At 66.0% G+C, this 54955-nt stretch carries 51 protein-coding genes and 1 pseudogene (1 of these 52 running past the window's edge); 27 read left to right on the plus strand and 25 right to left on the minus strand.

Features of this window, described 5'->3' with window-relative positions; all coding sequences use genetic code 11:
• Positions 1-173 precede the first annotated feature (173 nt).
• The 3 genes from paoA to paoC are packed head-to-tail and all read left to right on the plus strand — an operon-like array spanning position 174 to position 3929.
• Complete coding sequence (paoA, locus tag ACXAD2_RS25195) at positions 174-779, plus strand: aldehyde dehydrogenase iron-sulfur subunit PaoA (protein ID WP_475176709.1); 606 nt, start codon at positions 174-176, stop codon at positions 777-779.
• A complete protein-coding gene (locus ACXAD2_RS25200; protein ID WP_475176712.1) occupies positions 776-1726 on the plus strand; it encodes an FAD binding domain-containing protein in 951 nt (316 codons plus the stop codon). The genes paoA and ACXAD2_RS25200 overlap by 4 nt, the downstream gene beginning before the upstream one ends.
• A gap of 4 nt (positions 1727-1730) precedes the next feature.
• Positions 1731-3929, plus strand: a complete 2199-nt coding sequence (gene paoC / locus ACXAD2_RS25205) for an aldehyde oxidoreductase molybdenum-binding subunit PaoC (protein ID WP_475176717.1) — start codon at positions 1731-1733, stop codon at positions 3927-3929.
• Between the two features lie 158 nt (positions 3930-4087).
• Here paoC and ACXAD2_RS25210 read toward each other — a convergent pair whose 3' ends face one another.
• The 7 genes from ACXAD2_RS25210 to ACXAD2_RS25240 all read right to left on the minus strand — a co-directional run bounded on the left by ACXAD2_RS25210 (position 4088) and on the right by ACXAD2_RS25240 (position 10445).
• Positions 4088-4567, minus strand: a complete 480-nt coding sequence (locus ACXAD2_RS25210; protein WP_475176719.1) for a CYTH domain-containing protein — start codon at positions 4565-4567, stop codon at positions 4088-4090.
• Between the two features lie 137 nt (positions 4568-4704).
• Complete coding sequence (locus tag ACXAD2_RS25215) at positions 4705-5163, minus strand: MaoC/PaaZ C-terminal domain-containing protein (RefSeq protein WP_475176723.1); 459 nt, start codon at positions 5161-5163, stop codon at positions 4705-4707.
• The gene (locus ACXAD2_RS25220) at positions 5160-6203 is read right to left on the minus strand and encodes a Gfo/Idh/MocA family protein (protein WP_475176726.1); all 1044 of its coding nucleotides are present in this window, start codon (positions 6201-6203) and stop codon (positions 5160-5162) included. Before ACXAD2_RS25220 ends, ACXAD2_RS25215 begins: the two co-directional genes overlap by 4 nt.
• Positions 6204-6212: 9 nt before the next feature.
• Positions 6213-7304, minus strand: a complete 1092-nt coding sequence (locus tag ACXAD2_RS25225; RefSeq protein WP_475176730.1) for an ABC transporter ATP-binding protein — start codon at positions 7302-7304, stop codon at positions 6213-6215.
• A 3-nt stretch (positions 7305-7307) separates the two neighbouring features.
• Positions 7308-8174 carry a carbohydrate ABC transporter permease gene (locus tag ACXAD2_RS25230; protein ID WP_475176733.1) on the minus strand — a complete coding sequence of 289 codons (867 nt, stop codon included), beginning with the start codon at positions 8172-8174 and terminating at the stop codon, positions 7308-7310.
• Positions 8174-9070, minus strand: coding sequence for a carbohydrate ABC transporter permease (locus tag ACXAD2_RS25235; protein ID WP_475176737.1), 897 nt, complete (start codon positions 9068-9070; stop codon positions 8174-8176). Before ACXAD2_RS25235 ends, ACXAD2_RS25230 begins: the two co-directional genes overlap by 1 nt.
• A 67-nt stretch (positions 9071-9137) precedes the next feature.
• Entirely contained in the window at positions 9138-10445 is a 1308-nt protein-coding gene (locus tag ACXAD2_RS25240; RefSeq protein ID WP_475176740.1) for an ABC transporter substrate-binding protein, read from the minus strand.
• A 152-nt stretch (positions 10446-10597) separates the two neighbouring features.
• On the opposite strand from ACXAD2_RS25240, the gene ACXAD2_RS25245 reads away from it, so the two are divergent.
• Both ACXAD2_RS25245 and ACXAD2_RS25250 read left to right on the plus strand, forming a co-directional pair.
• Positions 10598-11395 (plus strand): IclR family transcriptional regulator, encoded by a 798-nt coding sequence (locus ACXAD2_RS25245; RefSeq protein WP_066109797.1) that lies wholly within the window; start codon positions 10598-10600, stop codon positions 11393-11395.
• 38 nt (positions 11396-11433) lie between these two features.
• Positions 11434-12279, plus strand: a complete 846-nt coding sequence (locus ACXAD2_RS25250; protein ID WP_475176744.1) for an amidohydrolase family protein — start codon at positions 11434-11436, stop codon at positions 12277-12279.
• Between the two features lie 6 nt (positions 12280-12285).
• Here the strand turns inward: ACXAD2_RS25250 and ACXAD2_RS25255 are convergent, their stop codons facing one another.
• Both ACXAD2_RS25255 and ACXAD2_RS25260 read right to left on the minus strand, forming a co-directional pair.
• Positions 12286-13389, minus strand: coding sequence for an extracellular solute-binding protein (locus ACXAD2_RS25255; protein ID WP_475176748.1), 1104 nt, complete (start codon positions 13387-13389; stop codon positions 12286-12288).
• Positions 13386-14579, minus strand: a complete 1194-nt coding sequence (locus ACXAD2_RS25260) for a CaiB/BaiF CoA transferase family protein (RefSeq protein ID WP_475176752.1) — start codon at positions 14577-14579, stop codon at positions 13386-13388. The genes ACXAD2_RS25255 and ACXAD2_RS25260 overlap by 4 nt, the downstream gene beginning before the upstream one ends.
• 123 nt (positions 14580-14702) lie before the next feature.
• On the opposite strand from ACXAD2_RS25260, the gene sfsA reads away from it, so the two are divergent.
• Positions 14703-15422: a DNA/RNA nuclease SfsA gene (gene sfsA, locus ACXAD2_RS25265; RefSeq protein WP_475176756.1), complete on the plus strand. Its 720-nt coding sequence runs from the start codon at positions 14703-14705 to the stop codon at positions 15420-15422.
• A gap of 93 nt (positions 15423-15515) precedes the next feature.
• Here the strand turns inward: sfsA and ACXAD2_RS25270 are convergent, their stop codons facing one another.
• Positions 15516-16436 carry a mechanosensitive ion channel family protein gene (locus tag ACXAD2_RS25270; RefSeq protein WP_475176758.1) on the minus strand — a complete coding sequence of 307 codons (921 nt, stop codon included), beginning with the start codon at positions 16434-16436 and terminating at the stop codon, positions 15516-15518.
• Positions 16437-16610: 174 nt separating this feature from the next.
• Here ACXAD2_RS25270 and map point away from each other — a divergent pair, with 174 nt between their 5' ends.
• Positions 16611-17438: a type I methionyl aminopeptidase gene (map, locus tag ACXAD2_RS25275; protein WP_475176762.1), complete on the plus strand. Its 828-nt coding sequence runs from the start codon at positions 16611-16613 to the stop codon at positions 17436-17438.
• Positions 17439-17629: 191 nt separating this feature from the next.
• On the opposite strand, the gene ACXAD2_RS25280 is transcribed toward map, so the two are convergent.
• From ACXAD2_RS25280 to ACXAD2_RS25295, 4 genes are all read right to left on the minus strand, one after another.
• Entirely contained in the window at positions 17630-19108 is a 1479-nt protein-coding gene (locus ACXAD2_RS25280; RefSeq protein ID WP_475176765.1) for an aldehyde dehydrogenase, read from the minus strand.
• 9 nt (positions 19109-19117) lie between these two features.
• A complete protein-coding gene (locus ACXAD2_RS25285) occupies positions 19118-20152 on the minus strand; it encodes an LLM class flavin-dependent oxidoreductase (RefSeq protein WP_475176769.1) in 1035 nt (344 codons plus the stop codon).
• A gap of 65 nt (positions 20153-20217) precedes the next feature.
• Positions 20218-20997, minus strand: a complete 780-nt coding sequence (locus ACXAD2_RS25290) for an alpha/beta fold hydrolase (RefSeq protein ID WP_475176772.1) — start codon at positions 20995-20997, stop codon at positions 20218-20220.
• Complete coding sequence (locus ACXAD2_RS25295) at positions 20969-21568, minus strand: amino acid synthesis family protein (protein WP_224904604.1); 600 nt, start codon at positions 21566-21568, stop codon at positions 20969-20971. The genes ACXAD2_RS25290 and ACXAD2_RS25295 overlap by 29 nt, the downstream gene beginning before the upstream one ends.
• A 103-nt stretch (positions 21569-21671) precedes the next feature.
• Here ACXAD2_RS25295 and ACXAD2_RS25300 point away from each other — a divergent pair, with 103 nt between their 5' ends.
• The 9 genes and pseudogenes from ACXAD2_RS25300 (at position 21672) to ACXAD2_RS25340 (ending at position 30411) form a co-directional block, all read left to right on the plus strand.
• Positions 21672-22520: a LysR family transcriptional regulator gene (locus tag ACXAD2_RS25300; protein ID WP_475176774.1), complete on the plus strand. Its 849-nt coding sequence runs from the start codon at positions 21672-21674 to the stop codon at positions 22518-22520.
• Positions 22521-22691: 171 nt separating this feature from the next.
• The gene (locus tag ACXAD2_RS25305; RefSeq protein ID WP_475176778.1) at positions 22692-23474 is read left to right on the plus strand and encodes a serine O-acetyltransferase; all 783 of its coding nucleotides are present in this window, start codon (positions 22692-22694) and stop codon (positions 23472-23474) included.
• Entirely contained in the window at positions 23471-24367 is an 897-nt protein-coding gene (locus ACXAD2_RS25310; RefSeq protein ID WP_475176781.1) for a VOC family protein, read from the plus strand. The genes ACXAD2_RS25305 and ACXAD2_RS25310 overlap by 4 nt, the downstream gene beginning before the upstream one ends.
• A gap of 9 nt (positions 24368-24376) precedes the next feature.
• Positions 24377-25516: a M20 aminoacylase family protein gene (locus tag ACXAD2_RS25315; RefSeq protein ID WP_066109839.1), complete on the plus strand. Its 1140-nt coding sequence runs from the start codon at positions 24377-24379 to the stop codon at positions 25514-25516.
• A gap of 10 nt (positions 25517-25526) precedes the next feature.
• Positions 25527-26435 (plus strand): LysR family transcriptional regulator, encoded by a 909-nt coding sequence (locus ACXAD2_RS25320; RefSeq protein WP_475176784.1) that lies wholly within the window; start codon positions 25527-25529, stop codon positions 26433-26435.
• A 110-nt stretch (positions 26436-26545) separates the two neighbouring features.
• A pseudogene (locus ACXAD2_RS25325) lies at positions 26546-27475 on the plus strand (NAD(P)-dependent oxidoreductase); the annotation flags it as partial.
• On the plus strand, positions 27475-29010 hold the full coding sequence (locus ACXAD2_RS25330; RefSeq protein ID WP_475176786.1) for an aldehyde dehydrogenase family protein: 1536 nt from the start codon (positions 27475-27477) through the stop codon (positions 29008-29010). The pseudogene ACXAD2_RS25325 and the gene ACXAD2_RS25330, both read left to right, overlap by 1 nt.
• Before the next feature lie 102 nt (positions 29011-29112).
• Positions 29113-29928 (plus strand): DUF3100 domain-containing protein, encoded by an 816-nt coding sequence (locus ACXAD2_RS25335; RefSeq protein ID WP_066109851.1) that lies wholly within the window; start codon positions 29113-29115, stop codon positions 29926-29928.
• A 3-nt stretch (positions 29929-29931) separates the two neighbouring features.
• On the plus strand, positions 29932-30411 hold the full coding sequence (locus ACXAD2_RS25340) for a hypothetical protein (RefSeq protein WP_066109854.1): 480 nt from the start codon (positions 29932-29934) through the stop codon (positions 30409-30411).
• Positions 30412-30541: 130 nt separating this feature from the next.
• Here ACXAD2_RS25340 and ACXAD2_RS25345 read toward each other — a convergent pair whose 3' ends face one another.
• Together ACXAD2_RS25345 and ACXAD2_RS25350 are read right to left on the minus strand one after the other, a co-directional pair.
• Positions 30542-31522, minus strand: coding sequence for a zinc-binding dehydrogenase (locus tag ACXAD2_RS25345; RefSeq protein WP_475176792.1), 981 nt, complete (start codon positions 31520-31522; stop codon positions 30542-30544).
• 29 nt (positions 31523-31551) lie between these two features.
• Positions 31552-32151: a TetR/AcrR family transcriptional regulator gene (locus ACXAD2_RS25350; RefSeq protein ID WP_475176796.1), complete on the minus strand. Its 600-nt coding sequence runs from the start codon at positions 32149-32151 to the stop codon at positions 31552-31554.
• Between the two features lie 127 nt (positions 32152-32278).
• On the opposite strand from ACXAD2_RS25350, the gene ACXAD2_RS25355 reads away from it, so the two are divergent.
• The gene (locus tag ACXAD2_RS25355) at positions 32279-32857 is read left to right on the plus strand and encodes a GNAT family N-acetyltransferase (RefSeq protein ID WP_475176799.1); all 579 of its coding nucleotides are present in this window, start codon (positions 32279-32281) and stop codon (positions 32855-32857) included.
• A 6-nt stretch (positions 32858-32863) separates the two neighbouring features.
• Here ACXAD2_RS25355 and ACXAD2_RS25360 read toward each other — a convergent pair whose 3' ends face one another.
• The 4 genes from ACXAD2_RS25360 to ACXAD2_RS25375 form a co-directional block, all read right to left on the minus strand.
• Positions 32864-33307: a MaoC family dehydratase gene (locus ACXAD2_RS25360; RefSeq protein ID WP_475178403.1), complete on the minus strand. Its 444-nt coding sequence runs from the start codon at positions 33305-33307 to the stop codon at positions 32864-32866.
• Between the two features lie 220 nt (positions 33308-33527).
• On the minus strand, positions 33528-34400 hold the full coding sequence (locus ACXAD2_RS25365) for a TIGR01459 family HAD-type hydrolase (protein ID WP_475176802.1): 873 nt from the start codon (positions 34398-34400) through the stop codon (positions 33528-33530).
• Between the two features lie 74 nt (positions 34401-34474).
• The gene (locus tag ACXAD2_RS25370) at positions 34475-35374 is read right to left on the minus strand and encodes an aldose 1-epimerase family protein (protein ID WP_475176805.1); all 900 of its coding nucleotides are present in this window, start codon (positions 35372-35374) and stop codon (positions 34475-34477) included.
• Positions 35375-35522: 148 nt separating this feature from the next.
• Positions 35523-36443 (minus strand): manganese-dependent inorganic pyrophosphatase, encoded by a 921-nt coding sequence (locus ACXAD2_RS25375; RefSeq protein WP_475176807.1) that lies wholly within the window; start codon positions 36441-36443, stop codon positions 35523-35525.
• A 179-nt stretch (positions 36444-36622) separates the two neighbouring features.
• Here ACXAD2_RS25375 and ACXAD2_RS25380 point away from each other — a divergent pair, with 179 nt between their 5' ends.
• Both ACXAD2_RS25380 and ACXAD2_RS25385 read left to right on the plus strand, forming a co-directional pair.
• On the plus strand, positions 36623-36835 hold the full coding sequence (locus ACXAD2_RS25380) for a DUF3072 domain-containing protein (RefSeq protein WP_066109876.1): 213 nt from the start codon (positions 36623-36625) through the stop codon (positions 36833-36835).
• Positions 36836-37011: 176 nt separating this feature from the next.
• A complete protein-coding gene (locus ACXAD2_RS25385) occupies positions 37012-39291 on the plus strand; it encodes an NADP-dependent malic enzyme (protein ID WP_066109879.1) in 2280 nt (759 codons plus the stop codon).
• A 63-nt stretch (positions 39292-39354) separates the two neighbouring features.
• On the opposite strand, the gene ACXAD2_RS25390 is transcribed toward ACXAD2_RS25385, so the two are convergent.
• Complete coding sequence (locus tag ACXAD2_RS25390; protein WP_475176810.1) at positions 39355-40326, minus strand: Hint domain-containing protein; 972 nt, start codon at positions 40324-40326, stop codon at positions 39355-39357.
• A 437-nt stretch (positions 40327-40763) separates the two neighbouring features.
• On the opposite strand from ACXAD2_RS25390, the gene prpE reads away from it, so the two are divergent.
• On the plus strand, positions 40764-42662 hold the full coding sequence (gene prpE, locus ACXAD2_RS25395) for a propionate-CoA ligase PrpE (protein ID WP_475176812.1): 1899 nt from the start codon (positions 40764-40766) through the stop codon (positions 42660-42662).
• 86 nt (positions 42663-42748) lie between these two features.
• Here prpE and ACXAD2_RS25400 read toward each other — a convergent pair whose 3' ends face one another.
• On the minus strand, positions 42749-43462 hold the full coding sequence (locus tag ACXAD2_RS25400) for a DUF4396 domain-containing protein (protein WP_475176813.1): 714 nt from the start codon (positions 43460-43462) through the stop codon (positions 42749-42751).
• Positions 43463-43542: 80 nt separating this feature from the next.
• Positions 43543-44577 carry a GlxA family transcriptional regulator gene (locus ACXAD2_RS25405; protein ID WP_066109891.1) on the minus strand — a complete coding sequence of 345 codons (1035 nt, stop codon included), beginning with the start codon at positions 44575-44577 and terminating at the stop codon, positions 43543-43545.
• A gap of 210 nt (positions 44578-44787) precedes the next feature.
• Here ACXAD2_RS25405 and ACXAD2_RS25410 point away from each other — a divergent pair, with 210 nt between their 5' ends.
• The 7 genes from ACXAD2_RS25410 to ACXAD2_RS25440 all read left to right on the plus strand — a co-directional run bounded on the left by ACXAD2_RS25410 (position 44788) and on the right by ACXAD2_RS25440 (position 53530).
• Positions 44788-46041, plus strand: a complete 1254-nt coding sequence (locus ACXAD2_RS25410) for a sarcosine oxidase subunit beta family protein (RefSeq protein ID WP_475176817.1) — start codon at positions 44788-44790, stop codon at positions 46039-46041.
• Between the two features lie 11 nt (positions 46042-46052).
• A complete protein-coding gene (locus ACXAD2_RS25415; RefSeq protein ID WP_475176819.1) occupies positions 46053-46355 on the plus strand; it encodes a sarcosine oxidase subunit delta in 303 nt (100 codons plus the stop codon).
• Entirely contained in the window at positions 46352-49342 is a 2991-nt protein-coding gene (locus tag ACXAD2_RS25420; RefSeq protein ID WP_475176821.1) for a sarcosine oxidase subunit alpha, read from the plus strand. Before ACXAD2_RS25415 ends, ACXAD2_RS25420 begins: the two co-directional genes overlap by 4 nt.
• A gap of 10 nt (positions 49343-49352) precedes the next feature.
• Positions 49353-49898, plus strand: a complete 546-nt coding sequence (locus tag ACXAD2_RS25425; protein ID WP_475176822.1) for a sarcosine oxidase subunit gamma — start codon at positions 49353-49355, stop codon at positions 49896-49898.
• A 17-nt stretch (positions 49899-49915) separates the two neighbouring features.
• Entirely contained in the window at positions 49916-51190 is a 1275-nt protein-coding gene (gene glyA, locus ACXAD2_RS25430; RefSeq protein ID WP_475176824.1) for a serine hydroxymethyltransferase, read from the plus strand.
• A gap of 19 nt (positions 51191-51209) precedes the next feature.
• Positions 51210-52094 carry a formyltetrahydrofolate deformylase gene (gene purU, locus ACXAD2_RS25435; protein ID WP_224904642.1) on the plus strand — a complete coding sequence of 295 codons (885 nt, stop codon included), beginning with the start codon at positions 51210-51212 and terminating at the stop codon, positions 52092-52094.
• A 179-nt stretch (positions 52095-52273) separates the two neighbouring features.
• Positions 52274-53530: an NAD(P)/FAD-dependent oxidoreductase gene (locus ACXAD2_RS25440; RefSeq protein ID WP_475176825.1), complete on the plus strand. Its 1257-nt coding sequence runs from the start codon at positions 52274-52276 to the stop codon at positions 53528-53530.
• A gap of 63 nt (positions 53531-53593) precedes the next feature.
• On the opposite strand, the gene ACXAD2_RS25445 is transcribed toward ACXAD2_RS25440, so the two are convergent.
• Positions 53594-54370, minus strand: a complete 777-nt coding sequence (locus tag ACXAD2_RS25445) for a MetQ/NlpA family ABC transporter substrate-binding protein (protein WP_066109914.1) — start codon at positions 54368-54370, stop codon at positions 53594-53596.
• 36 nt (positions 54371-54406) lie between these two features.
• A protein-coding gene (locus ACXAD2_RS25450) for a methionine ABC transporter permease (RefSeq protein ID WP_066109917.1) crosses the window boundary here: on the minus strand, positions 54407-54955 show its 3' portion. The gene runs 126 nt beyond the window's last position; the window shows 549 of its 675 coding nt (coding positions 127-675); its start codon lies off the right edge, out of view; it ends in the stop codon at positions 54407-54409.

Consider the following 54955-nt stretch of genomic DNA (forward strand, 5'->3'; position numbering starts at 1 on the left):
TGCCCGGCCAGAGACGGACCTGAGAGCAGCGGATGACCATTTCGTGAGGAGGAAACCCTGCCGTTTTTATCGCGCGACGTGGCTGTCGCGCATTGTCCGGCTACCTGAGCCGAAACCGCTCCTCCGACCCAGCCGCCGCCTCCCGGCGCCAGCCAGATACACAGGAAATGATCATGCCCCCAGATACAGACTTCAACCCGAGCCGCGACGGCGCTCTGTCCGGATCGGCACCCAATGGCGCGGTCGGGCCTGCCACCAGCACCGTCAGCCTTAACGTCAATGGCACCACGCACCAGTTGACCGTCGACAACCGCACCACCTTGCTCGACGCGCTGCGCGAGCACCTGCAGCTTACCGGCACCAAGAAGGGCTGCGACCACGGCCAATGCGGCGCCTGCACCTGCAGCGTGAACGGGCAGCGCATCAACTCCTGCCTGTCGCTGGCGGTCATGCATGAGGGCGACGAGGTGGAAACCATCGAAGGGCTCGGCGCGCCCGAGGCGCTGGATCCCATGCAGGCGGCCTTTGTCGAGCATGATGGGTTCCAATGCGGCTATTGCACGCCGGGGCAGATCTGCTCGGCCAAATCGGTGCTCGAAGAGATCGCGGCGGGCATTCCCAGCCATGTCACGGGCGATCTGACCACCCGCATCGAAGCCACCGAGGCAGAGATCCGCGAGCGCATGTCCGGCAACATCTGCCGCTGCGGCGCCTATGCCAACATCCTCGCGGCCATCACGCAGGTCGCCGAAGAGCAGAGCGAAGGAGCACGCGCATGAGAGAGTTCTCTTACGAGCGGGCCACCAGTCCCATCGACGCCGCCGCACGCGCCGCCGAGGTCGAGGGCGCAAAATTCATCGCGGGCGGCACCAACCTTCTCGACCTGATGAAGCTCGAGATCGAAACCCCGGTGCATCTGATCGACGTGAACGGCCTTGGCCTTGATGAGATCACCGAAACCGAAGAAGGCGGGCTGCGCATCGGCGCGCTGGTGCGCAACACCGCTTTGGCCGCAGATGAGCGCATTCGCCGGGACTATCCGGTGCTGACCCGCGCGCTGGTGGCGGGTGCCTCGGGCCAGTTGCGCAACAAGGCGACCACGGCGGGCAACCTGCTCCAGCGCACCCGTTGCCCGTATTTCTACGACACCGCCCAGCCCTGCAACAAACGCGCCCCCGGATCGGGCTGCGCGGCGCTGAGCGAAGGGGCGTTTTCGCGCCAGCTCGGTATCATCGGCACCTCGGATGCCTGTATCGCGACCCATCCGTCCGACATGGCGGTGGGGATGCGCGCGCTGGATGCGGTGGTCGAGACCATGAGCCCAAGCGGCGTCGCCCGCAGCATCCCGCTCGAAGACTTCCATCTCCTGCCCGGTGACACGCCGGAGCAGGAAACCGTGCTGCGACCGGGCGAGATGATCACTGCGGTGACCCTGCCCGCGCCGGTGGGCGGCGTGCAGAAATATCATAAGGTGCGCGACCGGGCGTCTTATGCCTTTGCGCTCATCTCGGTGGCGCTGATCCGCCAGCCCAATGGCACCGGGCGCGTGGCGTTGGGGGGCGTGGCGCCCAAGCCGTGGCGCTCTGCCGAGGCGGATGCCGAACTGCCCAAAGGCGCCGAGGCCGTCATGGCGAAGCTGCTGCAGGGCGCACGCCCGACCGAGGAGAACGCCTTCAAGATCACCCTGGCGACGCGGACGCTCGCGGCCATGCTGGCAGAGGAGTGAGATCATGAAATTCGATCAACCCGCCGGAAAGAACATCTTTGACAATGCCCGCTACGTCGGACGCCCGGCCACGCGCATCGACGGCCCGCTGAAGGTTTCGGGGCGCGCGCCTTACGCCTACGAGCGTCACGATGTAGCCGAGGGCCAGCTTGTGGGCTACCCGGTGGTCTCGACCATCGCGCAGGGTCGCATCACCGGGATGGACACCACCGCCGCCGAGGCCGCGCCCGGTGTTGTCGGCGTTGTCACCACGCTGGAGGTCGGCGAGATGCCCACGCCCTCGGGCATGCACACCGCGCCGCTTTTTGGCGGTGCCGAGATATGGCACTACCATCAGGCCATCGCGGTGGTGGTGGCAGAGAGCTTCGAGCAGGCGCGCGCCGCCGCCGCGCTGGTGAAGGTCGACTATGAGGTCACTAAGGGCAGCTTCGATCTCGAAGCGGTCTGGCAGCAGAAGAAGGGCGACAGTTCCGACCCGGTGTCCCGCGTCGGCGATTTCGAAGCCGCCTTTGAGGCTGCCGATGTGACGCTCGAGCAGGAATACCGCACCCCCAGCCACAGCCACGCGATGATGGAGCCCCACGCCAGCATCGCCGAATGGCAGGACGGCAAGCTGACGGTCTGGACCTCGAACCAGATGATCGAATGGGACCGCCAGTCGCTCGCCACCACGCTGGAAATGGATGCGGACGACATCCGTGTCGACAGCCCCTATATCGGCGGCGGTTTCGGGGCGAAGCTGTTCCTGCGTGCTGATGCGGTCATGGCGGTGCTGGCGGCCCGCAAGCTGCAAAGGCCGGTGAAGGTCATGCTGCCGCGGCCTATGGTGATGAACAACACCACGCACCGCGCCTCGACCATTCAGCGCATTCGCATCGGGGCCGAAGCAAGCGGCAAGATCACCGCCATCGCCCATGAGGCGATCTCGCACACCCTACCCGGTGGCTCGGGCGAGGACGCGGTGGACCAGACCCGCAAGTTCTATGCCGGGGACAACCGGCTGATCGTCAAACATCTGGCCGAGATGCATCTGCCTGAGGCCAACGCCATGCGCGCACCGGGCGAGGCTTCGGGGCTGATGGCGCTCGAGATCGCGATGGACGAGATGGCCGAGAAGCTGGGCATGGACCCGGTGGAGTTCCGCGCCATGAACGACACGCAGGTGGATCCTGAAGAGCCGGAGAAAAGCTTTTCCGACCGCCATTTCGTCGAATGTCTGCGCGAGGGGGCCAAGGCCTTTGGCTGGGACCAGCGCAACACTGCGCCGGGCGCGACGCGGGATGGGCAATGGCTCATCGGGCATGGCGTGGCAGGGGCCTACCGCGGCGGGCCGGTGATGAAGTCCGGCGCGCGGCTGCGCTTGCAGGACTCGGGCCGGATCATTGTCGAGACGGATATGACCGATATCGGCACCGGGTCTTACACGATCCTTGCACAGACCGTGGCAGAGACCATGGGGGTCGATCTCGATGCGGTTGATGTCCGCCTCGGCGACAGCGCCTTCCCGGTCTCCGCAGGCTCGGGCGGGCAGTGGGGGGCGGCCAGCGCCACAGCGGGCGCCTATGCCGCCTGCCTTGCGCTGCGCGAGCAGATCGCTGGCAAGCTGAAGGTTAATGACGCCGACACGCTCAGCTTTGCGGGCGGGTCGGTCAGCACCGGAGAGACCGAGGTCACGCTCGCCTCGCTGGCATCGGATGGAGAGCTGGTCGCCGAGGACAGCATGGAGTTCGGCGGCACCCGCGACGCGCATGTGGTCTCGACCTTCGCGGCGCATTTCGTCGAACTGGGCGTGCATGTGGGCACCGGCGAGATCCGGCTGCGCCGGATGCTGGCAGCCTGTGACGCCGGGCGCATCCTCAACCCGATCACCGCGCGCAGTCAGGTGATCGGCGGCATGGTGATGGGCGTCGGCGCCGCGATGATGGAGGATATGGCGATCGACACGGGCCGCGGGTACTTCCCGGCGCATGACCTCGCCGGCTATGAGGTGCCGGTGCATATGGACATCCCCGCGCAGGAGGTGCTGTTCCTCGACACGCTCGACGAGATAGCCTCGCCGCTCAAGGCCAAGGGCGTCGGCGAGCTTGGCCTTTGCGGTGTCGCCGCCGCCGTGGCCAATGCGGTCTATAACGCCACCGGCGTGCGGGTGCGCGACTATCCGATGACGCTCGATAAGTATCTCGATCAGCTGCCGGCGGTTTGATCTCCTCCGCCCTGATCGAGCGCCGCGCCAGCCCTTCGCTGGCGCGGCATTTTCATTCAGAGGAGGGTCATCCCGCGTAGGGATGGGCCGCCAACACGCGGCAGTGGACCCCGCCGAACAGAGCCGTTGATCGCGACATACTCTCGGGCGGGCTGGCCTCAGCCCGTGCGCTTCATCACCCGGCGGTGTTCTTTGAACAGCGAAGACTGGCGGTAGCGGCTCTTGCCCGTCACCTCCGGGCCAAGCCAGCCCGGACGCTCGAAGGGGGTCTCTTCGGTGGCAAGCTCCAGCTCTGCGACGACCAGCCCTTCATGCACCCCGTGATATTCATCGACGGTCCAGACGTCCGCGCCTTCGGGCACGAAATGGCGGGTCTTGCGCAGCACTTCGCCGTCACAATGCTGCTCCAGCAGCGTCAGCCCGTCGCCATGCGGGATCTCATACTCGAATTCATCGCGGGTGAGGCCGGACTTCGGCCCCTTCACGCTGAGCGTGGCGCGATCATCGTAGAAGCGCACCCGCACTTTGCGTCCGTCACGGAACGCCAGCAGGCCATCGCGTATCTCAACCTTATGGGTCGCGACGCGGCGCCAGTCACCCGTGGCGACGAGGAATTTACGCTCGATTTCCTTGGCCATGGCTGGTCCGCGGTGTCTGCTCCGAGGCGGCAAGTCGCGCGCAGTCTCCCAGCCTTGCCAAAGATTAACAAGGCCGGGATTGTCACAGCCGCGCGGATCGGCTGCCGGGCCAAGACGGCCCGGCGTAGGTGCCCCGCTCAGGCGGCAGGTGCCGTTTTCTTCTGCACCACATAGATGTGCTCGCAGGCCAGAACCACCTCATCGCGCTGGTTGAGCACCTGCACCGTCTCGAACAGCTTGCCCGACTGCGGGCGCTTTGGGTCGTCCTCTTTGCGCGCGGCGGTGACGCGGGTGCGGATGGTGTCGCCGATGAACACGGGCCGGACGAAGCGCAGCCGATCATAGCCATAAGAGAAAGACAGCGGGTTGATCTCGGTCGCCGTCAGCCCGACGCCGATGGCAAAGATCATCGTGCCATGGGCGATGCGCCCGCCAAACTCGGATTTGGCCATGAACTCGGCGTCCATGTGATGCGGGAAGAAATCGCCAGTGTGCCCGGCGTGGACGACGAAATCGGTCTCGGTGATCGTGCGGCCATAGGTCTCGCGGGTCTCGCCGATCTCGATCTCTTCAAGGTAGCGGGGACGTTCCATCATGGGGTCTCCTGAATGGGGGTCAGCGGCGCGGCAGAGGCGGCATAGCAGGCCTCGACCAGCGCCATGGTGCGCCAGCCGTCCGCAACAGGGGCGATGAGCGCCTCTTCTCCGGCGGCGGCGCGCTGCAGGTTGTGCATGCGGGCGGTGAAGCTCTCGGTGAACCACGAGCCGGTGAGCGGGATCGCTTGCCAGCCGCTGCCGTCGTTGATCTCCAGCACGTCGGGCTCGCCCTTGGGGTAGTCGAGGTTCACGCCCAGCTTCATATAGGCCGCGCCCTTGGTGCCCGCGACGCGCAGCTCGCAGGCCTGATGCGGGCGCCCGAAGTCCCAGTCGTGGTTGACCGAGAGCAGGCAGCGCAGCTCGGGGCCGTAATCGAGGATCGCCGCAGTACGTGTCTGCGCGACGGCGTGGCTCGGATGACCGAGCGTGCGGGCCGAGACGCCCTTGGGGTCGCCCACGAGGTGCCGGATCAGGTCGAGGTAATGGATCGAATGCATGGCGATCTCGATCCGCGGCAGCCCCTCGAGAAAGGTCCAGAGGCCCCACGGCGTGGCCAGCACGCCATGCATCTCGATATCGACCACCTGACCCAGCAGGCCCTTGTCGATGGCGTCCTTCAGCGCCACCGCCATAGGGGCAAAGCGCAGCTGGAAGTTCATCGCCGCCAGCAGATCGCGCTCGCGGCAGATGCGCAGCACCTCTGTTGCGCCTTCCAGCGTGCTGCCCATGGGCTTTTGGATCAGCACCGGCGCGCCTTTCGGCAGTTCGGCAAGGATCCCGGCATGGGCATCGGGCGGCGTGGCAAGGTCAAAGAGCGCATCCGGCACCGCCAGCGCCTCTTCGGCAGAGAGCGCTCGTGTGCCATGTTCGGCGGCCAGCGCCTCGGCCTTGGCATGATCGGGATCGGTGATCCCGGCCACCTCATAGCCGCCTGCGGCCCATGCGGGCAGATGCGCGTCGCGCACGATCGAGCCCGCGCCGAAGATGACGATCGGGCGGCGGGTGCCGGGCGCGGTCCAGTCTTGTTTCAGCGTGTCCATCTTCGCTCCTCAGCCGCGCAGGGTCAGCCCGGTCTCGGCGTCGAAGAGATGCGCGCGCGACAGATCGAGATGGAAGCGCAGCATCTCGCCGCGCTTCACGCTGCGCGGGTTCAGCATCCGCGCCGTCCAGCTTTGGCCGCCGAGTTCGGTGAACAGCAGCGTCTCATTGCCCAGTGGCTCGGACAGCATCACCGGCAGATCGCGGCTTTCCACCGCGTGGCCGCTTTCGCTGTGGATGCCATGCCCCTCGGGATAGACGTCATCGGGGCGCAGGCCCAGCACCACACGCCGCCTGTCGGCGACGCTGAAGGCGGGCGGCAGCGGCAGGGTGGTGCCATCGTCCATGCGCAGCGCGCCGCCGGTGACCACCGCTTCGGCCATGTTCATCGGCGGTGAGCCGATGAAGCTGGCGACGAAGCGCGAGGCGGGGCGGTTGAACACCTCGTCCGGGCTGCCGACCTGCTCGATCACGCCGCCGCGCATGATGACGATGCGGTCGGCGAGGGTCATCGCCTCGATCTGGTCGTGGGTGACATAGACCACCGTAGAGCCGAGCCGGGCGTGCAACTGCTTGATCTCGGTGCGCATCTGGCCGCGCAGCTTGGCGTCGAGGTTCGACAGCGGCTCGTCGAACAGGAACACGTCCGGGTCCCGCACGATGGCCCGGCCCATGGCGACACGCTGGCGCTGGCCGCCCGAAAGCTGCGCCGGGCGGCGCTCCAGCAGCGGCTCGATGTCGAGGATGCGGGCGGCCTCGTTTACGGCGGTGTCGATGGTGGCGGCATCTCGCCCGGCGATCTTCAGCGAGAAGCCCATGTTCTCGGCCACCGTCATATGCGGGTAGAGCGCGTAGGACTGGAACACCATCGAGATGTTGCGATCCCGCGGCGGCAGGTCGTTGACCACCCGCTCGCCGATGCGCAGCTCGCCGCCCGAGATGTCCTCGAGCCCGGCGATCATCCGCAGCGTGGTGGATTTGCCGCAGCCCGAAGGGCCGACGAGCGCGACAAACTCGCCATCGGCAACGTCGAGGTCGATGCCCTTCACCGCGTGGAAGGCACCGTATTTCTTGTCGAGAGTGGATAGGGTGAGCGTGGCCATGTCTTATCCCTTGATCGCGCCCGAGGTCAGGCCCGAGACGAGGTGCTTTTGCACCGCATAGGTCAGAAGAAGCGCCGGAATGATCATCACCACGGCGAGCGCGCACATGCCGCGCCAGTCGATGGTAAACTCGGCGGTGTAATCCAGCAGGCCCACGGGAAGGGTCTTGCTGTCGGTGGAGCGGGTGAGCTGGCTGGCCAGCGCAAACTCGTTCCACGAGGTGAGGAAGGCGAAGATGCCAGCGCTGGCGATGCCGGGACGGGCGAGCGGGAACTCGACTTGCCAGAAGGCCTGCCAGCGGGTGCAGCCGTCGATCTGTGCCGCCTCGGCCAGATCGCGCGGGACCTGCCGGAAGAAGCCGTCGATCAGCCAGATGGTGAAGGGCACGTTGAGCGCCACATAGGCGATGATCATGCCTGCGTGCGTGTCGATCAGCCCGGTCTTGGCGTAGAGAAAGAACAGCGGCAGCGACAGCGCGATGCCGGGCACCGTGCGGGTCAGCATCAGGCCGAGGAACCACGCCGACTTGCCCTTGAAGCGGTAGCGCGCGAAGGCGTAGCCGCCGGACATGCCGATCGCCAGCGAGATGATCGTCGAGGTCACCGCGATGATCACCGAGTTGCGGAAGTATTCAATCACCGGGATGCCGCCCTGACCGACGCCAGAGAACATGTCGACATAGGCATCGAACGACAGCTCGCGCGGGATCCAGACCGGCGGCTTGGCCATGATCTCGACGGTGGGGCGCAGAGAGTTCAGCACGATCCACAGACCCGGCAGGCAGATGATCATCATCGAGATGAACAGCGCGATGTTCAGGGCCCAGGCGGAGCTGCGTTTTTTCAGCCGTGCAGAGGCATTTGCATCCATCACCAGTCCCCCGCGACTTGCGCCCGGGCCTTGCCGAGCTGTGAGAAGAAATAGGCCGTGAAGGCGACCGAGAGCAGGATCGCCACATAAGCCATGGCGTTGGCCATCCCCATGCGCGCGTCCGAATAGGCGGTGCGGGCGATCAGCGTCCACAGCACCTCGGTCCGGCCCGCCGGGCCGCCGTCGGTCATGATCTTGATGATGTCATAGGCCCGCGCCACATCGAGGCTGCGGATGGTCATCGCGATGAAGGCGAAGGGCATCAGGAAGGGCCATGTGACATAGCGGAAGGTCTGCCATGGCGTGCAGCCGTCGACCCGTGCGGCCTCTTGCGGCTCACGCGGCATGGCCATCAGCCCGGCAAGGATGAAAATCGCGAAAACGGCGGTGGAGGACCAGATCTCGGCCACGGTGATGGCGATGAAGGCCAGCTTGCCGTCGATCAGCCACGGGATCGCCTGATCGGTCAGCCCCAGAGATTGCAGCGCGTTGTTCACCAGACCGACGTTGTCGTTGAACATGAACTTGAACTGAAAGCCGACGAGGATCGGCGAGAACATCATCGGGAACATCAGAATGGTGCGCAGCACGCGCTGGCCACGGGTCTGACGGTCCACCAGCAGCGCAAGGCCGAGGCCAATCAGCATCTCGAGGTTCAGCGCCACGGTCAGCAGCAGCACGGTGCGCCCGAAGGCGACCCAGAAATCCATGTCGCCAAAGATGCGCTGGTAATTGCGCAAGCCGATAAAGCTGTAGACGGACTCAGGCCTGGTCAGGCGGAAGGGGGTAAAGCTCGACCACAGCGACAGCGCCAGCGGCAGCACGACCACAGCGGCCAGCACGATCACCGCCGGCAGCAGCAGCACAATATGAGGGGGGAGGCGCGAGGCCTTCATCGTTGTCTCCTGTCAGGGGAAGCGGGCCGCGCGGACGCGGCCCGTGGCAGGGATTACGCCGGGTGGCTCAGAGCTCGCCCGCGTCTTCGAGCACGTAGGTCGCCTCTTCGGCGGCCGTGTCGAGCGCGTCTTGCGCGCTCTTGTCGCCAAGGATCGCGGCCTGCAGTTCGGGGTAGAGCACGTTGGTGATCTCGATCCAGCTTGGCGTCTTCGGCACCGCAAAAGCGGTCTCGGCACCGGTCTGGAAGGCCTGCAGCACTTCGGTGCGATAGGCGTCGCCCTCGGCTTCGGCGATCACATGCTCCCAGACCGAGGTGCGCGAGGGCAGGGGCCCAGCGGCGCTTTCCAGCTTCTGGCTGTCTTCGTTGGTCAGGAACCAGACCAGCGACGCGGCGGCCTCGGGGCTCTCGCAGTCCTGCGTCACCGAGAAGCCGTGGAAGCCCGACCATCCCGAACGAATGCCCGCCGAGCCCTTGGGCGGCGGTGCGACGCCGACATTGCCCGCCACTTTCGACGCTTCGGGATCGTTGAAGAACCCGGCCCAGCCCGGCCAGTCGAGGTTCAGCGCGACGGTGCCCGAGGCAAAGCCCTGACCCAGATCGTCCCAAAGGTAGTTCGGCACGCCCGCAGGCACGGCCTTGGCTGCATAGAGGTCGATGAACCAGTTCAGCGCTTCGACGCCTGCCTCGGAGTTGAACGCAGGCGCGCCATCGGCGTCGAGGAATTCACCGCCATTGGCCACGAGGATCTCGTAGAAGCGCCCTGCGATGGCTTCTTCCTTGCCCGCATATTGCGTGCCGTAGAAATTCGGCGCGTCGGCAAAGAATTTCGCCTGATCGGCGACCTGCTCCCACGTCTCCGGCACCGCGAGCGGGTAGCCGTATTCCGCCTCGAAGGCCTCGGCCTTGGCGGCGTCTTCGTAGAGGCTCTTTTGATAATAGAGCGCCGAGACGTCGAACTGCGCGCGCGGCAGCATCACCAGCTTGCCGTCCAGCGTGGCGGCCTCGATGTTGCCCGCCACGAAATCGGCCAGCGCCTCCTCGGGCAGATATTCGCGCAGGTCGACATAGATGCCGGGGTATTGCGGGGCAAAGGATGAATGGTTCGAGCCGACGCACCAGCCCAGTTGGCCGGTGGCGATGTCGGATTTGATCTCCCGGTCAAGCTCGAAGTGGTTCTTCTTCGAGATCACCTCGACCTTGGCGCCCGTCGCCTGCTCCCATTCGGCGATGCGCGCATAAAGCGGCTCATACTGCTGGCCGCCGATCAGCTTGGCCTCGATGGTGACGCCCTCAAAGCTGCCGGGCAGATCCTGCGCGACAGCCGCGCTGGCAAGCGCCAGCACCGCCGCGGAGGCGGTGGTCAGATATTTCATGGTTCTCCTCCCTGAAAATCCGCGAGACAAAATTTGCTCACTTATGGATAATCTATTTATATGCAAATACCGACCGTGCCCGCCTGTCAAGGTTTTCCGCTGGATGTGCAGAGGGTATTCTTATATGAATGACAAAATTCACAGAGAGCAGAATGACCGACACCGCTGACCGTTACCGCGCGCCGGCCCTCGACAAGGGGCTCGATATTCTCGAGCTGCTGGCGGGGATCGAAGGCGGGCTCACCCAGTCCGAGATCGCCAAGGCGCTCGGACGCTCCCCCAATGAATTCTACCGCATGCTCGAACGCCTTGCGCGGCGCGGCTATGTCGCGCGGGTCGAGGGGGATCGCTATGCGCTGACGCTGAAGATGTTCGGCATGGCGCAGTTTCACGCGCCGACGCGTCGGCTGGCCTCGCTGGCCACGCCGCTGCTGCGCGATCTGTCCGAGCGAACCCGGCAGGCGAACCAGCTGGTCGTCTTTGATCGCGGCAATGCTGTGGTCATCGCCCAGCAGGAGGCGCCGGGCTACTGGGGCATCTCGATCCGCGTCGGCAGCCACATCAACCTGTTCGACACCGGCTCGGGCAACGTGCTGCTGGCCTTCGCCAGCCCCGAGCGGCGGCAGATGATGGTGGCCGAAAACCGCGACACCGGCGCCCCGGCGCGCGACATCCCGCCCGAGCTCGAGTCGCGCTTCGAGATGGTGCGCGCGCGCGGCTATGAGGTGAAACCCTCGGCGCAGACCGTCGGCGTGACCAACCTCTCCGCGCCGGTGCTTGCGCCGGGCGGCGAGGCGATTGCTGCCGTGACCATCCCCTATCTGCCGCTGGTGGACAGCGAAGGCGCGCCCAGCCCGGAAGAAGCGACCGAGGCGTTGCTGGAAACCACCGCCGCCCTGTCACGCTTCGCCGGCAATGGGGCTGAGGGGGAGACATTCGCATCTGAATGATTCATTCTTGAGTGAATGCATCACTCAGGGAGGACTTCATGTCGGACGATGCGATCCTGGACAGCCATCTGCATCTCGTGAACCGAGCGCGGCTGGAGTACCCATGGTTGTCGGGTGCCCCGGCGCTCGACCGCGACTGGCCGCTCGAGACCTATGCGCAGGAGGCGCGGCGCCTCGGCATCACCGGCGCGCTGCACATGGAGGTGGATGTCGCTGACGCGCAGATCGAGGCCGAGACGCAGTGGCTCGAGGAGGTTGCGCAGGCGGGGGTCTTTCCGCTCTTAGGGGTGATCGCCGCCTGCCGCCCCGAGGCAGAGGATTTCCCGGAGTTCCTCGACCGCGCGACGTCCCGGTCGCTGGTGGTGGGGTTCCGCCGTCCGCTGCATGTGGTGCCCGACGCGCTGTCGCAGACCGAGACCTTCCGCGCGAACCTGCGCCTGCTGGCCGACAAGGACCTCCCGTTCGACCTCTGCGTCTTGGCACGTCAGTTGTCGCTTGCCATCGAATTGGCGGACGCCGCGCCGAATGTGCGCTTCGTGCTCGATCATTGCGGCGTTCCGGATATCGCCGGGGGTGGCTGGGAGCCATGGGCGGAGGCGCTCACGGATCTCGCGCGGCGTCCGAACGTCAGCGCCAAGATCTCGGGCGTGATCGCCTATGGCGGCGAGGACTGGACGCTGGACGAGTTGCGCCGCTGGGTCGAACACACCGCCCAGACCTTTGGGTCGGATCGCATCTGCTGGGGCGGCGACTGGCCGGTCTGCACCTTGGGCGGCGGGCTCTCCACTTGGGTGGCGGCCACAAGGGCGATCGTCTCCGGGTGGAGCGGGGATGAGCGCGCCGCGCTCTACAAGGGCAACGCGGCGCGCATCTGGAAGCTTTGAGCGGGCTCAGAAGGTCGCGGCGAAAAGCTGGTCGAGGTCGTCCATGGCGGCCTCGAACTCCCCGTCCTTCAGCGCCGCGTTGAGCCGCTCGGAGGCCGCCTGCTGGAACGGCATGTACCCATCGTGCCGGGGCCGCATCCACGCCGCATCCAGCGTTGCCAGCGTGCCCGAATAGAAACTGCCCGCGCCCGCGTCGACCTCTGCCGAAGTCCATGCATCGCGGTGCCCGGCCTGACCGCCCGCGCTGGCCCAGAGCCCCGCCTGCGCCTCGGGCCCCGCCGCATGGCGGGCAAAGGCGATGGCCGCCTCGGGGTGCTGGCCAAAGGCCGAGACGGCCAGCCCGGTGCCCCCGAGCGCGCTGCCTTTCGGTCCAGCGCCGGGCGCGGCCTCGGGGATGTCGTGGAAGGTCACGCGGTGCGGCTTGGCGCCCGGCAGCGCGTAGCTGATGTAGCCATAGATCAGCGGCGCGCAGGCGATGCGGTCGCTTTGCGCCATATGCGCCAGCACTTCGATTGGGTCCATCTCGTAACAGGCCGGATCAACCCGCTGCGCCAGATCCCGCAGCAGCGCCAGCGCGTCCCGCCCTCCGGCGCGATCCACGAACGGCGCGTCCTGCGTGATGCGGCACGGGTGCCCGAGGTTGGCGCAGAGCGTGTAGAAACTCATCAGCACATGCGGCGGGCGCAGCGGGATCATCACCCGGCCCTCGGCGGCGAGCGGCATCACCGCGTCCCAATCCGCCACCGGCGCGCAAAGATCGGGCCGCACCGCCTGCACCTGCGCGGCGGCATCCACCGGCCACGCCCATTGCTGGCCGTCCCATGTGTAGCTCTCGAACGAATGGCCCAGCGAGCCTTGCGCGATCTCGGGGGCCTCCGGCAGCGGCACGAGGCAGCCTTCCTGAGTGATCTGCCCGACATGCGGATGGTCGATGATGATCAGGTCGTAGGCCTTGGCCAGATCCAGCACCGGGTAGCTTTCGAAATCCTGCAGCGAGCGGCGATCCCACGTGATGCGCACGCCCTGCGCGGCCTCCCACTCCTGTGACAGCGCGGCAAGCGGGTCGTAGCCGCGCGGATGATCCCAGGTCATGCCCTTGAGGGTGATCATAGTCCGAATTCCTCCCGGATGAGGCGTGAGTGTTCGCCGACCCGCGGCGCCGCCTGCGCGGTCTGCGGGCGGCAGCCGTTGATGGTGAGCGGGGCGCGGGTGGTGTCGATGCGCACGCCGTCGTCGCGGGTGACGGTCTGCAGCAGGTCGAGCCGCTTGAACGCCTCGGCCGCCATCAGCCCCGACCAGTCGAGCACCTCCGAGCACCAGATGTCGGCGGGCTGCAGGATCGCCAGCCACTCGGCGACGGTCTTTTCGGCCACGCGCTCGGCGATCCGGGTCTTTATGGCGTCGCGGGCAGAGAAAGCGTCGCGCGGCGGGCGCCCGGCCAGATCCGGCAGGTCCATCAGCTCGGCGAGCCGGTCCAGCGGGGTCATCGCCAGCGCCAGATGACCATCCTTCGCGGCATAGACGCCGTAAGGCGCGCCAAGATAGGCATGCGCGCCGTTGATCTCCGAGCGCTGCGGCATGCGCCGCCCGTCGTTGAGCCATGTGGTCAGCACTTCGAACTGCAGATCGACCAGCGCCTCCAGCAGGCTGGTCTCGACGTGCCGCCCGATGCCGTCGATGCCGCGCCGCACCAGCGCCGCCAGAATGCCCTGCGACAGCGCCACGCCGGCGAACATATCGCCCACCGCCAGCCCCATGGGCACCGGCCCCTGCGCGGCGTCGCCGGTGAGCCACATCAGCCCTGAACGCGCCTGCGCCAGCAGGTCCTGTCCGGGGAATTTCACCCAAGGCCCATCGTCGCCATAGCCCGAGATCGAGCCATAGACGAGCCGAGGGTTGAGCGCATGCATCTCCTCCCAGCCCACCCCGATGCGCGCCGCGACGCCGGGGCGGAAGTTCTGGATCATCACGTCGGCTTTGCTCACCAGCTTGCGCAGTGCGGCAAGATCGGCGGGGTCCTTGAGGTCGAGCGCAAGGCTCTCTTTGCCGCGGTTGATGGCGTGAAAGATCGTCGAGTTGCCGCCGATCTCCGTGTCCGACAGATAGAGGTGCCGCGACAGATCCCCGGCGCCCGCGCGCTCGATCTTGATCACCCGCGCGCCGAGGTCCGCCAGCCGCAGCGAGCAATAGGGCCCCGAGAGAAACTGGCTCAAATCGACCACCAGCAGCCCGTCCAGCGGCCGCTCCGGCGCCACCTGCGCGGGGCTCGATGTCTCTGTGGGCGGGGGTGTGGCGGTCATGGCGCTCTCATTCTTCTGTGAAAGATGTCTCCACATATGAATGACTGCTGCGGGGGGCTTCCGTCAAGCCCATTGCGCCGCGCGGCGCTTGCCCCGCTCAAGCGGCATGCTATGACGGCCTCCATGCGTTACGACACACCGCTCATCCCCGCCCGCCTGCTGCGCCGCTACAAACGCTTTCTGGCCGATTGCGCGCTGCCCGACGGGCGCGAGATCACCGCCCATGTGGCCAATCCCGGCAGCATGCTGGGGCTTGCCGATCCGGGCGCGAAGGTCTGGCTGGAGCCGAACGACGATCCCAAGCGCAAGCTCAAATTCGCGTGGCGGCTCTTGGAGCATGAGAGCGGCGTCTTCGCCGGTGCCTTCACGGGCGTCGATACGGGTGCGGCCAACCGGGTGCTGCGCGCCGGGCTCGAGGCGGGGCAGGTGCCGGGGCTCGAGGGCTATGAGACCGTCCGGCCCGAGGTGAAATACGGTGAAAAGAGCAGGATCGATTTCCTGCTCTCAGGTCCGGGCCGCCCGGATTGCTATGTCGAGGTGAAATCGGTGACCCTGTCGCGCCAGCCGGGTCTGGCCGAGTTTCCCGACAGCGTCACCGCGCGCGGCACCAAGCATCTGGGCGAGTTGCGCCAGATGGTGGCGCAGGGGCATCGCGCGGTGATGCTCTATCTTGTGCAGCGCACCGATGCGCGCGAGGTGACGCTGGCCGCAGACATCGACCCGGCTTACGCGCGCGCCTTCGCTGCGGCGCATGCGGCGGGTGTCGAGGTGCTGACCATGGGCTGCGACATCAGCCCCGAGGGGATCAGCCTCGCCGCACCTCTGCCGTTCCGCGCGCCCTGAGCAGGACAATGGTCTTCGTCTAGATCGAAATATCCCGGGGGAGGCCGCGCGCAGGCGCGGACGGGGGCAGCGCCCCCATCCACGGGTTCGGGCTCAGACGAGCTGTGACTTGGGCATTTCACCGCCCTGATTTTCACTCTTCTCGCCTGCGTCCTCGCCCTCATCATTCGAGATATGCAGCGTGCGGGTCGGGAAGGGGATGTCGACGCCATTGGCATCCAGCGCTTCTTTGACCTTGCGCTTCATATCGGCCTGATACTGGAAGTAATCGCCGCTCGCGACCCAGACGCGCACCAGAAAATCGACCGAGCTGTCGTTGAGGTTGTTGACCTGAATAAAGGGCGCAGGCTCGTTCATCGAGCGGGCGTCGCCCATGATCGTGTCGCGGATCACCTGCTCGGCCTGCGCGAGATTGGCACCATAGCCGACGCCAAAGGTCCACTCGGCGCGGCGGGTGTCGTAGACCGAATAGTTCTCGATCACATTGCCCCAGACCTCGGAGTTCGGGATGATGATCTGCGAGTTGCCGATGCTGGCCAGTTCGGTGGTGTTGAGCGTGATGTCCTTCACCGTGCCCGACTGCCCGGCTACCGAGATGAAATCCCCCAGCTTGATCGGGCGGAAGATGATGATCATCACCCCGGCGGCGACATTCGACAGCGTGCCCTGCAGCGCAAGCCCGATGGCGAGGCCCGCAGCACCCAGCGCGGCGATGATCGAGGTGGTCTGCACGCCGAAGGTGTTGAGCACGATCAGCACCGTGAAGATCAGCACCGTATAGCGCGCGATATTGCCAAGGAAGTTGAACAGCGTGTCGTCGAGCTTCGGGCTTCGCGCCGCCATGGCGGTGATCCGGCCCTTGACCCAGCGGCCAATAAAGAGGCCGATCAGCAGCAGCACGATCGCCGCCACCACATTGCCCAGCATCTGCGCCAGATAATCCAAGGTGAACACGTCCGACAGCGACGTGCCGTTGTAGATCTCGGTGTTGAGTACTTCGTTGATGCTGTCCATCGTCCCTCGTTATCCCTTTTCTCGCGTCTGTGCGCGTCTTATCATCACGTTATGCCGTGCCAGTGGGCGCAGCGGCGGGGCGCCGTGCATAACGCGCCCGCGCGGCATTGCGTTCCCCTGCCATCCTCTGGCAATGCAGCACAACACGCATTAAGTATTGAAGGGAAGAGACCCATGGAGCGCCCCGTCTTGCGAAATGACACGAGCGGCCGTCTCACCCGCGACGGCATCCGCATTCACGAAACCGGCGATTTTGCTGGCATGCATAAGGCCGGCGAGCTTGCCGCGCGCATTCTCGACGACCTCGCGCCGCTGGTCTATCCGGGCCAGACGACCGGGGCGATCGACGATTTCATCCGCACTTTGGTGGAAGAGGCGGGCGCGACCTCGGCGACGATCGGCTACAAGGGCTATCAGCACGCCAGCTGCATCTCGATCAACCACGTGGTCTGCCACGGCATTCCGGGCGAGAAGAAGCTGAAGGACGGCGATATTCTCAACGTCGACGTGACGGTCATCGTCGATGGCTGGTACGGCGACACCAGCCGGATGTATGTGGCCGGAAAGCTCTCGCGCAAGGCCGAGCGGCTGATTCAGGTGACCCACGATTTGCTGATGCTGGGCATCGAGGCGGTCAAGCCGGGCAACACGTTCGGCGACATCGGCCATGCCATCCAGAGCTACGTCGAGGCGCAGCGCATGTCGGTGGTGCGCGATTTCTGCGGCCATGGTCTGGGCCGGGTGTTCCACGCCGCGCCCAACGTGCTGCACTACGGTCGCGCGGGCTCGGGCCCGGTGCTCGAAGAGGGCATGTTCTTCACCATCGAGCCGATGGTGAACCTTGGCCGTCCCGAGACCAAGGTGCTGGCCGACGACTGGACCGCGGTGACCCGCGATAAATCGCTCTCGGCGCAGTTCGAGCATTCGGTTGGCGTGACCGCCGATGGGGTCGATATCTTCACCCTCTCGCCGGGCGGCAAGTTCCACCCGACCTGGGGCTGATAGAACGCGCCTTTTCTCAACTCGCCCGGAATCAAGGCGAAGCCGCCGGGCGAGCGCTGGCCCGTCCCGGCGGGCTGGCGCTTGTCATTCTTGCGCTGCGGATTGAAGGCATTCGGACTTGGCCGGGGTAAAGCGCAGATCTCGAAAGTTGCAGCGCCACCCCACGGGCCAGCGCTCGCCCGGCTCTTGTCTCACCGCATCACGAAGGGGTTCGCCATGGGCTCTGCCGAGGTGTTGATCCATGTGGTGCGGGTGCGCGTGTAGTCCTTGATGGCCTCCATCCCCGCCTCGCGCCCGTAGCCGGAATTGCCAAAGCCACCGAAGGGCGCGATGGGCGAGATCGCCCGGTAGGTGTTCACCCAGCAGATACCAGCCCGCAACCGCCCCGAGACCCGGTGCGCGCGGGCGAGGTTCTGCGTGAACACCCCCGAGCCCAGCCCGTAGAGGCTGTCGTTGGCCAGCGCGATGGCCTCTTCCTCGGTGTCGAAAGGCAGCAGCGACATGACCGGGCCGAACATCTCGGTGGTCAGCGTCGCGGTCTCGGGCGAGGCGCATTCCACCAGCGTCGGCGCCATGTAATTGCCCGCGCGCGCCAGCGCAGCGCCGCCGAAGCGGAGGATCGCGCCCTGCGCCTGTGCCTCGCTCAGCGTCTTCGCGATCAGATCCACCTGCGCCCGCGTGCAGAGCGGCCCCATGTGGCTGCTCGCGTCCAGAGGATCGCCGACGGTGATGCCCTGCGCCTTCTCGGTGATCTTGGCCACCAGCGCCTCAAAGATGCTCCGCTGCACCAGACCGCGCGAGCCCGCCACGCAGCTTTGCCCCGAGGCCCCGAAATTGCCTGCGATCAGCGCATTGGCCGCGCCATCGAGGTCGGCATCCTCGAAGACGAGGATCGGGGATTTGCCGCCCAGTTCCAGCGTGGTGACCGCGAAATTCTCGGCCGAGTTGCGGATCACATGGCGGGCGGTGTCTGGCCCGCCGGTGAAGGCGATGCGGTCCACGTCAGGATGACTGGTGAGCGGGATGGCGCAGCCCTTGGCATCGCCGGTGATCACCGAGACCACGCCCGGCGGAAAGCCCGCCTCGTGGATCAACCGGGCGAACTCCAGCATCGGCACTGGCGCCACCTCGGACGCCTTCAGCACCACCGTGCAGCCTGCCGCTAGTGCTGGGCCGAGCTTTGTGGCGGTAAGGAACATCTGCGCGTTCCACGGCACCACGGCGGCAACCACGCCGATCGGCAGGGGCTTCGTGAAGACATGCATGTCGGGCTTGTCGATGGGCAGCACCGCGCCCTCGATCTTATCGGCGAGCCCCGCGTAATAGCGGTAATAATCGGCAACATAGGCGGTCTGGCTGGCGGTCTCGGCCAGAAGTTTGCCGCTGTCGGTGGTCTCCAGCCGCCCGAGCACCTGCGCATTGGCCTCGACCAGTTCGGCCAGCCGGTAGAGCAGTTTGCCGCGCGCGGTCTGGCTGAGGTCGCGCCATTCGGGCGCATCAAGCGCCCGCCGCGCGGCACAGACGGCGCGATCCACATCGCGAGGCGCGGCGCAGGCAAAGCTCGCCCAGTCTTCGCCGCTGGCAGGGTTTTGTGAGCGCATCACCTGCGCGGCGCTGCCCTCGCAGAAGGCGCCGTCGATGTAGAGCGGATAATGGGGAAGGTCGGTCATGGGAGGTCCTCAGGCAAAGGCGGGCAGAACGTCGTCGAGAAAACGGGCGAGGGAGTCGCGCTTGCGCTGATGGGTCATGCCGGTGTCGATCCAGAAGGAGAACTCGTCATAGCCCATGTCCTCGTAGCGCCGCAGGCGGTCGATCACCTCCTGCTTGGTGCCGATAGTCAGATCGCGCAGCAGGTTCTCGGGCGCCATCATGTTGTTGCCCGCGATCTCTTCGTCGCTGAGCGCCTCGATCAGACCGTTGCGGACGGGACGCTTGTTCTGGAACCACGCGCCGAAATAGCAGTAATAGCGTGAGATTTCCTGTGCCGCCTGCGCCACATCCGCGTCGTCGCGGCCCACATAGGTGTGGTGCAGCAGCATGATTTTCGGGGTTTTTCCGGGGCTCTGCGCGCGGGCATCGTCAAAGCGCTGCTTGAGCGTGGTGATCGCCTCCATGCCCTGCCACAGCGGCGTGACCTGAATATTGAAGCCATTCTCGACGCCGAAGCTGTGGCTGGCTTCTTCGCGCGCGGCGATCCAGATCGGCGGGCCGCCCGCCTGCGCGGCTTTGGGCACGGCGGTGGTGGTCGGAAAGCTGTAATATGCCCCCTCATGCGCGCAGTCGCCGGACCAGAGCGGGCGCAACAGCGGCGCGCTCTCGCGCATCCGTGCGCCTGCCTGCGCCGCGTCGAGCCCGGGCATCATCCGTTCATACTCATAGCTATAGGCGCCGCGGGCGATGCCAAGCTCCAACCGCCCGCCGGTGATCATGTCGGTGGCCGCCGCCTCTCCGGCGAGCCGGATCGGATGCCAGAAAGGGGCGATCACCGTGCCGGTGCCGAGGCGCACGTGTTTGGTGTGATGCGCCAGATCGACAATCGACAGAAACGGGTTGGGGGCAATGGTGAATTCCATGCCGTGATGCTCGCCGGTCCAGATCGCCCGCATGCCGCCCTCGTCGGCCATCTTGCACAGCGAAATGAACTCCTCGTGCAGCACCTCATGCGGCTGGTCCGGGGTTAGGCGTTCCATATGGGCAAAGAGGGAAAACTCCATTGCTCGGCTCCTCGCGTTGGGGGTTTTGGGTTGGCCCGCGCCGAATTGGCACGGGCGGCATTGGCTCAGCCCTGCGCCGGGATCAGGCGCAGCAGCTCGGCGGTGACCGCATCGGCATGGGTCATCGGCATCATGTGGGCGGCGTCCGGCAGGACCACGGCGCGGCCCTGCGGCACCAGCGCCGCCATCGCCTGCGTCATCGCCGGGGTGGAGTTGGGCTCGCGCCCGCCGGTCATGAAGAGCGCCGGGCAGCTGAGGCTGCGCAGCGTGTGATCGCGTGGTCCGTCCTCGGCGGCGAACACCCGGTAGGCGGCGCGATAGCCCTCGGGGTCGCCGCCGGTCAGCCAGTCGCGGCAGGCGGCGCGAGCGGGCGTCTCGGCATCCTCGAACCAGCGGCTCAGCGTCGGCTCGGGGTCGGCGATGCGGAGCCCGTCCAGCTGCGCGGCGCGCGCTGCGACGGCCTGTTTCGCCTCGTCCGAGCGCCGGTAGATTGCGTTGAGGCAGGCGAGGGCGCTGACCCTCTCCGGCACCTGCCGGGCGATCTCGGCGGCGATCATTGCCCCCATCGAATGCCCGGCGATCAGCGCTGGCCCGTCCAGCAGTGCCGCGATCCGACCGGCGTAATCCGCCAGCGCGCTTTCTCCGGCCAGAGTGCTTTCGCCATGGCCCGGCATGTCCACCGCCGTGACGCGGCAGTGCTGCGCAAGCGCCTCAAGTTGCGCGCCCCATGCCTCGGCCCGCAGGCCGACGCCGTGGATCAGCAGCACGCGCGGGCCCGCAGACCCCGCCTCGATCCCCGCCAGACCGCCGCCGAGGTCAGACCGCGGCCGGGTTGTCCAGATCATGGCCGAGGTCCTTCAGATCCTGATAGCGATCGCCGATGCGGTGATGCGGACGCCCGCCGGTGGCCGCGCCAAGCACCACGACGATCTCGTCGTCGCGCGGCGCGTCGGGGATGGCGAACTGGATTGTCAGATAGTGCGAGCGCCGCCCGGCATCGTTCTTGTCCATCAGCGGCACCATGATCGGCGCATTGGCTCCGCCGCGGGTGTTGGTGAAGGCGAGGTAGCTCTTGGCCTCCACCGCCTGCCGGTAGTGATTGCCAAAGCGCAGCGTGTGTATGAGGCCCGAGGCGTGCTCGATCTCGCCATTCAGCCCGACAACCGCCGCCTTGCCATAGGCCTCGATCGCCGCGCCGCTGCCTGCAAGGTCGATCATCCGCTGGGTCATCATCTCGCCCAGCACCGGGCCGTAGGCGTGGATCTCGGGCTTAAGGTCCTCGACGTAGCGCCCGGCCCATGGATTGCGCACCACGGCGGCCACGGCGAACATGCGCCACGGCGTGTCGGCGGGGCGAAACCCTTCGATCAGCACCTCTTCGTCATAAGTCACGATTTTCCGAATTTCCGGCTGCATTCACTCACTCCTGTTCGCTCATACAGTGATGCGTGGCCGAGGTGCCGTTTGACAAACGCGGAAATCCGGGGCTTATCCATTAGTTATGCTAATGGAGTGATGCATGCCCCGCGCCTTGCCCCCGGTCGGCTGGTTCCGTGCCTTCGAGGCGTCGGCGCGGCACCTCAGTTTCACCGCCGCCGCCGAGGAACTCGGCATGACGCAATCGGCTGTGAGCCAGCAGATCAAAGCGCTCGAGACCCGTCTCGGCGCGCCGCTCTTCACCCGCAAGCCGCGAGGGCTGGCGCTCACCGACGCCGGGCGCAAGCTGATGCCGCAGGTGGGCTCGGCGCTCGAGATACTGCAGACCGCGACGCTGGCCTTCGACGTGGCCCCCGAGGAAGAGCTGCTGACCGTCGCCAGTTCGGTGAGCATGGCGCATTGGGTGATCGCGCCGCATCTTGCCGATTTCCAGCGCCGCCATCCGACCATCCGCATCCGCTTTGTCAGCGCCATCTGGCCCGATGATTTCCAAAGCGCCATGGCAGATGTGGAGATTCGCTTCGGCTCGCAGCGGCAGGTCGGGCAAAGCGCGCTGCCGCTTGAGCCGAGCGAGTTGATGGCGCTGAAGTCGCCGGCGCTGACTGGTCCTCTGGAGGCGCTGCCGCTGATCGAGTTGGTCGGCACCTCGGTGGGCTGGGATGCGTTCGGCGCGGCGCATGGGCTGAGCGATCTGCGCCCCAGTCACTACGTCAATTCCTACGGCATGGCGCTGCAACTGGCGGTGGGCGGCGCCGGAGTGGCGCTGGTCAGCGCGCTCTTGGGGCGCGACGCGCTCAGCTCGGGGCAATTGGTGCCCGCGCACGCCGGGACGATCGCCGCGCGCGAGGGCTATTTCATCGCGGTACGCGAACAGGTGCCCGCGGCGCGGACCTTCGGTGCATGGCTGAAGGCGCGGATGGCCGAGGGCTGAGCATCCGTCTGTGCGGTTTGCGCCCCGCCGCCTCGCTGGGCCTCGGCGTGTGCACGACGGCGCTGCCGGGTGTTCTTCTCAGGGCAACACGGCGGAGGCAATTCTGCTCTTGTGCGCAGCACCCTCCTCGGGGCAGCTTTGCGCCAGCCACCGAGACCCGCGCGAGGCCCCATGACCGCAAATCCCCTGCAGACGTCCCTTCTGCCCGAGACCCGAGACCTGCTTGCTGCCGAGCCGGGCCTGTCGGTGCTGCTGGGGATCGAGGCGGGAGAGGTGACCGATCTGCCCGAACTGATGGCCGCCGCGCTTGCGGCCTGCCTGCCCGAGGGCATGGCGCGGGCATGGCTGCGCGGGCTGGCGGTGGAGCTGTTTCGCCATGACGCGGAGCTGTTGGAGACCGCGCTCGACGATCTGCTGGTCACGGCAACACGTGACGCGCAGCCCGGCGGCGCGCCGCGGGTGTTGCTCTTTGCCAATGGCTATCACGCGCTGCTGTCCTACCGGGTGAGCCGGGCGCTCTGGCTGGCCGGGCGCGAGGAGCTTGCGCTGGCGGTGAAGGGCCAGTTCACCCGCGCGCTCTCGGTCGAGATCTGGCCGCAGGCCGACATTGGGCGCGGCGTGTGGTTCGATCACGGCATCGGGCTGGTGATCGGGCAAACGGTGGTGATCGAAGAGGACGTCAGCCTCTGGCACGGGGTCACGCTGGGCTCGAATTTTGTCGACATGGGCGATGGGCGACACCCGAAGCTGCGCCGCGGCGCGGTGGTCGGGGCGGGCGCGCTGATCCTCGGGCCGGTCGAGGTGGGCGCCGGGGCGACCGTGGCTGCCGGGGCGATCGTGACCAAGGATGTGCCGCCCGGTCATGTGGTCACCGGCCCGCGCGGCACCGACCGGGGTGCCGGGCGTTTCGCGGGGTTCGTGCCGCTGGCAAAGCTGAAAGGGGATGCGGAATGACCTCTCTGGGGATCGACCACCCGTTGGTTTGTGTGCGCGATCTGGCCAAGACCCGCGAGACTTACCTGTCGCTCGGTTTCCTGATGAAGCCGCCGGGAATGCACCCTTGGGGGACGTCGACGGCGCTGGTGATCTTCCGCAACCAGTTGCTGGAGCTGGTGGGGATCGGTGACGAGAACCTGCTGGACGGCTACCCGGCCGGAGAGTTTCGCTTTGGCCGCCACGTGCAGCAGGGGCTGGGCGAGCGCGAGGGGGTGCCGCTCTCGGCGCTCAACTCAAGCGATGCGGCGGCGGATGAGGCGGCGGTGGTGGCGCGCGGCGGGACCTGCGCGGGCACCATCGAGTTCGGGCGCGACGTGGTGCGCGACGATGGCACGCCCGACCGCACCGCGACGACGCTGAAGATCTTCACCCGGTCCGGCCTGCCGCGCCTGACGATGTTCGCCTGTCAGCAGCACCGCCGCGATCTCATCGAGTTCCCCAAGTGGATGGACCACCCCAATGGCGCGCATGGGTTCGTCTCGGCCACCATCCTCGCCGCGCCAGCGGATCAGCCCGCGGTGCGCGACTGGCTGACCACGCTGCACGGCTCCGAGGCGCTGCGCGACACCGGCTGGGGGTTCGAGGTGGCCACCGGCAAGGGTCTTTGGCGCGTGGTCAGCCGCGATGCCGCGCGGGTGCTCTTTGGCCCGCTGCCCGAGGCGCTGGCACCGGATGGTGCGCCCTCGGTGATCTCGCTCGACCTTGGCTGCTCTTCTCTGGACCGCGTCCGCCCTTACCTCGACCGTGGCGATTTTGCCTATCGCGAGGTTTCGGGCGCGCTTGTCCTGACCGACGTCGCCCGGCTGGGCGGCATCCTTCTCACATTTCAGGAGGCGCCCGAGGCGCCCTAAGGAGACCGCATGTTCGACACCGACCACATCGAAGAGGCCATCGGCTGGCGTCACGATCTGCACCGCCACCCCGAGCTTGGCTTCGAAGAGCACCGCACCTCCGAGATGATCGCCGGGTTGCTGACCGGCTGGGGCTGGCGGGTGCACCGCGGGCTCGCGGGCACCGGCGTTGTCGCGCAGATGGGGCAGGGCGCGCCGGTGATCGGCCTGCGCGCCGATATCGACGCGCTGCCCATCGAGGAAGCGACCGGCGCGGCCTATGCCTCGACCGTGCCCGGCAAGATGCACGCCTGCGGCCACGACGGTCACACGGCCATGCTGCTGCTCGCCGCGCGCAAGATCGCCGAGGAGGGCGTGGAGCAGGGCACCGTGACGCTGATCTTCCAGCCCGCCGAGGAAAGCGAAGGCGGCGCACGGGTGATGATCGAGGATGGTCTGCTCAAGCAGTTCCCGCTCGACAAGGTGTTTGGCATCCACAATTGGCCGGGGCTGGCGCCGGGGCGCTTCGTGGCGCGCGATGACAAGATGATGGCAGCTTTCTCGGTCTTCGACATCGAGATCCGGGGCAAGGGTGGCCATGGCGCCATGCCCGAGCAATCCGACGGGGTGATCGCCGCCGCCGGGCGCACAGCCGCCGCGCTGCAGGAGATCCCGGCCCGCGCGCTCTCGCCGCTGGAGCCGGGGGTGGTGTCGGTGACGCAGATCCACAGCGGCTCGGCCTACAACGTCTGCCCCGACCGCGCGGTGCTGAGCGGCACCTGCCGCTGGTTCGGGGCCGAGGCGGGTGACATCATCGAAGAACGCCTGCGCCGCATCGCGGATTCGGAGGCGGCGGCGCAGGGCTGCACCGCCAATGTCGACTATCAGCGCCGCTACCCGGCCACGCTCAACAGCGCGCCCGAGGCCACGCTGGCGCGCGAGGTGGCGGCTGAGATGGGGCTCGACACCACCATGGTCGGCCCGAGCATGGCCTCCGAGGATTTCGCCTTCATGCTGAACGAGGTGCCGGGCGCCTACCTCTGGCTTGGTGCGGCGCGCGAGGGCGAGAACCCCGGGCTGCATTCGGCCAAGTTCGACTTCAACGACGCTGTGCTGCCCGCCGGGGCGGAATACTGGGTGCGGCTCGCCCGCCGCGCCACCGCCGGGTAAGGCCGCGCCGATGGACGCCTTCGACAGCCGCTTCCTGCGCGAGTTCCTCGCGGTCGCGCAGGAGGGATCGATCCGGCGCGCGGCGGAGCGGCTGAACGTCGTGCCCTCGGCGATCTCGCGCAAGATCGCCGACGCCGAGACGCGGCTGGGGGTGAGCCTCTTCGAGCGCAGCTCGAAAGGGGTCACGGTGACCGAGGCTGGCGAGCTGCTGCGGGAACACGCGTTGCACCTGCAGGACGAGCAGACCTTTCTGCTCGACCAGATCGGGCGCTACCGCGACGGGCGCAGCCAGACCGTTCGGATCGCGCTTGGCGAGGGCTTCACCGCTGATCTTATGGAGAACGGCCTGTCGGACCTCAGCCGCCTGCAGCCGCAGATCCGCTTCAGCATCGACCACGCGGGCACCGATGAGTTGCAACGCCGGGTGATCGAGGGCGAGGCGGATATCGGCATCGCCTACAACCCGCTGGTGACCGAGGCGACGCGTTCAGTCGCCGTCGGGCGGCAGCCGCTCTGCGCGGTGGTGCCCAGAAATTCACCATTGGCCGCGCGCAAGAGCGTCTCGCTTGCCGAAGTGCTGGAGCAGCCGGTGGCCATGCTCGACGCCCGCCACGCCATTCGCCACCTCGTCGGGCAGGTGGCCGCCGACCGGGGGCTGGCGCTGCGGGTGCATGTGGAAACCGCCTCGATCGCGCTGCTGATCCGCTACGTCAGTGCAGGCATGGGCGTGACCTTTCTGCCCCGGTTTTCCGCGTCAATTCAGGCGGATCGCGGCGATCTTGCGGTGGTCGACCTCGACGAGCCATCGCTGCATCAGGTCAGCACGCATCTTCTGGTGCGCGCCCGGCGGCGCCTGCCGAAATCGGTGGAACTGGTGGCGAGCTTTCTGTCGGACCGGATGGTGGCCTTCCGCGCCTGAGCTGTCGCGTTGCTCTCAAAGCAACGCGATGTGCTTGATCCAAGTCTTCCTGAGAACGCTTTCGCTCCTGATAGTTTTCCGAAGCACCGGCCCAAAGGGGCTGGCAACGGACAACGACAGGAGATCACATGGCAGCACAGACAGGCAAACAAGCCGGGGTGATCGGCCTAGGGGCGATGGGCTTTGGCATGGCGTCGAGCCTTGTGCGGGCAGGCTTTGACGTTTCGGGCTATGACCCCGCTCCGGCGGCTCAGGAGCGCGCCCGCGAGGCGGGCATCGCACCCAAGGCCAGCCCCGAAGAGGTCTTTGCCTCGGCGGATGTGATCGTGCTCTCGCTGCCCACGGCGGCGCATGTGGAGGCAGTGATCGCGGCTGCAGGCGGCGCGGGACTGCTCGAAAAGGGCGCGGCCCCCAAGGTGATCATCGACACCTCGACCTCCGAGGCGGAGGTCAGTCGCAAGCTCTCGGCGATGCTGGCGCCCGAGGGGCACGGCTTTCTTGATGCGCCGGTCAGCGGCGGGCCTGCGGGCGCGGCGGCGGGGCAGCTTTCGGTGATGCTCGGCGGCGACGAGGTCTGGGTGGCCGAAGCGATGCCCGCGCTCGAGGCGATGGCGGGCAAGATCCTGCACGTCGGCCCCAGCGGCGCCGGCAATGTCGCCAAGCTGGTCAACAATATGCTGGTCGCGAGCCACATGGTCACCACGCTCGAGGCGCTGCGGCTCGCCGAGGCGGCGGGCGTTGGCGCAGAGGACGCGCTGCGGGTGATCAACTCGGCCACCGGGCGCAGCGCGCTCTCGGAGATCCATTTCCCTAACTGGGTGCTGCCGCGCAGCTTCGACAGCGGCTTCAGCACCGGGCTGATGCGCAAGGACGTGCGGCTGGCCCGCGAACTGGCCGAGCGCCGCGGGGTTGCCATGCCGGTCGCCGATCTGGTGGCGGACCTCTGGGCCGAGGAGAACTCGGGCCTGACCGACGGCGATGATTTCATGCATATGGGCGATCCCGCGGTGGATCGCCTGACCCAGAAGGAGAAGATGTGATGGCCAAAGACATGGTCGATACCGCGGCCCGCGTGGCTGAACTGCTGAAGGGTCTCACCGGCTCCTCCGAGGTGCAATCTTATGTGGGCGGCGCGCTGGTGCCGGGCACCGGGCATGCGCTTGAGCTGACCGATCCCGCGACCGGCGAGGTCTTCGCCCGCTACAAGGACGCCGGGGCGGATGTGGTGGCGCAGGCCGCCGAGGCCGCGACACGCGCGCAGAAAGAGTGGTTCGCCAAGACCGCCTCGGAGCGCGGGCGCATCATGTTCGAGATCGGTCGCCAGTTGCGCGCCAATGCCGCCGCGCTGTCGGAGCTTGAGGCGCTGTCCTCGGGCCGTCCGATCCGCGACACCACCGGCGAGCCCGCGCGTATGGCCGAGATGTTCGAATATTACGCGGGCTGGTGTGACAAGATCACCGGCGACGTGATCCCGGTGCCATCGACCCATCTCAACTACACCCGGCACGAGCCGCTCGGGGTGGTCAGCCAGATCACGCCGTGGAACGCGCCGCTCTTCACCTGCTGCTGGCAGGTCGCCCCGGCGATCTGCGCGGGCAACGGCGTGATGATCAAGCCCTCGGAACTGACGCCGCTGTCGTCCATCGTGGTTGGGATCCTGTGCGAGAAGGCGGGCGCGCCCAAAGGCCTCGTCAATGTCATCGCAGGCGACGGGCCGGGCTCGGGTCAGGCCATGATCGAGAACGAGGCGACGGCGCTGGTGGTCTTTGTCGGATCCGCCGAGGCGGGCTCCAAGATCGCGGGCGCGGCGGCGAAGCGGCTGGTGCCCTCGGTGCTGGAACTGGGCGGCAAATCGGCCAACATCGTCTTTGGCGATGCGGACATCGACCGTGCCGTGGTAGGCGCTCAGGCGGCGATCTTCGCCTCCTGCGGTCAAAGCTGCGTGGCGGGCTCGCGCCTGCTGGTGCATCGGTCGGTGCACGCGCAAATGGTTGAAAAGCTGAGCGTTGCGGCTGGCAATATCCCCGTCGGCGCGCCGATGGATCCGGCGACGCAGATCGGCCCGGTGAACAACCAGCGGCAATGGTCGAAGATCGACGAGATGGTGCGCGAGGCGGCGGCGCAGGGTGCCGAGATCACCAGCGGCGGTGCCAAGCCCGCATCGCTGGCGGCCAGCGGCGGCTACTTCTTTGCGCCGACCGTGGTGGATCAGGTGACCCCGCAGATGACCATCGCCAATGCGGAAGTCTTTGGCCCGGTGGTTTCGGTGCTGCCCTTCGACACCGAGGAAGAGGCCATCGCTCTGGCCAATGCCACGCCTTATGGCCTTGCCGGTGCTGTCTGGACGCAAGACGTGGGCCGGGCGCATCGCATGGCGGCGCAGGTCCGGGCGGGGACCTTCTGGGTCAACAGCTACAAGACGATCAACGTCATGTCGCCCTTTGGCGGTTTCGGGCGCTCGGGCTATGGCCGCTCGTCGGGCCGCGAGGCGCTGGCCGCCTACACCCAGACCAAATCCGTCTGGGTCGAGACCGCTGAAAACCCCGCGCAGGGCTTTGGCTACGCGCCGGGCTGATCCGGAGCGATTGCCCTTCAACTTTTGCCGCGGACCGGGTAGGCGCCCGGTCCCGGCCAATGCGTCACCCCGAATGGGGGGCGTCAACAGAGAGGTCCCCTCATGCCAATCAAAGACATTCTTCTGGACTGGCGGCTGCATGTCAGCGTGCTGGTCATCACCGTGATCGCCGAGTTGATCGGGGTCATCGCCGTGCCCATCGGCATCGGCTCGATCCTGCTGCTGCCGCTGCTTTACGCCTTTGTGCTGGGGCTGCTGATCAACCCCAACGTCATCTCGGGCGCGCGCGCGCTGATCCGCGACCGGCAGGTGCATGCCGCCTCGCCGCTGATCGTCATCGCAATCATGCCCTTCATCGCCAAGTTCGGCACGATCATCGGCCCGTCGATGGACAAGATCATCGCCGCCGGTCCCGCGCTCGTGCTGCAGGAACTGGGCAACCTTGGCACCATCGTGCTGGCCTTCCCGGTTGCGGTGCTGGTGCTGCGCATGGGCCGCGAGGCGATCGGTGCCTGCTTCTCGGTGGCGCGTGAGCCCAACATCGCAATCATCGCCGACAAATACGGCCTCAAGAGCCAAGAGGGCGCGGGCGTCATGGGCGTCTATGTGATCGGCACGCTTTTCGGCACCTTCATCTTTGCCATTCTCGCCTCGATCCTTGCCACCTCGGGGGCGTTCTCGATCGAAGCGCTGGCCATGGCCTGCGGTATCGGATCGGGCAGCATGATGGCGGCCTGCTCGGGCGCGCTGGTGCATGCGGTGCCGGATATGGAAGAGCAGATCCTCGCGCTTGCTGGTGCGTCGAACGTGCTGACCTATGCCACCGGTCTTTACCTCTGCGTCTTCGTGGCGCTGCCGCTGACCGAGAAACTCTATGACCTGCTGGGCCGCAAAGAGCCCACCAAAGCCGGAGCCTGAGCCATGAGCGATATCCGTACCGACGACATCGACCTGACCGAAGAGCCGAAGCTCGGCCTCGGGGCCCATGCCGCGGCGCTGGCGGTGGTCTGCGTGATCGCGCTGGTGGGCAACACCGTGGCGACCGAGAACACCGTGCCGCAGGGGCTGGTTGGCCTGATCATTCTGTGGGTGATGTGCATGATCGGCATGGTGCTGACCAAATTCGTGCCGTTCAAGCTGCCCTCGGTGGCGTGGATCTCTGCCGTGGGCATCCTTGCCACCATGCCTTGGACGCCGGGCAGCGCGTGGATCCTCGACAAGGTGAGCCACGTGAACTTCCTGACGCTGGCCACGCCCTGCCTCGCCTATGCTGGCATCGCGATTGCCAAGCGTGAGATCGAGATCGCCAAGACCTCTGGCTGGAAGATCGCCGTGGTCGCCGTGCTGGTGATGACCGGCACCTATGTGGGCTCGGCCATGGTGGCGCAGGCCTTCCTCTGATCGCTCCCTGATCCCCACCACGGGCCGCGCATCCCCGGCCCGTGGAACCTGCCCCCTCGCCGGCGACGGTGAGGGGGCTTTGTTTTGCCCCGGTTGGTTTTCCGGCGGCTTTGCGCGGGGGCGGGCGGGCTTAGCCCCGCAGCAGGATCTTGCCCGTGCGCGCCGGGGTCTGCGCCGCCTTCATCGCCTCGGTGATCTCTTCGAGATCAAAGATGCCGCCCACGTCCAGCGTCAGCTTGCCCTGCGCCGCCAGCGTCACGAGTTCGGTCAGCAGACGGACCTGTGTCTCGCCGCTCATTTCCTTGAACACGCGCGCAGCCCAGAAGCCGCGCACTGCGAGGTGTTTGGTGATCATCTCGCCGCTCGGCAGCTGCAGCGGCGCGCCGGTGGCGGTGCCGAAGACCACATATTCGCCGTCCTGTCCCAGCAGCGCGGCCAGATCCATGCCCAGTTCCGCGCCGACGGAGTCGATCGCCGAGACCGCGCCAGCCTCACCCAGAAGCGCCTTGGCCTGCTCCAGCCAGCCCGCCTCCAAGGTGCAGAGCACATGTTCGGCGCCAAGCGCCTTGAGCTCATCCACCGCCTCGGCGCGGCGCACGAGGTTGAGCAGCTTGATGCCGCGCGCTTTGGCGAGGCTGACCATGATCTTACCAACCGCCCCATTGGCGGCGGTCTGCACCAGCCATTCGCCTTCGCCGACTTTCAGCGAGTCCAGCAGGGCGATGGCGCTGAAGGGCATGGCGATGAGCTGCGCCGCCGCTTCGTCCGCGATCTCGGCGGGCAGGGGCACCAGCGTGGCGGCGGGGGCGACGAAATACTCGGCCCAGCTGCCGTGCACGCCGCCGACCGAAATGCGCTGACCGATGAGCGCGTCGTCCACGCCCTCGCCAACGGCCACGACTTTGCCCACTGCTTCGGAGCCGCCGATCTCGCCGGGCAGCTCGGGGACATAGCCGTATTGACCGCGGATGGTCCACAGGTCGTGGTTGTGAACCGGCGAGAGGATCGTCTTGACCAGCACCTGTCCGGCGCCGGGTTCGGGAGTGTCGGCCTCGCCGAACAGCATCACTTCGGCCGGGTCGCCGAAGACATCATGATAGGCAGCTCGCATGGGAGTGCTCCTTGGTCTGTGAATTAGTGTCAGGGTGTCAGGGTGTCGAGCCGAAGCGCCGTATCCGCCCGTGCCTGCCGCAGCGGCGCTTCGCTGCGCGCCAGTTTCGACAGGATCGCCGCGCCAAGCCATTGGGCGTAGAGCCCGCCTGCCGTCGCCATGGGGTCTGGCTGCGGGCGCAGCGAGCCATCTTCGGCTCCCTCGCGCAGCAGCGCGGCGATGCGCGCCACCAATTGCTCCACACCCGCATCGAGAATGCGCCGCATATCTTCCGAAAGATCGGCGATCTCGGCGGCGAGCTTCACCACAAGGCAGCGGCTGGCAAGCCCTTCCTGGGTGCTCTCGTCCAGCCAGACGTCCCAATAGGTGGCGAGCCTGTCACCGGCGGTGCCAGGCGCTTCGGCGAGGGCGTCGAATTTCAGAAGGTATTCGCCCACATACTCGTGCAGCAGGGCGCAGCCGAAGGCCTCCTTCGACGGGAAGTAGTGGTAGAACGACCCTTTCGGCACGCCGCTCTCGCGTAGGATTTGCGACAGGCCCACGCCGGTGAAGCCGCCATGCAGCACAAGTGCGCGACCAGTGGCGAGAATTTTGCGGCGGGTGGTGTCTGATTTCTTCGGCTCGGTCATAGGGCGTAAATAATCAAAATAGACCGGTCGTCTAGTACCGAGCGGGATGACTGCGCGGAAAGCCGCCAGACGACAACCGCCGAGCCCCGTGATACGCTCAGCCCTCAGTCGTATGGGAGGACCGGTAATGATTGACCTGAAACCGCCGTATCGCATCGCAACACCCAAGGATGCTCAGGAACTAGCGGAGCTGGTGAATTTTGCCGGGGAGGGGCTGCCGTACTTCCTGTGGCAGGATCTGGCTGAGCCGGGGATGGACCCATGGGAAGTGGGCCGTCGGCGGCGGGCCGAGAAGGCCGGCGAAGAGCAGGTCGTCGTGGTGGACTTTGGCGCTGGGGCGGTTGCCGCGCTGACCGGCTATGCCATCGACCAGAGCCCCGATCCGGTGCCCGACGATCTGCCTGCGATCTTTCGCCCGCTGCAGGAGCTTGAGAATGCCGCGCCGGGCAGTTGGTACGTCAACGTGCTGGCCTGCTATCCGGATCACCGCGGCATGGGGCTGGGCACCGGCCTGCTGAAACTGGCTGAAGAGATTGCGCGCGCCGAGGGGCTCTCGCGGATGAGCATCATCGTGGCCGGGCACAATGAGGGCGCGCGGCGGCTCTACGAGCGGCAGGGCTATGTGGTCGAATCCTCGCGGCCCTGCAGTTTCGATGGCTGGGAGACCAAGACCCGCGAATGGGTGCTGCTGGTCAAAACGCTCTGAGCGGGGTCAGTCGAACTTGCGCGACGGGGCCAGCACCTTGGCCTCGCCGACCAGCACCGGTTTGCCGTCGACGGTGCATTTGCAGTCGAGCATGACGCGGCGCTTGGCGAAATCGATGTCGGTCACCGTGACCTCGGCCAGAACCGTGTCGCCGGGGCGCACGGGGCCGACGAATTTCAGCGTCTGCCCGAGGTAGACCGTGCCATGGCCGGGCAGTTGCTCGCCGATGACCGCCGAGATCAGCCCGGCGGTGAGCATGCCATGGGCGATCCGCCCTTCAAAGATCGTATCCTGCGCATAGGCGTCGTCGAGATGGACCGGGTTGCGATCGGTGGAGACCTCGGCAAAAAGCTCGATGTCGCGGTCGGTGACCTGCTTGCGCAGGTGACGCGACATGCCCATCTCGATGTCTTCGATGCAGATCGTCCCGCGGGGCAGGTTGTCGAGCATCTTCTCCTCCATCATCGGTGGTCCGGTAATAAATTGGCTGCCATGATTGGCTTTGGGTAATTTTATTACTTCGCGGGCGCAGAAAATCAAGGTGTAAAATTCACCTTCGGCGCGGGATCGCGGCGGGTCCGGGACGGATGTAACGCCCGAAACGACACCGCCGCCCGGCGGTGCGGGCGGCGGTTTTGGATTGGAAAAGCGGTGGTTGGCGGTCAGCCCTTCAGCGCAGGAAACCGATCGAATAGGTCGGCTCGAGGCTTTCCTTCTCGAGATAGGCGGCAAGCGCCTCTGCCTCGGGCTGGGTTTCGGTCTTGGTTTCCTTGGCGGCGAGCCCGCCGGTGATGAAGAGCGAATCCAGATCCTCGCCAATCGCCCCGAGGATGTCGGTGCGGATGCCATCGCCGACGCAGAGGATGGCGCTGTCGGGCACGTCGCGGTCGATCTCGGCAAGGCGGCGGCGGGCCAGATCGTAGACCGGCGGATGCGGCTTGCCGAAGTAGAGGCTTTCGCCGCCCATCTCGGTATAGAGCTTTGCCACCGCACCGGCGCACCATTCACGCTCTTCGCCGCGGTCGACCACGATGTCGGGGTTGGCGCAGAGCAGCTTCAGGCCCTTCTGCTTTGCATAGAGCAACTGCGGGCGCAGCGTGTCGGGATGGGCATGGGCGTCGAAAGGCCCGCAGCAGACGATGCCTTCGGCCTCTTCAAGCTCCACGCGCTCGATCTCGAGCGGATCGTCCAGCAACTTGATCGGCTCGAAAAACGGCAGATCGAAATCGACCCCCATGAACCAGACCTTCTGGCCCACCTCGCCGCGGAACATGGCGACGCGGGCACTGTCGCCGGAGGTGGCGATATTGTCCCAGGCGTCCTCGGGCACGCCGAATTTCTCGATCTGCTTGACCACCTCGTGACGCGAGCGCGGCGCGTTGGTCAGCAGCACCACGATGCCGCCGCGGGCGCGATAGGCGCGCAGAGCCTCGATGGCTTCGGGAAGCGCTTTCACGCCGTCATGCACGCAGCCCCAGAGGTCGACGAACATCGCCTCATAGTTCTGCGAGACCTCGGAAAGCGACTGGATGATACGGGTCATGGGAAGCCTTTGTCTGGCGCCGGATTTCTTGGGTTCGCCCTTTGATAGGGCAGGCCGCACCGAGTGACCAGCGCTCACATGCGCGGGGTGACCGTATAGCCAAAGCGCGCGCTGTCGCCGGGCGCGAGGCTGATCGCGCCGGGGCGTTCGGACAGTTCCGCCGACGCGCCGACCCGGGCGTGCATCCCGTGCCACGGCTCGACACAAAGAAACGGCGCGCCGGGTTTCTGCCAGAGCGCCACGACGGGCAGGTTTTCAAAGGTGAACTGCAGGCGCGGGCCATCAAAGACGCCATAGGTCAGCGCATTGCCCGCACCTTCGGGAAAGATCATCGCGTCGGATTCAAATTGCTCTGGCTCCAGCAGCAGCCGTCCGGCGGCGAAGGGCGAGGGGTGGCGGCTGTCGGGCAGGCGCCCGCCTTTGATGCGCGCCAGTTTGGGCTCACCGGCGTTGGCCAGCATCACCTCATGCGGCGCGTCCCCGGTGCCCGGCAGCGGCCATGCAAAGGCGGGATGGAAGCCAAGGCAGAAGGGCATCGCGACATCGCCGGTGTTGATCACCTCGGCGCTTACCTCAAGGCGGCCCCGATGCAGCCGGTGGGTCACCTCAAGGCGAAAGGCGAACGGGTATTGCGCGCGGGTCTCCGCGTCGTCGCTGAGCGCGTGGCGGCACATGGTCTTGCCTGCTTCGAGCAGGGTGAACGCGCGGCGGCGGGCGAAACCATGCTGGCCCATCTCGGCCTCATGGCTGCCGATGCGGATGCGGCCCTCGGGCGCGGGGCCAACGATGGGAAAGAGGATCGGCGCGCGGCCCGACCAATACTCGGGATTGCCCTGCCAGAGCAGTTCGGCCCCGGCCTTGCGAAAGCTCTGCATCTCGGCACCGAGCGCCGCGACGGTGAGCGTGAGGTCGGCTTGGGACAGCGACACATCTGGCTGAGAACTGGCGGGCTGGGAACTGACGGGCTGGGTCATGGGGCATTCGCTTTGCTGTAAGAGCACCTCAGAACTATGGCGCGCGGGCAGGCGAAGTCCAATAGGGCGAAACGGGCGCTTTCACGGGGGCAGGCACGAAAAAGGGCACCCGGCGGGGTGCCCTCGATGCTTTCGCGATGTTTGACGCTCAGACCTTCAGGTTCGGAATGATCTGCTTTTTGCGGCTCATCACGCCCGGCAGCACCACGGTGTCGCCCTCGACCGTCGCGCCAAAGCTTTTCTCGGCGACGCCCTTCACCAGATCGTTGGGGATCAGCAGCGTGGCCTCTTCCTTGAGGATGTCGACGATGAACAGCAGCACCTCGTCAACGCCATCCTCGGCGGCGACGGTCTTGAAGCTGGCCATCAGGCTGTCTTTGCGGCCGAGCGGGATCTCGGGCGCGGTGGTTTCCAGCACGGAGACGCGGAACTTGGTGCCGTCGACTTCATATTCCTTGCTGTCCATGCGGATCAGCTCGGCGTCGGAGAACTCGGACACATCCGACTTGGCCGCGAACATCTCGACCGCGAGGTCGGCCAGATCGACGCCCAGATCGGCGGCCAGCGTTTCGGCCACGGCCTTGTCGTGCGAGGTGGTGGTGGGCGAGCGGAAGGCCAGCGTGTCCGACAGGATGCAGGTCAGCGCGGCGCCTTTGATCGCCTCGGGCATCTTCGCGACGTCACGGCCGATGAGGTCGATCATGATGGTCGCGGTGCAGGCCAGCGGGCGCACGGTGATGTCGATTGGAGATTTCGTCTCCAGCCCGCCGACCAGTTTGTGGTGGTCGATGATGGCGCGGATGTCGGCGCTGTTGATCGAGGCCGGAAGCTCGGCGGGGTTGTTGGTGTCGACGATGACCACGGGCGCGCCTTCGGTCACGTCGCCGATGATCTCGGGCATTTCGAGGCCCCAGTGCTCGAGCATGAAGGCAGCCTCGGTGTTGGGCTCGCCCAGCAGCGCGGGCTTGGCTGCTTCTCCCTTCACCTCGTTCAGGTACCACGACCAGATGATCGGGCTGCCGGTGGAGTTGGTGTCGGGGGATTTATGGCCGAAAACCAGGGTGGTCATGCGGGAAACTCCTTGGGTGCATCTTGCAGGCAAATGTGCAGTCGCGGGGTTTATAGGCACGCGCGCGAGGCTTGTCACGCAGCCAATGCTGCGCCTGCACGGCTGTGAGCGCAAACCGGCAAAGGTCATGGAACAAAGCCGTTTCCGCTCGCGTTGGGGCGTCCATAAGGAGATGATACATGAGCCAGATGATGAGCCACATGACCGTCGACGCCGCAATGGATGTGCCGCCCGACCCGCGCGAGCCGATGACCGACGTACAGGAAGTGCGCCTGCGCGAATTGTCCGAAGCGGTGGGCGAGGATTTCGATGCCGAGCTGACCCTGCGCGAGGCCGACCGCCGCATCGAAGAGCTTGAGGATTTCGCAGGCAAGAAAGCGCCGGCCAGCTGAGCGCAACGCTTGATTTAAGCGCTGCGCAGCGGCCCGCTCGGCCGCGCATGACCGGGGCGTGAACATGCCCCGGCGCGTTTTTCGTTTACCGGATGACGAAATCCTGATACCCGGCCCCCGAGCCCGCATGGGCAGATTGTTCAACGTTGAACCATCTTCGTTGGGAGGCCTACGACATGACCGATACCGCTCAGGAGAGCCTGCGCCAGGCCGCGCTCTTCTACCATGAAAACCCCAAGCCCGGGAAACTCGAGATCCGCGCGACCAAGCCATTGGCGAACGGTCGCGATCTCAGCCGTGCCTATTCCCCCGGCGTTGCCGAGGCCTGCCTCGAGATCAAGGCGGACCCCGTCAACGCCGCGCGCTATACCTCGCGCGGCAACCTCGTCGCGGTGGTGTCGAACGGCACCGCGGTGCTTGGGCTAGGCAATATCGGCCCGTTGGCCTCGAAGCCGGTGATGGAGGGCAAGGCTGTCCTCTTCAAGAAATTCGCCAATATCGACTGTTTCGATATCGAGCTTGACCAGCCCGATCCCGAGAAGCTGGCCGAGATCGTCTGCGCGCTGGAGCCGACCTTCGGTGCGATCAACCTTGAGGACATCAAGGCGCCCGACTGTTTCATCGTCGAGAAAATCTGCCGCGAGCGGATGAATATCCCGGTCTTCCATGACGACCAGCACGGCACCGCCATCGTGGTCGGTGCCGCCGCGACCAACGCGCTGCATGTGGCCGGCAAATCCTTCGAAGACATCAAGATCGTCTCGACCGGCGGCGGCGCTGCGGGCATCGCCTGCCTCAACATGCTGCTGAAGCTTGGCGTGAAACGCGAGAACATCTGGCTCTGCGATATCCACGGACTGGTCTATGAGGGCCGCGAAGAGGATATGAACCCGCATAAGGCGGCCTTTGCCCAGAAGAGCGACAAGCGCACGCTGGACGAGGTGATCGACGGTGCCGACCTGTTCCTCGGTCTGTCCGGTCCGGGGGTGCTCCAGCCCGAGCACGTAAAGAAAATGTCCTCGCGCCCGATCATCTTTGCGCTGGCCAACCCGACGCCCGAGATCATGCCCGATCTCGCCCGCGAGGTGGCGCCCGATGCGATCATCGCCACGGGCCGCAGTGACTTTCCGAACCAGGTCAACAACGTCCTGTGTTTCCCGTTCATCTTCCGCGGCGCGCTGGACGTCGGCGCGACCGAGATCAACGACGAGATGCAGGTGGCCTGCGTCGAGGGCATCGCGGCGCTGGCCCGTGCCACGACCTCGGCGGAAGCCGCAGCCGCCTATCATGGCGAGCAGCTGACCTTCGGGGCCGATTACCTGATCCCCAAGCCCTTCGATCCGCGCCTGTCGGGTGTCGTGTCGTCGGCGGTGGCCAAGGCGGCAATGGAAACCGGCGTGGCCGAGCGCCCGGTCGAGGACCTCAAGGCCTATAAGGACAGCCTTAACGCGTCGGTGTTCAAATCGGCGCTGCTGATGCGCCCGGTCTTCGAAGCGGCGGCCACTGCAGCGCGTAAGATCGTCTTTGCCGAGGGCGAGGACGAGCGGGTGCTGCGCGCAGCGCAGGCGATCCTCGAGGAAACCACCGAGACGCCGATCCTCATCGGCCGTCCCGAGGTTCTGGAGATGCGCTGCGAGCGGCTTGGCCTGACGGTGCGTCCGGGCAAGGACTTCCACGTGGTGAACCCCGAAAACGACCCGCGCTACCGGGATTACTGGGAAACCTACCACGGCATCATGGCGCGGCGCGGCGTGACGCCGGATCTGGCGCGCGCGGTGATGCGCACCAACCTGACCGCCATCGGCGCGGTCATGGTGCATCGTGGCGAGGCCGACAGCATGATCTGCGGCACCTTCGGCGAGTACCGCTGGCACCTGAACTACGTGACGCAAGTACTTGGCAGCCAGCGCGCGCAGCCGCATGGCGCTCTGTCGATGATGATCCTCGAGGACGGGCCGCTGTTCATCTCGGACACGCAGATCTGGATCGAGCCGACGCCCGAACAGATCGCGCTCACCGCCATCGGCGCTGCGCGTCACGTGCGGCGCTTCGGGCTGGAGCCCAAGGTCGCCCTCTGCTCGCGCTCGCAGTTCGGCAACCATGCCGACGGGTCCGGCCCGCGCATCCGCAAGGCGCTGGAGATCCTCGACAGCGCGCCGCGTGATTTCGTCTATGAGGGCGAGATGCATGTGGACAGCGCGCTCGATCCGGAGCTGCGCGAGCGTCTGCTGCCCAATGGCCGGATGAAGGGCGCTGCCAACGTGCTGGTCTTCGCCGAGGCCGACGCCGCCTCGGGCGTGCGCAATATCCTCAAGGTCAAGGCGGGTGGTCTGGAAGTGGGGCCGATCCTCATGGGCATGGGCAACCGTGCCCATATCGTGACCCCGTCGATCACCTCGCGCGGGCTGCTGAACATGGCGGCGATTGCCGGCACGCCGGTGGCGCATTACGGATAAAACGCTCTTGAAGTAAAGCGCTGCGGCGGCGCGGGGAGTGGACCCGCGCCGCCGCAGGCCGGCTCAGCGTATCCCCTGACTGGCCATAAGACGGGCTTCGAAACCGCGCAGCACAGGTGCCGCGGGTGGCCCGTCTCCCTTGTCCTTCATTTCTGCCAGATCGAATTCTCCGAACGCCGCGCGCCCGGCACCCTCGCGCGCGACCTGACCGGGGTGCAGGCTCTCGGCGGCCATGCCGTTCGCGCGCAGCACCGCATGGCGTTCGCAGAGCACGTGGTAATAGGTGATCGTCTCGACGCTGGCATCAATCCTGATGCGATCCCCGTCTGCGAGGCGCACGACCGGCGCGAGGCAGGAATTATCGCCAAAATACAATTCGTTGAGCGCGGATTTCACCAGCACCCGATGCTGCTGCGACAGCCATGTGTCGCGGTAGGGATGATTGCGCCCGAAGGCATGCGCCGCCACCCTGACAGGCCGCCATTTGCGATAGGCAGGGCGGTTCGGGATGCGCAGATCCAGACGTCCGATCCACTTTATTTCATGGAGATTCCCGTCAATATCCTGGGCCAAATCTCCACGCCTTAGGGTCTCTATTCGACGGTCCCCAAAGGAGGTCAGGATATGTGTGCCTTGCGCGAAACAAAGCGGGGTGAAAACCTGGTATGGTGACGTGTCGATATCAACGACCACCGCCACCGCGCTGAGCAGGTTTGGCCCCCCGGCAGGGTAGTGGAAATAGATTTGTCCAGCGGCTTCGAAGGCGACGACATCGACGGATGTGCCAAGCGGCACCGTTATGCCAGCGACGTCAACACCCGGCGTTGCCGTGCCGCTGCCAATGTAGGTCACAGGATCGCCGTTAAACAACGCTGTACCGTCGTCCGTTGATCCTAAAAGCCCATCATCGTCGATGAGCGTGCCGCTTGTCTCCGACCCGAAATCGCCCAGAACGATGGTCTGTTGCGACGCCAGAAGCTGCGTTGTCAGCAAAGCCCCATCATACGGGGTTACCGTTATATCACTCGATGCCATGACGTTTACTCGATATATTTATTTAATCTTTATCGGCGTCGTGGGCAATTGTTCTCTGCATGAGCAAAAGTAATGCTCGCGATAGAATTTGCCTCCTCTTATTTGAAATGCTGCGCTCAATATTAATTTCTGTAAATAGATTCTGAAAAATAAACTTCCGAAATGTATGATATTTGCGCTTACCCCTATCCGATCGGATGGGTGATATGTCACAAGACATTACCTATCCAAATTGGTATGGTAGTTAGCTGATTTGCAAGAATTGCGATGTTTCGCAGGACTCATTTGCAGAGTTCGCAGTTTGCAAAGTATTCTGGGGCCAATTTCGCAAAAATCCGCAAATCCTTGCGATATACTGTCCCTGTGCGCGGTAACAGGCTTGCCGGGGCGCAGGGCGGGGCCGTATCAGAATCGGCATCGACGTGAGGAGGAGCACGATGGGCTACAAGGACGTGTACGACAGCTGGGTGCAGGACCCCGAGCAGTTCTGGATGCAGGCAGCCGAGGCGATCGACTGGGACAAGGCCCCGTCGAAGGCGCTCTTCGATAAAGGCGAGGGCCTCTTTGAATGGTTCGCCGACGGCATGACCAACACCTGTTGGAATGCCGTGGATCGTCATGTCGAGAATGGACGCGGCGAGCAGGTGGCCGTCATCTGGGACAGCCCGATCACCCACACCAAGCGCGAGATCACCTATGTGGAACTGCGCAACCGCGTGGCCACGCTGGCAGGCGCGCTGCGCGCCAAGGGGGTCGAGAAGGGCGACCGGGTGATCCTCTATATGCCGATGATCCCCGAAGCGCTGGAGGCGATGCTCGCCTGCGCCCGCCTTGGCGCGATCCATTCGGTGGTCTTTGGGGGCTTTGCCGCGCATGAACTGGCGGTGCGCATCGACGACGCCAAGCCCAAATGCATCATCGCGGCCTCCTGCGGGCTCGAGCCGGGCCGCACCGTGCACTACAAGCCGCTGCTCGACGGGGCGATTGATCAGGCGACGCACAAGCCGGACTTCTGCGTCATCTTCCAACGCGAGCAGGAGGTGGCGACGCTGATCGAAGGGCGGGATGTGAACTGGCATGGCTTCCAATACGGCGTGGAGCCCGCCGAATGCGTGCCGGTCGAGGGCAACCACCCGGCCTATATCCTCTACACCTCCGGCACCACCGGTCAGCCCAAGGGCGTGGTGCGCCACACCGGCGGCCATCTGGTGGCGCTGAACTGGACGATGAAAAACATCTACAACGTCGAGCCGGGAGACCGCTTCTGGGCCGCGTCGGACGTGGGGTGGGTCGTTGGCCACAGCTACATCTGCTATGGCCCGCTGATCCACGGCAACACCACCATCGTCTTTGAGGGCAAACCCATCGGCACCCCCGATGCGGGCACCTTCTGGCGGGTCATTTCCGAGCATAAGGTGAAAAGCTTCTTCACCGCGCCCACCGCTTTCCGTGCGGTGAAGCGTGAGGATCCCAAGGGCGAGTTCGTCAAGAAGTACGATCTCAGCTGCCTGCAGGCGGTCTACCTCGCAGGAGAGCGCGCCGATCCCGACACGATCAAATGGGCGCAGGATCAGCTGAATGTGCCGGTGATCGACCATTGGTGGCAGACGGAAACCGGATTTGCCATCGCGGCCAACCCGCTGGGGATCGAAGAGATGCCGGTGAAGCTTGGCTCGCCTTCGGTGCCGATGCCGGGCTACGACGTGCGCATTCTCGACGAGGGCGGCCACGAGGTGAAGGACGGCGAACTTGGCGCCATCGCCATCAAACTGCCGCTGCCTCCGGGCACGCTGCCGACGCTGTGGAATGCCGAAGCGCGCTTCAAGTCCGCCTATCTCACCCATTTCCCCGGCTACTACGAGACCGGCGACGCGGGCATGAAGGATGAGGACGGCTATCTCTACATCATGTCCCGCACCGATGACGTGATCAACGTCGCGGGGCACCGTCTGTCCACCGGCGCGATGGAGGAGGTGCTGGCGAGCCACCCGGATGTGGCCGAATGCGCGGTGATCGGGGTCAGCGATCCGCTCAAGGGGCAGCTGCCCATGGGCTTTTTGTGCCTCAACGCTGGCTGTGACCGGGGGCATGACGAAGTGGTCAAAGAGGCGGTAAAGCTGGTGCGCGATCAGATCGGGCCGGTCGCGGCGTTCAAGCTCTGCACTGTGGTGGATCGCTTGCCCAAGACCCGCTCGGGCAAGATCCTGCGTGCGACAATGGTCAAGATCGCCGATGGGGATGACTTCAAGACGCCCGCGACGATCGACGATCCGGCGATCCTTGGCGAGATCCGCGACGCGGTGACGCCCATGGGATACGCCAAAGAACCCGCCTGAGAGGTTTCGCACTCTCGGCGGACGGCGCGCCCGGCTTGGGAGGGCTGGGCGCGCCGTTTTAAGGCCGTCTTAAGTCTGCGGGCCGGTCAGCCGTGGCTCATCGCGTGCTGATGGCCGTGGCTATGCGCGTCTTCATGGCCGTGACCGTGGCCGTGATCGGTCATCCGCGGATCGATCATCCCCTCTTTCACGCCGAATTTCAGCAGCAGCAGGTTCACCGGATAGGCGGCGAAAAGGCCGCAGCTCAGCGAGACGATGATCGACGACCAGAAGATCACATCGCCCATCCCGGCACTGCCGGCGAGCGCGAGGTCGACAATGATCGCAACGATCTCCATCACCGCGATCGAGGGGGTCTCGGCGATGAACGTGTCCTTCAGCGCCTTGGGCACCGGCATGCCGTCCTGAACCAGCGGGCCGAAGGTCAGCAGGAAGCCGATGACATAAGCAAAGAGAAAGGTGATCGCGGCGGTGCCATAATTGCCGAGGCTCAGCAGCCCGACCGCAATCGTCACGCCGATGATCTCGCCCAAGCCACAGCCGGAATAGCAATGCGCCACCGAGCGGAAGCCCCGGCGCCAGATGCTGTCACGGGCGATTTCTTTGCGGCCGCAGGTCCAATAGACCGCAAGCCCGATAGGGCCGGAGTAGAGCACCGTCAGAGCCCAGACGATCTTCATCAGGCTCATCAGGTGGCTGTTGTTGCGCGCGAGGTCGCGGATCAAGACGATTTGCGAGGGGATCATCAGCGCAGCCCAGGCGGCAAGGAACCAGGGCGACGAGAATATGTCGGTCAGCATGAGAGGTCTCCTTGCTGGTCCAACACGCTGCGCCGCGGCAATGTTCCGCTTTGCCTGCAGGTTCCCGCTCAGTTTCCCACTCAGTCCGGGCCCGGCAAAAGCACGCCGACCGCCATCTGATCCTCGGCCCCGCCGCTTTGTGCCTTGCGGTATTCGGCGGGGGTCACGCCGCGCTCGGCCTTCAGCGTGCGCGACAGATGCGGCCCGTCGCAGAAGCCGCAGGCCAGCGCCACCTCGGTCACCGAGGCGTCGGTGGTGCGCAGCCGGTTCAGCGCCCGTTCCAGCCGCAACTCGAGATAGGCCTTCAGCGGCGTCTGCTTGAGGTCCGCGAGAAAGCGCCGCTCGAGCGTGCGGCGCCCGACGCCCAGATCCCGCGCCAACTCGTCGATGGATTTCGGCATTTCGAGATGCTGCTGCATCCGCAGCACGGCGCGTTTGACCAACTCGTCACTGGCGCGGCGGGTGAGCGCTTGGCCCGGCTGCGCCTTCTCGCCGCTCATCGCGTCGTCGATCATCATGATGTTGAGGCTTTTGATCGCCGCCGACTGGCCGATGTGGCGCTGCACCAGAAAGGCCGCCAGATGCGCCGCGCCATGGCCGCCCGAGCAGGTCAGCCGGTCGCGGTCGACGACGAAGATTTGGTCCGACACAGGGGTTTCGGCCTCGAAACGGTCGATGAAATCCTGATGGTGAAACCAGCTGACGCAGCAGCGGTAACCGTCGAGAAGATGCAATTGGTGCAGGATGAAGACCCCGGTGCACAGGCCCACGATCGGCACACCGGCAGCCGCCTGCCGCCGCAGGAAGGCCAGTTCGGCGGGGTTGAGCGCGGCCTCGTCGCTAATCAACCCGCCGACCACCACAAGGTAATCATAGCTCTCGGCGCTGCGCAGGCGGGTCTCTGGCTGCACCCGTACACCGCAGCTTGAGCGGATCGGCTCGAGCGTGTCCGACAGCACCGTCCAGTCGCAGAGGATCGGCCGCGAATGATCGGCCTCGTCGGCGGCGAGGCGCAGCACATCGACGAAATTGGCAAAGGCCGAAAGGGTGAACTTGTCGGCAAGGAGGAATGCGACACGCAGGCGTTTCTGTGAGCGGCTCGGGGCAGGGGGCATGGCGGGAATCTTCACGGTTTGGCGGAATTGTACATGAGGGCGAGGGGGTGGGGAAGAGGGCGACGCACTGCTCCGCCCGGCTACCCTGGACTTATCAAAAATTTCACGCCTGACGCTCCAGTTCATTTCTGCTGGCGCAATTCTTCACATGCAGGCCGGAACGATCCTCTAGCACTTTTGCCAGCACACTCACTCCAGCGGGGGCCGCCCATGACTCGCTTCAACGCCTTCACCCTCCTCAAGAACGCCGTCACCGGTCACAAGGACTGGACCGAGCAATGGCCCGACAGCCAGCCGAAAGCCGAATATGACGTGGTCATCGTCGGCGCGGGCGGCCACGGCCTCGGCGCGGCCTATTACCTTGCGACGCAGCACGGGATCACCAATATCGCGGTGATCGACAAGGGCTGGCTCGGCGGCGGCAACACCGGGCGTAACACAACGATCATCCGTTCGAACTACCTCTATGACGAGAGCGCGCGGCTGTTCGATCACTCGGTGGACCTGTGGCAGAACCTTTCGCAGGAACTGAACTACAACGTCATGTATTCCAACCGTGGCTGCCTGATGCTGGCGCACAACGTGCACGACGTGCAGAGCTTCAAGCGCCACGTCCACGCCAACCGTCTCAACGGCGTCGACAACCGCTGGCTCACCCCGGAAGAGTGCAAGGAATACTGCCCGCCGATCAACATCGCCAAGGACGCCCGCTATCCCGTCATGGGCGGCGCGCTGCAGGAGCGCGCGGGCACGGCGCGGCACGATGCGGTGGCCTGGGGCTATGCCCGCGGCGCGGCGGCGCGCGGCGTCGACATCATCCAGAACTGCGCCGTGACGGCGATCCGCCGCAATGCCGATGGGTCCGTCGCGGGGGTTGAGACGGCGAAGGGCTTCATCAAGGCGGGGAAGGTCGCGGTCTCGGCCTCGGGTCACAACACGCAGGTCATGGCGACCGCCGACGTGCGCCTGCCGCTGGAGAGCATGCCGCTGCAGGCGCTGGTCTCCGAGCCGGTGAAGCCGATCTTCCCCTGCGTGGTCATGTCCAACGCCGTGCACGCCTATTGCAGCCAGTCCGACAAGGGCGAGCTGGTGATCGGCTCGGGCACCGACCAATACGTCAGCTACTCACAGCGCGGCGGCCTGCCGCTGATCGAGCATACCATCGCGGCGATCTCGGAGGTCTTCCCGATCTTCAACCGCATGCGGATGCTGCGCAAATGGGCGGGGATCACCGACAACACCCCGGACCGCTCGCCGATCATCGGCAAGACCCCGGTGAAGAACCTCTATGTCAACTGCGGCTGGGGCACCGGCGGCTTCAAGGCCACGCCGGGCTCGGCCCATGTCTTTGCATGGACCATCGCCAAGGACGAGCCGCACCCGATCAACGCGCCGTTCTCGCTCGACCGCTTCCGCACCGGGCGCCTGATCGACGAAGCCGCCGCCGCGGCAGTAGCTCACTAAGGACGACGACCATGCTTCTGATCCATTGCCCCTATTGCGACGAGACGCTGCCCGAGGTCGAGTTCACCTATGCCGGTGAGGCGCATATCGCCCGCCCGGAAAACCCCTCGGAGATGAGCGACGACGACTGGCAGCAGTTCCTGTTCATGCGTGACAACGTCAAGGGCGATCATTTCGAACGCTGGCGCCACATGCATGGCTGCGGGCGCTTCTTCAACGCCGTGCGCAACACCATCACGGACAAATTCCTCACCACCTATGAGGCGGGCGCGCCCCGTCCCGATCTCACCGCGCTGAAGGAGGGCCAGAAATGAGCAGCACCCGCGTTTCCGGCAAGGGCAGGATCAATCAGACCCGCCCGGTGAACTTCACCTTCGACGGCAAGACCTATCAGGGCTTTGAGGGCGACACCGTCGCCTCGGCGCTGCTCGCCAATGGCGTGCATCTGATGGGCCGCTCGTTCAAATACCATCGTCCGCGCGGGCCGGTGGCGGCCGGGTCTGAAGAGCCCAACGCCCTCATCGGCACCCGCCGCGGCCCCGGCCGTTTTGAGCCGAACACCCGCGCCACGGTGCAGGAGATCTGGGGCGGGCTCGAGACCACCTCGCAGAACAAATACCCCAGCCTGAAGTTCGACGTGGGCGCGGTGAACGATGCCGCCTACATGCTGTTCTCGGCGGGTTTCTACTACAAGACCTTCATGTGGCCGCGCAGCTTCTGGGATAAGGTCTATGAGCCCTTCATCCGCGCCGCTGCCGGTCTCGGCGTCAGCCCGACCGAGCAAGACCCCGACAGCTACGCCTCGCGCAACCTGCATTGCGACGTGCTGATCGTCGGCGCCGGTCCCTCGGGCCTCGCCGCCGCGCGTGTCGCTGCGGACGCGGGTCTGAAGGTGGTGCTGGTCGATGAGAATGCGGAAGTGGGCGGCACGCTGCTCTCGGAGCCGCAGGCGCAGATCGACGGCGCCGCCGCGTGGGATTGGATCGCCTCGGAACTGGCCGCGCTGAAAGCGGCGGGCGTCAAGGTGATGACCCGCACCACTGCCATCGGCTACTACCACCAGAACCTCATCGGCCTGTGCGAGCGTCTCACCGACCACCTTGCGCAGCAGCCCGTCGACACCCCGCGCGAGCGTCTGTGGCGCGTGCGCGCCAAGCAGGTGGTTTTGGCGCAGGGCGCGCTGGAAAAGCCGCTGGTGTTCCACGGCAACGACCGCCCCGGCGTGATGCTGGCGGGCTCGGCGCAGACCTACCTCAACCGCTACGGCGTGCTGGTGGGCCAGCGCCCGGTCGTGCTGACCTCGCATGACAGCGCATGGTACGCCGCTTTCGATCTGTCGGACGCAGGCGCCAAGGTGCAGGCGATCGCCGACACCCGCGACAGTGTCTCCGAGGCGCTGCTGGCCGGGGCCCGCGCGCGCGGCATCCCGACCAAGCTGGGCCGCACCGCCACCGCCACCAAGGGCCGCCTGCGGGTGAGCTCGATCCGCATCAACCCGGTCTCGGGCGGCGCTGTCGGTTCGGGCGAGGATATCGCCTGCGACGCGGTGCTGATGTCGGGCGGCTGGACCCCCTCGCTGCACCTCTTCTCGCACACCAAGGGCACGCTGGCCTGGGACGACGACCGCACCACCTTCTTGCCCGAGCGCACCCCCGAGGATTGCGTCATCGCGGGCGCGAGCCGTGGTCTCTGGGGCATCGAGGCGGTGCTGAACGACGGCGCCGAGAAAGGCCGGGAGGTCGTGGCGGCGCTCGGCAAATCCGGCGAGACCCGCGCCTATGCCGTCGCCGAGGATCGCCCCGGCACCGGCGTGTCGCATAAGGAACTGCCGACCGATCGCAGCCCCGGCAAGGCCAAGGCCTTCGTCGATTACCAGAACGACGTGACCGCCAAGGACCTGCGTCTCGCGGTGCGCGAGGGCATGCGCTCGATCGAGCACGTCAAGCGCTACACCACCAACGGTATGGCCACCGATCAGGGCAAGATGTCCAACATCAACGGGCTTAACATCGCCTCGGATGCGCTTGGAAAGAAACAGCCTCAGGTCGGTCTGACCACCTTCCGCCCGCCCTATACGCCGACCAGCTTTGGCGCCTTCGCAGGCTATCACCGAGGCAGCCATTTTGAGGTGACCCGCAAGACCCAGATCGACCTCTGGGCCGAAGAGAGCGGCGCGGTCTTCGAGCCGGTGGGCCAGTGGCGCCGCGCGTGGTACTTCCCCAAAGCGGGCGAGGACATGGAGGCTGCCGTTTCCCGCGAGTGCCGCGCCACCCGCGCCAGCGTCGGCATCTTCGATGCCTCGACGCTGGGAAAAATCGAGGTCGTCGGCCCCGATGCGGTCGAGTTCATGAACCGCATGTACACCAACCCGTGGACCAAGCTCGCGCCGGGCCGCTGCCGCTATGGCCTGCTCTGCGGTGACGATGGGTTCATCCGCGACGACGGCGTCATCGGCCGCATGAGTGACGACAAGTTCCACGTCACTACCACCACCGGCGGTGCCGCGCGGGTGCTCAACATGATGGAAGACTACCTGCAGACCGAGTGGCCCGACCTCAACGTCTGGCTGACCTCGACCACCGAGCAATGGTCCACCATCGCGCTCAACGGCCCGAACGCCGCCAAGCTGCTCGCGCCCTTCGTCGAAGGTGTGGAACTCACCGAAGAAGCCTTCCCGCATATGTCCTGCGTGGAGTGCACTGTCGCGGGTATGCCTGCGCGGCTGTTCCGCGTCAGCTTCACCGGCGAGATCGGTTTCGAGGTCAACGTGCCAGCCCCCATGGGCCGCAAGCTGTGGGAAACCCTCTGGGACGCAGGCCAGCAGTACGACATCTGCGCCTATGGCACAGAGACGATGCACGTGCTGCGCGCCGAGAAGGGCTACATCATCGTGGGTCAGGACACCGACGGCACCGTCACGCCCTATGACGCGGGCATGGGCTGGGCCGTGGGCAAGAAAAAGCCCGACTTCGTCGGCATGCGCGGCCTCGCGCGGCCCGACCTCGTGTCGAAGGATCGCAAGCAATTGGTCGGTCTGCTGACCGAGGACAACAGCAAGCTCGAAGAGGGCGCGCAGATCGTCTTCGACCCCAAGCAGGCGATCCCGATGACCATGGTCGGCCATGTGACGTCTTCGTACCACTCCGACGCGGCGGGCCGTCCTATCGCGCTGGCGCTGGTGCAGGGCGGGCACGACCGGATGGGCGAGACCGTGCACATCCCGATGCCCGACCGCACCATTGCCGCCAAGATCACCTCGACGATCTTCGTCGATCCCGAAAACGCCCGTCTGAAGATCTGAGGAGGCCCTGATGAACGCTCCGCTTTCCGCCTTCCCGCCCGCCACGCAGGTCGAAACCTCGGCTGCCAAGGTCAGCTCGGTTCTGCCCAAGGTGCGCTTCTCGCTGCGGGCCCGCGGCGATCTGGCGCCGCTCGAACAGGCCCTTGGGGTCGCGCTGCCGCGCAAGATCGGCGAGACCGTGAAGGGTGCTGTCGAGGTGGCCTGCCTTGGTCCCGACGAGTGGCTGCTGCTGGCCGCCGAGGCCGCGCCCGTGACCGAGGCCTGCGCCGGGGTCTACGCGACCCTGCCGCACAGTCTGGTGGAGATCTCGGCCCGCGAGGTGACCTTTGTCATCGAGGGGCCGCGCGCCGCCGAACTGATGACCATCGGCTGCGCCCGCGATATCGACGGGATCACCGTGGGCTCTGCACGCCGTACGCTCTTTGATGGGGCCACCGTCACGCTCTGGCGCGACGCCGACGACCGTTTCCGCATGGACGTCTGGAACAGCTTCGCTCCGCACCTGCTGCATCTGCTGCAGGTCGGCGCACGTGAACTTGCTGCCGAAACCCTCTGACCTGAAGGGATAATTCAATGTTCGACCGCCTGCCCAAAGGCGGCATCTCCGATGCCGTCATCGCGACCGCTGTGTCTGCCGAACTGGAGCGCCAGCAAAGCCAGATCGAGCTTATCGCCTCGGAAAACATCGTCTCGGCCAGCGTCATGGCGGCGCAGGGGTCGGTGCTGACCAACAAATATGCCGAAGGCTATCCGGGCAAGCGCTACTACGGCGGCTGCGAGCATGTGGATACCGTCGAGCAGGTGGCCATCGACCGGCTCAAGCAGCTCTTCGGCGCGGAATATGCCAACGTCCAGCCGCATTCCGGCGCGCAGGCCAATCAGGCGGTGTTCCTTGCGCTGCTGCAGCCGGGTGACCGGATCATGGGCATGTCGCTGGCGCACGGCGGGCACCTGACCCACGGCTCGCCGGTCACCATGTCGGGCAAATGGTTCGACGTGGTGTCCTATGAGGTCGACGCCGACAGCCACCTGATCGACATGGAGAAGGTGCGGGAAAAGGCGCTCGAGACCAAGCCCAGGCTGATCGTCGCGGGCGCTTCGGCCTATCCGCGGCAGATCGACTTCGAAGGGTTCCGCAAGATCGCTGACGAGGTGGGCGCATACCTCATGGTCGACATGGCGCATTACGCCGGGCTCATCGCCGGTGGCAAATACCCGAACCCGGTGCCGCATGCCCATGTTGTCACCTCGACCACCCATAAGACCCTGCGCGGCCCGCGCGGCGGCGTCATCCTCACCAACGATGAGGCGCTTGCGAAAAAGCTCAATTCGGCGGTCTTCCCGGGCAATCAGGGCGGCCCGCTGATGCATGTGATCGCCGCCAAGGCGGTGGCCTTCGGCGAGGCGCTGCAGCCCGAGTTCGCCGATTACGCCGGGCAGGTGATCGAGAACGCGAAGGCGCTGGCGGACGTGCTGCTGGTTGGCGGGCTTGGCATCGTATCGGGCGGCACCGACAGCCACATGGTGCTGGTCGATCTGCAGCCCAAGGGCGTGACCGGCAAGCTGGCCGAGGTCGCGCTCGAACGGGCGGGACTGACCTGCAACAAGAACGCCATCCCCAATGATCCGGAGAAGCCCTTCGTCACCTCGGGCATCCGTCTGGGCACTTCGGCGGGCACCACGCGCGGCTTCCGCGAGGCCGAGTTCGAACTCATTGGCAGCCTGATCCTGCGGGTGATCGACGCGCTCTCGCACAGCCCCGAGGGCGATGCCGAGGTCGAAGCCAAGGTGCGCGCCGAGGTCCGGGCGCTCTGCGACGATTTCCCGATCTATTCCGCCGACCTCTGAGCCGAGACGAAAGACGCCCATGACCCAGATCATCCTGACCGTTTCCTGCCCCGTCCGCACCGGCATCGTGGCGGCGATTTCCACCTATCTCGCCGAGCAGGGCTGCAACATCCACGACAGCGCGCAATTCTCGGACCTCGGCAACGACCGTTTCTTCATGCGCCTCAGCTTCAGTTCCGAAGCGGGCCACAGCCGCGAGGCACTGGCCGAGGGGTTTGCCGCGATCGCGGCGGATCTGGACATGGAGTTCGCCTTCCACGACCCGCGCCGGAAGATGAAGGTCGCGATCATGGTCAGCCGTTTCGGCCATTGCCTGAACGATCTGCTCTATCGCTCGCGGATCGGCGCGCTGCCGGTGGAGATCGTGGCGGTGATCTCCAACCACCTCGATTACCAAAAGGTCGTGGTGAACCACGACATTCCCTACTACTGCGTCAAGGTCACCAAAGAGAACAAACCCGAGGCCGAGGCCGAGCAGATGCGCATCCTGCGCGAGAGCGGTGCGGAACTGGTTGTGCTGGCGCGCTACATGCAGGTGCTGAGCGACGAGATGTGCACCGAGATGTCGGGGCGGATCATCAACATCCACCACTCGTTCCTGCCCAGCTTCAAGGGCGCTAACCCCTACAAGCAGGCCTTCGAGCGCGGGGTGATGCTGATCGGCGCGACGGCGCACTATGTCACCGCCGATCTCGACGAGGGGCCGATCATCGAACAGGACGTGATCCGCGTGACCCACGCGCAGAGCGCCTCGGACTACGTCTCGCTGGGCCGCGACGTGGAAAGTCAGGTGCTGGCGCGGGCCATTCACGCGCACATCCACCGCCGGGTTTTCCTCAATGGCAATAAGACCATCGTCTTCCCGGCCAGCCCCGGCGAATACGCCTCGGAACGGATGGGCTGAAGCGCATAGGGGCGGAACCCAATCTGCCTCAAGAACGGGCGGCAAGTCACCGGAATGAAACAGGTTTGCGGGGGTGGCGTGCCGCCCGGTGATGCCGCGGCTCGACAGCGCCGCCAGCGGCGCGCAGGCTGGCGATGGGGTGGGCGATCCGTGCCCGCCGAAGCTTTGCGGAACCTGCGATGATCTTTCAGTCCCTCTGGGCCGCTACGGCCCCCGACGCGCCGAAACTGCCCGCCCTGACCGAGAGCCGCCGCACCGACGTGCTGGTGATCGGCGGCGGGCTGCAGGGGCTCTCGACCGCGCTGCATCTGGCCGAGGCGGGCGTTGGCGTTGTGCTGCTCGAAGCGGGTGAGCCCGGCTTTGGTGCCTCTGGCCGCAACGGCGGGCAGGTGATCCCGGGGCTGAAGGACGATCCCGAGACGCTCGACCGGCTTTGGGGGCCGCAGGCCACGGAGTTCGCCGGGGCGACCGCCGATGTGCTCTTTGCGCTGGTGGACCGGCTCGGCCTCGACTGCGACGCGCAGCGGGCGGGCTGGATACAGGCGGGCAACAAGCAGGTGCATCTGCCGGGCCTTCGCGCGCGCATGGCGCAGTGGCAGGCGCGCGGCGCTCCAGTGGACTGGCTGGATGGTCCGGCAATGGCACAGGCCACCGGCGCGCATGGGTTTCAGGGCGGTTGGATCGACCGCCGCGCTGGCAAGGTCCATCCGCTGAAGCTGGTCTACGGGCTGATCGCCGCGGCCTGTGCGGCGGGGGCGGAGGTCTTCGCCAAGACGCCGGTGACGACGCTGGAGCGGGTCGGCACTGGATGGCGTGCGCGGCTAGAGAATGGCGCATTGGTCGAGGCAGATCGCGTCGTGCTGGCCAGCAATGTCTACACGCCATCTTCGCTCGAACCACGGCTGGCGCGGGCCACGGTTCCCGCCAACAGCTTTCAGATCGCCACCGCGCCGCTGAGTGCGGAGCAGCTGCAGCGCATCCTGCCGGGCGGCGCGGTCTGCTCTGAGATCCGGCGCGTCGGCACCTATTTCCGCGTCGGCCCGGAGAACCGGCTGATGATCGGCGGACGGGGCAGCTTCGCCGACCCGCGCAGAGAGGCCGATTTCGCTGAACTAGATGCGGAATTGGCCGCGCTGTTCGGTCCGGGCTTCACCATCGCGCATCGCTGGTTTGGCCGCGTCGGCATGACACCCGATCACCGCGTGCGCATCTGCGCGCCCGCGCCCGGCCTGCTGGCGGCGACAGGGTTCAACGGCCGCGGCGTGGCGCTGTCGGTGGCGATCGGCAAGGCGTTTGCCGCGCATCTGGCGCAAGGCGCGCCGCTGCCGATCCGGCCCTTGCCGACGATCCCCGCGCTGCCGCTGCATGGGCTGCACCGGGTCTATGGCGGGATCGGCATTCATTACTACCGGCTGCGCGACCGGCTGGACCGCTGACCGTGCGACAAAGAAAAAGGCGGGCCCGAAAGCCCGCCCTTCCAATGCCATGCGGCGCGATGCTTACCAGGAGGTCAGCACGGTGCCGTGGTATTTCTCTTCGATGAAGGCCTTCACTTCGGGGCTGTGATAGGCATCGATCAGCGGCTTCACCCAAGGCTGTTCTTCGTCGCCCTGACGCACGACGATGATGTTCACATAGGGGTTGTCGGCGCTTTCCATGGCGATCGAGTCCTCCTTGGGCGAGAGGCCCGAGGCGATCGCGTAGTTGGTGTTGATCAGCGCGGCATCAAGGTCGGCCAGCGAGCGCGGCAGCTGCGCGGCGTCGAGCTCTTGGAAGCGCATGTCCTTGGGGTTCTCGACCACGTCCAGAACCGTCGGCACAAGGCCGGTGCCCTCGGCCAGCTTGATCAGGCCAAGCTGCTGCAGCACCAGCAGCGCGCGGCCGCCGTTGGTGGGATCGTTGGGGATGCCCATAGTGCCGCCCTCGGGGAAGTCCTCGAGCGCGGTGATCTTGTCCGAATAGACGCCCATCGGGGTGGTGATGGTGGTCGCGATCGGCGCCAGCTCAAAACCGCGGTCCTTCATCTGGTTGTCCAGATAGGGCTCGTGCTGGAACGAGTTGGCCTCAATATCGCCATCGGCCAGCGCCTGGTTCGGCACCACGTAGTCGGAAAACTCGACCACATCGATGTTAAGGCCCATGGGCTCGGCGATCTTGGCGACTTCTTCCATGATCTCGGCGTGCTCACCGGGCGAGACACCAACCTTGATGTCTTCGGCCATCGCGGTGCCGGCGATCAGCGCCAGCGCGGAGACGAGGGGGATCATACGCTTCATGGGAATTCTCCTTCCATCTGCGTTCTTATTGTTGGTTCAGCGGCCGCGGTTGCGCGGCGCGCGCTTGTCGACCAGTCTGGCCAGCCCCTCGCCGAGGGACTGCACGAGCTGGACCAGCACGATCAGGATGACGACCACCGCCAGCATCACCTCGGGCATGAAGCGCTGGTAGCCGTAGCGAATGCCGAGATCGCCAAGACCCTCGCCGCCGACCGCGCCGACCATGGCCGAGTAGCCAATGAGGCTGACCAGCGCGAGCGTCAGGCCAAGGGTGATGCCGGGCAGCGCCTCGGGGATCAGCACCTTGCGGATGATCTGCAGCGGCGTGGCGCCCATGGCGCGGGCGGCTTCGATGAGGCCGCTGTCGACCTCGCGGATGGCGTTCTCGACCAGACGCGCGATGAAGGGCACGGCGGCAATGGTCAGCGGCACGATGGCGGCGCTGGTGCCAATTGAGGTGCCCGCGATCAGCCGGGTGAAGGGGATGATCGCCACCACGAGGATGATGAAGGGCACCGAGCGCGTCGCGTTGACGATCAGCCCCAGCACCTTGTTCACCCAAGGCGAGGACAGCAGCTCGCCGCG

The organism is Salipiger sp. ABN3_019 (assembly GCF_056158605.1).

What these genes read in the sequence shown, in the direction of transcription:
- paoA (WP_475176709.1), top strand. Translation starts at nt 174, where the DNA reads ATGCCCCCAGATACAGACTTCAACCCGAGCCGCGACGGCGCTCTGTCC.
- ACXAD2_RS25200 (WP_475176712.1), top strand. Translation starts at nt 776, where the DNA reads ATGAGAGAGTTCTCTTACGAGCGGGCCACCAGTCCCATCGACGCCGCC.
- paoC (WP_475176717.1), top strand. Translation starts at nt 1,731, where the DNA reads ATGAAATTCGATCAACCCGCCGGAAAGAACATCTTTGACAATGCCCGC.
- ACXAD2_RS25210 (WP_475176719.1), bottom strand. Translation starts at nt 4,567, where the DNA reads ATGGCCAAGGAAATCGAGCGTAAATTCCTCGTCGCCACGGGTGACTGG.
- ACXAD2_RS25215 (WP_475176723.1), bottom strand. Translation starts at nt 5,163, where the DNA reads ATGATGGAACGTCCCCGCTACCTTGAAGAGATCGAGATCGGCGAGACC.
- ACXAD2_RS25220 (WP_475176726.1), bottom strand. Translation starts at nt 6,203, where the DNA reads ATGGACACGCTGAAACAAGACTGGACCGCGCCCGGCACCCGCCGCCCG.
- ACXAD2_RS25225 (WP_475176730.1), bottom strand. Translation starts at nt 7,304, where the DNA reads ATGGCCACGCTCACCCTATCCACTCTCGACAAGAAATACGGTGCCTTC.
- ACXAD2_RS25230 (WP_475176733.1), bottom strand. Translation starts at nt 8,174, where the DNA reads ATGGATGCAAATGCCTCTGCACGGCTGAAAAAACGCAGCTCCGCCTGG.
- ACXAD2_RS25235 (WP_475176737.1), bottom strand. Translation starts at nt 9,070, where the DNA reads ATGAAGGCCTCGCGCCTCCCCCCTCATATTGTGCTGCTGCTGCCGGCG.
- ACXAD2_RS25240 (WP_475176740.1), bottom strand. Translation starts at nt 10,445, where the DNA reads ATGAAATATCTGACCACCGCCTCCGCGGCGGTGCTGGCGCTTGCCAGC.
- ACXAD2_RS25245 (WP_066109797.1), top strand. Translation starts at nt 10,598, where the DNA reads ATGACCGACACCGCTGACCGTTACCGCGCGCCGGCCCTCGACAAGGGG.
- ACXAD2_RS25250 (WP_475176744.1), top strand. Translation starts at nt 11,434, where the DNA reads ATGTCGGACGATGCGATCCTGGACAGCCATCTGCATCTCGTGAACCGA.
- ACXAD2_RS25255 (WP_475176748.1), bottom strand. Translation starts at nt 13,389, where the DNA reads ATGATCACCCTCAAGGGCATGACCTGGGATCATCCGCGCGGCTACGAC.
- ACXAD2_RS25260 (WP_475176752.1), bottom strand. Translation starts at nt 14,579, where the DNA reads ATGACCGCCACACCCCCGCCCACAGAGACATCGAGCCCCGCGCAGGTG.
- sfsA (WP_475176756.1), top strand. Translation starts at nt 14,703, where the DNA reads ATGCGTTACGACACACCGCTCATCCCCGCCCGCCTGCTGCGCCGCTAC.
- ACXAD2_RS25270 (WP_475176758.1), bottom strand. Translation starts at nt 16,436, where the DNA reads ATGGACAGCATCAACGAAGTACTCAACACCGAGATCTACAACGGCACG.
- map (WP_475176762.1), top strand. Translation starts at nt 16,611, where the DNA reads ATGGAGCGCCCCGTCTTGCGAAATGACACGAGCGGCCGTCTCACCCGC.
- ACXAD2_RS25280 (WP_475176765.1), bottom strand. Translation starts at nt 19,108, where the DNA reads ATGACCGACCTTCCCCATTATCCGCTCTACATCGACGGCGCCTTCTGC.
- ACXAD2_RS25285 (WP_475176769.1), bottom strand. Translation starts at nt 20,152, where the DNA reads ATGGAGTTTTCCCTCTTTGCCCATATGGAACGCCTAACCCCGGACCAG.
- ACXAD2_RS25290 (WP_475176772.1), bottom strand. Translation starts at nt 20,997, where the DNA reads ATGATCTGGACAACCCGGCCGCGGTCTGACCTCGGCGGCGGTCTGGCG.
- ACXAD2_RS25295 (WP_224904604.1), bottom strand. Translation starts at nt 21,568, where the DNA reads ATGCAGCCGGAAATTCGGAAAATCGTGACTTATGACGAAGAGGTGCTG.
- ACXAD2_RS25300 (WP_475176774.1), top strand. Translation starts at nt 21,672, where the DNA reads ATGCCCCGCGCCTTGCCCCCGGTCGGCTGGTTCCGTGCCTTCGAGGCG.
- ACXAD2_RS25305 (WP_475176778.1), top strand. Translation starts at nt 22,692, where the DNA reads ATGACCGCAAATCCCCTGCAGACGTCCCTTCTGCCCGAGACCCGAGAC.
- ACXAD2_RS25310 (WP_475176781.1), top strand. Translation starts at nt 23,471, where the DNA reads ATGACCTCTCTGGGGATCGACCACCCGTTGGTTTGTGTGCGCGATCTG.
- ACXAD2_RS25315 (WP_066109839.1), top strand. Translation starts at nt 24,377, where the DNA reads ATGTTCGACACCGACCACATCGAAGAGGCCATCGGCTGGCGTCACGAT.
- ACXAD2_RS25320 (WP_475176784.1), top strand. Translation starts at nt 25,527, where the DNA reads ATGGACGCCTTCGACAGCCGCTTCCTGCGCGAGTTCCTCGCGGTCGCG.
- ACXAD2_RS25330 (WP_475176786.1), top strand. Translation starts at nt 27,475, where the DNA reads ATGGCCAAAGACATGGTCGATACCGCGGCCCGCGTGGCTGAACTGCTG.
- ACXAD2_RS25335 (WP_066109851.1), top strand. Translation starts at nt 29,113, where the DNA reads ATGCCAATCAAAGACATTCTTCTGGACTGGCGGCTGCATGTCAGCGTG.
- ACXAD2_RS25340 (WP_066109854.1), top strand. Translation starts at nt 29,932, where the DNA reads ATGAGCGATATCCGTACCGACGACATCGACCTGACCGAAGAGCCGAAG.
- ACXAD2_RS25345 (WP_475176792.1), bottom strand. Translation starts at nt 31,522, where the DNA reads ATGCGAGCTGCCTATCATGATGTCTTCGGCGACCCGGCCGAAGTGATG.
- ACXAD2_RS25350 (WP_475176796.1), bottom strand. Translation starts at nt 32,151, where the DNA reads ATGACCGAGCCGAAGAAATCAGACACCACCCGCCGCAAAATTCTCGCC.
- ACXAD2_RS25355 (WP_475176799.1), top strand. Translation starts at nt 32,279, where the DNA reads ATGATTGACCTGAAACCGCCGTATCGCATCGCAACACCCAAGGATGCT.
- ACXAD2_RS25360 (WP_475178403.1), bottom strand. Translation starts at nt 33,307, where the DNA reads ATGCTCGACAACCTGCCCCGCGGGACGATCTGCATCGAAGACATCGAG.
- ACXAD2_RS25365 (WP_475176802.1), bottom strand. Translation starts at nt 34,400, where the DNA reads ATGACCCGTATCATCCAGTCGCTTTCCGAGGTCTCGCAGAACTATGAG.
- ACXAD2_RS25370 (WP_475176805.1), bottom strand. Translation starts at nt 35,374, where the DNA reads ATGACCCAGCCCGTCAGTTCCCAGCCCGCCAGTTCTCAGCCAGATGTG.
- ACXAD2_RS25375 (WP_475176807.1), bottom strand. Translation starts at nt 36,443, where the DNA reads ATGACCACCCTGGTTTTCGGCCATAAATCCCCCGACACCAACTCCACC.
- ACXAD2_RS25380 (WP_066109876.1), top strand. Translation starts at nt 36,623, where the DNA reads ATGAGCCAGATGATGAGCCACATGACCGTCGACGCCGCAATGGATGTG.
- ACXAD2_RS25385 (WP_066109879.1), top strand. Translation starts at nt 37,012, where the DNA reads ATGACCGATACCGCTCAGGAGAGCCTGCGCCAGGCCGCGCTCTTCTAC.
- ACXAD2_RS25390 (WP_475176810.1), bottom strand. Translation starts at nt 40,326, where the DNA reads ATGGCATCGAGTGATATAACGGTAACCCCGTATGATGGGGCTTTGCTG.
- prpE (WP_475176812.1), top strand. Translation starts at nt 40,764, where the DNA reads ATGGGCTACAAGGACGTGTACGACAGCTGGGTGCAGGACCCCGAGCAG.
- ACXAD2_RS25400 (WP_475176813.1), bottom strand. Translation starts at nt 43,462, where the DNA reads ATGCTGACCGACATATTCTCGTCGCCCTGGTTCCTTGCCGCCTGGGCT.
- ACXAD2_RS25405 (WP_066109891.1), bottom strand. Translation starts at nt 44,577, where the DNA reads ATGCCCCCTGCCCCGAGCCGCTCACAGAAACGCCTGCGTGTCGCATTC.
- ACXAD2_RS25410 (WP_475176817.1), top strand. Translation starts at nt 44,788, where the DNA reads ATGACTCGCTTCAACGCCTTCACCCTCCTCAAGAACGCCGTCACCGGT.
- ACXAD2_RS25415 (WP_475176819.1), top strand. Translation starts at nt 46,053, where the DNA reads ATGCTTCTGATCCATTGCCCCTATTGCGACGAGACGCTGCCCGAGGTC.
- ACXAD2_RS25420 (WP_475176821.1), top strand. Translation starts at nt 46,352, where the DNA reads ATGAGCAGCACCCGCGTTTCCGGCAAGGGCAGGATCAATCAGACCCGC.
- ACXAD2_RS25425 (WP_475176822.1), top strand. Translation starts at nt 49,353, where the DNA reads ATGAACGCTCCGCTTTCCGCCTTCCCGCCCGCCACGCAGGTCGAAACC.
- glyA (WP_475176824.1), top strand. Translation starts at nt 49,916, where the DNA reads ATGTTCGACCGCCTGCCCAAAGGCGGCATCTCCGATGCCGTCATCGCG.
- purU (WP_224904642.1), top strand. Translation starts at nt 51,210, where the DNA reads ATGACCCAGATCATCCTGACCGTTTCCTGCCCCGTCCGCACCGGCATC.
- ACXAD2_RS25440 (WP_475176825.1), top strand. Translation starts at nt 52,274, where the DNA reads ATGATCTTTCAGTCCCTCTGGGCCGCTACGGCCCCCGACGCGCCGAAA.
- ACXAD2_RS25445 (WP_066109914.1), bottom strand. Translation starts at nt 54,370, where the DNA reads ATGAAGCGTATGATCCCCCTCGTCTCCGCGCTGGCGCTGATCGCCGGC.